Below are 57,671 nucleotides of genomic sequence, written 5' to 3'. Positions count from 1 at the left end.
AAGCGCCAGTGCAGTGACGCTGGCAGGGTGGCGAGCGCCTTCAGCAGAATGTCGATGCCCTTCTTCTTCACCGCGCGGCCAACACTGAGAATCTGCACCGGATCGGCGGGGTCCGAACCATCGCGTGGCGGGCGCATACCCTCCATCGGGGGGAAGCGTGTGAGGTCGAGGCCGTGATAGCTCAAATGGACCGTTGCTGGATTGGGCGAGAGGTCTTGCAGATGGCGATAACCGCTGGCGGTGCAGGTTACCGCCCAGCGGGCGCTGCCGAGCTTGTAGGAGAGATCGGCGTCCGTGGAGGTCCAGATGTCCTTGGCATGCGCCGAGATCGTCCAGGGAATGCCGGTGATCAGATGGGTGTAGGCGGCAACCGACGCTGGCGTGTGGATGAAGTGAACATGCAGCCAGCCGGCGTCCTGTGGCCATTCATGGGACAGCACTGCGGCTTGACCGAAACGACGGAAGCGGTTGCGAGAAAAGTCTTGGCCGAGATCGTGGAAGAACCGGCGCAACGCACTTCCGAAGCCGGGCTTAGTCCGGCAGGCCCACAGCGCTTTCAGCACACGCAGTGGCTCCTCATGAAGATATTCCGGCAGATAGCTGACGGGTGCGCGGATTTCGTCATGCACCGGATGGCGCTTCTTGTCGGTCGGGCGGCGCATCGACATGAGTTCGAGTGTCAAGCCAGCTTTTTCGAGGCCGAGCAATTCCTGCGCTATGAATGTTTCGGAGAGGCGCGGATAGCCTTTCAGCAGCACCACGATTTTCTTGTCTGCGGTCACGTCTTCGTGCCTTCTTTCATTTGCGGCAGCTCACGGCAAACCGGGATGTTCCGCTCCACCGGTTTACGCATCCCCTACTGTCAGGCAGTCGCGGAGATTGCGCTCTGCGTATCATCCGGTTGCAGCCATTCGGCGACGCGGCGGGAAATGTTCTCAAGCCCGTCGAGCTTCAGGTTGCGGCCGTTGGCAGACGGTGGCGGGCGCTGCATCAGCGCCTTCAGCGCTTTCGCCATCAGTTCGGGGTTCTCCGCATCTTCCGGCGACAGCATGTCGAACAGGCCAAGCTCGGACGCGCGGCTGGCGCGAATCAACTGCTCCTCACGCGGCACGATGCGCGGCACGACAAGGGCTGGCTTGTCGAAGGAGAGGATTTCGCAGACGGTGTTATAGCCGCCCATCGACACGACAGCCTGAGCACCAGCAACCAGATCTTCCATGCGGTTGTCGAAGTCGATTATTTCCATCTGGGGAATATCGGCGACATTGGCCGCAAACTTCTGCCGCTGCTCGGTCGGCATGTAGGGCCCAAGCACCACCAATGCTTTCTGGGTCAGGCTACGATCGAACTTGTAGGCGCGGATTACGTCGTCGATCAGTTCGCTGCCATCGCCGCCGCCGCCCGTGGTCACCAGGATATAGTCGCCCTCATGCCGGCTCGGGTTGTCGCCGCGGGTCTTGGAGCGCTGCAGAAAGCCGACAAATTCGGTCTTCTCATGGACGCCGGGTGGGACAGCGAGACCTGCGAGAGGGTCGTGGAAGTCCGGCGGGCCGTAGACCCAGACATGGTCGTAGAAGCGTTCGATCTTGTTCAGCACGTCGTTGCGCTTCCACTCGGCTTCAAGCAGTTGCGGCGCATCCATCACGTCGCGCAAGCCGATGACCAGCTTCGTGCCGCGCGATTTCAGATAGGTGAGGGTTTCCTCCACTTCGCCCCGCAGACCCATCGGCTCCTTGTCGACGATGAAGATATCCGGCTGGAAGCTTTCGGCGGTGTGGTAGATGATCGAGCGGCGCATCTTCAGCGTTTCCTGAAGATCGATATGCTGGTCGAGCGAGGTGTATTCGCCGTTTCTGAGCTTGATCACACTCGGGATTTTTACAAAGTCGACGCGGGCGCGATAATCGAAGGCGCCTGCGATGGTTGCTCCTGAGATGATCAGGACATTCAGGCCGCGATAATCCTCCACCAGCGCATGGGCAATGGTGCGGCATCGACGCAAATGTCCAAGCCCGAAAGAATCGTGGCTGTACATCAGAATGCGTGCATCGTTTAAACGAACTGTCACGAGCAGAACCTCTTCTTACCGCTAAAGCGTGCGGCGCGTGTCTTTATGCGGAAGGCGCCGAAGCGCCTCGTCTTGTCACATGCCCTGATCGGAAAACCGCAAAACATGCTGGCAGAAAATCCGGTCATTTAAACGGATCTGCTGCATCACGTAGTCCATCGCCAAGGAAATTAAAGGCGAGCACGACCAGAACGACCGGAAGGATCGGGATCAAAAGCCAGGGATACAAGGCAATCACGCTGACGCTTCGCGCTTCCGTGAGCAGAATGCCCCAACTTGTGATCGGCGGACGCAGGCCGAGCCCCAAGAAGCTGAGCGCCGTTTCGCCCAGAATCATGCCTGGAATGGTGAGTGTCGCCGACGCGATCAGGTGTGACATGAAGCCGGGGATCAGATGCCGGCCGATGATGCGGCTGGTGCTGGCTCCCATCAGCTGGGCAGACAGCACGTAATCCTCTTCGCGTAGCGCCAAAAGCTTGGAGCGCACGGCGCGCGCGAGCCCCGTCCAGTCCAATAGACCAAGGATGACGGTAATGCCCAGATAGACGAGGATCGGGCTCCAGGTCACCGGCATGATCGCGGCAAGCGCCAGCCACAGCGGAATGCTGGGGATCGATTGCAATACCTCGATGATGCGCTGGACGATCAGATCGAAGACGCCGCCGCGATAGCCTGCAAGACCGCCGATCACGATGCCGAGAACGAAGCTCATGGCCACACCGAAGAGGCCGATGGTGAGCGAAATGCGTGCGCCATAGATGATGCGCGAAAGCACGTCGCGGCCAAGACGGTCGGTGCCGAGCAGGAACATCTGGCCGTCTTTCGCCGGGCAGACGAGGTGGACGTTGGAATCGAACAGTCCCCAGAAGCGGTAGCTGTCGCCACGGCAGAAGAAGCGAATCTTCTGCACTTCCGTCGGTACGTCGGTGTAGACGCGGCGCAGATTGTCCATGTCGAGGCTCATGGTACGGCCATAGACGAAGGGGCCGACGAATTTGCCGTCATGGAAGAGATGAATGCTTTGCGGCGGGGCGTAGATGTTTTCCACGTCGCGGGTGTGGAGATTATAGGGTGCTAGAAACTCGCATATGAAGATCGAGAGATAGAGAAACAGCAGGAAGATGCCGGAGTAGAGCGCAAGCTTGTGCTGCCGGAACTGCCACCACATCAGCTTCCATTGCGATGCGCGACCCACCATGGCAAGCGCGCTGGTAGCGGGCTCGACCAGATAGGGATCGAAGGGCGCTGTAGAGACGTAGTGCGGCAAGGGCTCGCCGGGCTTCGGAATCGATGAAGTCATTTGACGCTCCCACCTCCCAATCGAATGCGAGGATCGAGAATGGCGAGCGCAATATCGGAAACGAGCACGCCAATGACGGTCAGGAAGGCGAGGAACATCAGGAAGGAGCCGGCCAGATACATGTCTTGGCTTTGCAGCGCGCGGATCAGCATCGGGCCAGTGGTTTCCAGCGACAGGACGACGGCAGTGATTTCAGCACCCGAAATAATGGCTGGCAGAATGGAGCCGATATCGGAAATGAAGAAGTTCAACGCCATGCGCAACGGGTACTTGGTCAGTACCTTGAAGGGGTGAAGCCCCTTGGCGCGCGCCGTCACCACATACTGCTTCTGCAATTCATCCAATAGGTTGGCGCGAAGGCGCCGGATCATGCCTGCCGTCCCGGCGGTGCTGATGATCAGGACCGGGATCCACAGATGCTCGAGGATCGACTTGAACTTGTCCCAGCTCATCGGCTGGTTCAGATACTCGCGGTCCATCAGGTGGCCGATGGACGTGCCAAACCAGATATTGGCGAAATACATCAGGATTAGCGCCAGCATGAAGTTGGGAATGGCAATGCCAAGCAGGCCGAAGAAGGTCAGGCCGTAATCGCCCCAGCTGTATTTGTGAGTGGCAGAGTAGATGCCGATCGGGAAGGCGACGAGCCAGGTCACGATGATGGTGACGAAGGAGACCAGAACCGTCAGCCACAGACGTTCGCCCACCACTTCGCTGACGGGAAGCTGGTACTCGAAGGAATAGCCGAAATCGCCGACCAGCATGCCGGTCGCCCACTTGAAGTAGCGCACGGGGGCAGGCTGGTCGAAACCGTAGCGCGTGCGAAGCTCCTCGATTTCCGCCATATTGGCAGTCTCGCCCATGGCGCGCATTTCGGCCACGTAGCTTTCGAAATAGTCGCCTGGCGGCAGTTCGATGATGGTGAAGACCAGCATCGAGATCAGGATCAATGTCGGGATCATGACGAGAATGCGCCCGATAATATATCTGAGCATGTCAGGCGCTCCCGTCGTACCAGAACGTATCTGGCATGTAGATGCCGAGATAAGCGGTCGGCTCGAAGCCGAATAGCGCTTTCTCCGGCACGTTCTTCAGCCGGGCTCTATGAACGATCGGCTGCAGCGCGCCGTTCACCGTGCCGATGGAGAAGACTTGCTGAGTGTATATCGACAGCATTTCCAGCCAGATCTCCTTGCGCTCCTGCGCGGTGACGCTGCGTCGCCATTTCTTGAAGAGATCGAGCAGTTGCACGGCTTCCGGCAGATCCGGCGGTTTGCCTTCACGCCCGCCGGAGAGATAATGGATACCCCAGACCGGCCATTGCAGCTGATCGTCGCCGGTGGGTGCGAGACCCGATGGCAGCATGTCGGCGTTGGGAATGGCGTTATCCATGCCGAACCAGACCGACATCATCACCTCGCCGCCCATGGCACGCTTGCGGAACACGTCGCGCTGTGTCGGGCGGCTGGAGAGGGAGATACCGATCTTGCGCCAGTGATCGGTGATCAGTTCCAGCACGTCGGTTTCGAGCGTGCTTTCGCCAGCGGTCTCGACGATCACATGCGCGGGCCTGCCATCTGGCAGAAGGCGAATGCCGCGATCGTTGCGCTCCGTCAGGCCAACCTCGTCCAGAAGCCGATTGGCAAGTTCGGGATCGAATTGCGCCCAGGCGGTGGCAAATTCCGGCCGGAAGAGCGGACTTTCCGGCAGCACGGTATCGGCGCTTTCCTTGGCCAGGCCGTAGAAGCAGACCATGTTGATCTCGTGCCGGTTGATCGCCACCGAGAGCGCACGGCGCATGCGCACATCGCGAAACAGTGTGCGCCAGGTGTCGTCTGCACAGTTGAGGTTTGGCAGCAGACAGACGCGCGAACCCTGGCTTCGCTTCCACAAATTGACCTTCAACGGATAACGCGCTTCGGCGTCTTTCAAGAAGGTGTAGTCGTTGAAATCGAGGTTCATGAACTGCAGGTCGCTGTCACCAGACGCGGTCTTTGCCGCGATGATTTCCGACGATGTGACGTTCAGCAGATAGCGGTCGATGTAAGGAAGCTGGCGACCATTCTCATCGACGCGGTGATAGTAGGGATTGCGCTCGAAGATGAACTGTTCGGCAGGCGGTGCGGTGATAACGCGCCAGGCGTCGAGCGTAGGAAGATCGGGATTTTCCGGACGGAGCTGTCGCGACATCTTGACGTGCAGGCTGCTCCAGTCGTCCACCTTGTTCTTCTTCATCAGCTTGGCGAGTTTTTCCGGCGTCTGATATTTGACGTGGAACTGCTTCATATAGGCGGCGGGAAGGAACAGACGTGCGGGCGACGCACCGGCAAGTTTGGCCAGAAAATCTGGATTCGGCCCGTCCCAGGTGTAGCGCACCGTCAACGGATCGAGAACCTCGATCGAAGGTGGCTTCTTGTTGACCAGAAGCTCGATGGGTGGGCCGCCCTTGTGGATTTCCAGATTGAGCGCCACGTCTTCCCAGAAGTAGCGGAAATCTTCGGCGGTAAAATCGCTGCCATCCGACCACTTGTGGCCCTCGCGCAGTTTCAGTGTGAAGACGCGCTCCTCATCCACCGTGTAGGATTCGAGGATGTCGGGAACGAAGTTCAGCTTTTCGTCATAGCCTACAAGGCGGGCGTAACTGTCGATCGGCATCAGGCGAATGTCGCGCTGGCCGCCAATCAGCATGCGGATATTGCCGCCATGCTGACCTGTCTCGCGGCCCATGGCTTTCAGATCGATGACGCGGGGGTTTTTCGGCAGGCGCTGATCGAGAGGCGGCAACTCGCCCTTGTCGAGCTTCTCCTTGAAGAAATCAGCGTCGATATAGGTGGCGGCGGAGGCTTTCCATGGAACGAAAACGGAGGCGAGCAGGGCAAGAGTGGTGCGGCGCGTAATCAAGACCGTAGCTCCCGAACATCCGCATTGGCATTGGCAAGCACGAGATGCCCCCCGCCAAGATCGGCCGTTATCATCTGTCCGTTGTCTTCGTCTCGAAACTGCTTGCCCCAGTCGAACTTGCCGGTGGCGCTGATCTTGCCGATGGTCTTGAAGTCCAGTGGCCGGTCGAGATCGGGGAAGGGAACGGCGGCGAGAAGCGACTTCGTGTAGGGATGAACCGGATTGCGCATCAGCGTCTCGCGTGGCGCAAGCTCGACGATCTTGCCCTCGCACATCACCGCGACGCGGTCTGCCATATAATCGACCACCGCCAGATTGTGCGAGATGAAGAGATAGGTGAGCCCGAGATCCTTCTGCAAATCCTTGAGCAGATTGAGGATCTGCGCCTGTACCGAAACGTCCAGCGCGGAGACGGGCTCGTCGCAGATCAAGAGTTCCGGCCCCAGCATCAGCGCGCGCGCAATTCCGATGCGCTGGCGCTGACCGCCTGAGAAGCTGTGCGGATATCGGTTCAGCGCGTTATCGCCAAGGCCAATGGCGCGCAGCAAATTCTTGACGCGCTCCTGCCGGTATTTCGAGTCGCCACGCCCGTGGATTTCCAAGGGTTCGCTGAGGATATTGCCGACCGTCATGCGTGGCGACAGCGAGGAGACCGGGTCCTGAAACACCATCTGGATGCGGGTGCGCAGCTCACGCAGATCGCCATCCACGGCATTCAGCACGTCGATGTCGCCGTTCTTGCTATGGAAGGTGATCGAGCCTTCTTCAGGCTTTACCGCGCGCATCAGGATTTTGCTGACGGTGGTCTTGCCGCTGCCGCTTTCGCCGACAAGGCCAAGACATTCGCCGCGCATGATATCGAAGCTGACGCCATCCACCGCCTTGGTGCTATTCGCATTGCCGGCGGTAAACCATGTGGACTTGCGGGTGGTGTAGGTTTTGGAGATATTCCTGACGCTGAGAATGACGCCCGGCGCCTTGTCGACGCTGTCGGTTTTCTTGCCGATCAGGCTTTCCTTGTCGAGGGTGACATCGCGCAGCGCTTTAAGCCTTTCACCGGGCTTCATATCGAAATGCGGGACAGCCGCCATCAGGCCTTTCAGATAGGGATGCGAGGGTGCGCGGAAGATATCGTCTACCGTGCCCGCTTCCATGATTTCGCCTTGATAGATGACGGCGACCTCATCGGCGATATTGGCGACGACGCCAAGATCGTGGGTGATGAGCAGCATGCTCATATTGAGCCGGCTTTGAAGGTCACGCAGAAGCTTGAGAATCTGCGCCTGGATCGTCACGTCGAGTGCCGTGGTCGGCTCGTCGGCGATCAACAACGCCGGGCGGCAGATCAGCGCCATGGCGATCATGGCGCGCTGGCGCATGCCGCCGGAGAGCTCGAAAGGATACATCTGGCAGATCCTGGCGGGGTTGGAGAAGCCGACGAGATCGAGCGTTTCTTCCATCTTTTCCTGCCGCTCCTTCGGTGTCAGAACCGAATGGATGCGCAGCGCCTCGTCGATCTGGTTGCCGACGGTGTGGAGAGGCGAAAAAGAGGTCATCGGCTCCTGGAAGATCAGGCCGATGCGGTTGCCGCGAATGGCGCGCATCGGCTTGCCGTCCTGCTCCAGTTGGAGGAGGTCGATGGGACGATCGTCTGGTCTCGAAGGGTCGGAAAAAAGAACGCGACCTCTGACGTGGGCCGTGCGCGGCTGGATTCCCATGATCGTCTGGCCGATGACTGATTTACCGGAGCCGGATTCGCCGACGAGCGCGGTGACCTTTCCTGGCAGGATGCGCAGGCTTGCGCCCCGGACCGCTTCGATCTTTCCGCCCATAATGGAAAAAGAGACCTGCAGATTTTCAATGCGAAGCAAATCTGCGCCTGCAGTCATGCCATAGGTTCCCTTGCCGTCTTGTTGTTTGCCTGTGGCATTATCACGCGGCCCTTATATTCACGTTATCGCACAGTATAAGCTCTGTCCATGCTCTTGAAACCGTGAAAAATTTCCGGCTTTCTGCATGGTCTCGGGCTCTTGGGAAACGTCTAGTCCGAAGATATGTCGGGGTTATTAAGCTCAGGAGCGAACATGCCGGACAAAGCCATTTTTGATGCAACGCTTGCAGACATCAGGCGGTTGCTGGCGGAAAAAGATTTCGCTACGGCAGAAGATCGTTTCCTCGAGCTATCGAATGCGCACGACCAGCATCTGATGGGGGAGGTGACTGCGCTCGGCCTGCCGCGCCGCCTGCATTCGGCCTATCTCAGGCTCGCCAAGGCCAAAGGAGATGCGGTTGCCAAAGCCGGCTACCAATATCTTCTCGTGCCGCCGCCCGAGGTCTTTGCGCCCTATGGCCGCTTCTCTGCGGATGAGAGACGAGCGATTGCACAGAAGAACCGTGAAGCGGTGCCACCGAAGATCCACCAGATCTGGATCGGCAACAAACCAGTGCCACCCTCAACAGATGCCTGGCGCAAACATGCGGAGGCAAATGGCTATGCCTATCGGCTGTGGCAGGAGGCCGATCTGGAAGCAGAAGGGATCGATGCCGATCCGATCTTCCAGCGGATGCTGGAGGACGGGGATTATCCGGGTGCGGTCGATGTTGCGCGCTATTTCATCCTGTCGCGCGTTGGCGGCATCTATCTCGACTGTGATTTTTATCCGGCCCGCGACGATATGAGTTTCGGCGATATCCTACCCATGGCGGGGCTCACCGCCTTTGCTGAGCAGACGCCGCGGCTTACGGGGCAGGGAAGCGTGCTGCTCGCCAATTCCTTTATCGCCACACCGCCCGGCCATCCCGTCTTCGAGCGCATCTTGGAGGCGCTGCCGGAGATTGCCGAGCGCCTGCCGCGTGCGCCCGCATGGTGGGGCACGGGTCCGCTGATCTTTAGCGTGGTGGCTCGTGCGGGATCGGTGACGCTGGCGGGGGCCGATTTCGTTGCGGCGGTGCTGGCAGACCGGGCGGATTTCAGTGCAGTGGAAGAGGCGCGTGCCGAAGCCAGCGCCAAGGGCGATGGGCTGCTGATCGCGTGGAAATCATGGTGAAGGTTGAGAGAGTTCTGCCGATGCGATCTCCCGGTCCTGCGCAGCCTTCGCGGCGACTGCCATCTGGTGCTTGCGCTTCTCGTCTTCCGCGCGCTTCAGCTTGCCTTGATCGTAATGCCATTTGATCGAATAATACATGCCGATGCCGACGACGAGCAGCTTCAGCGGCAACATTACAATCGGAAAATACTCGAACCATTCCATCTTCGTCACACTTTCCAAACAGAGCCTGCAGCATCGGCGATGCGGAAACGCAAAACCAAAACGTCCTTTGTGCGCCCAACAGGACGCAAGGCGCTTTAGTGGCTCTTCGTTCGTGTGCTTACGCCTGAGTGGTCCGACTTGATACTCGACATATTGTCGCGCCATGTCAGGCCGTCGAAGCGGCCTTTTCGACCAGCGATCCGGCGCTGCGCCAACGGCAGCCAGGATGATTGGCGGTCAGTGTGAATAGGCGGTCGAAAAAAGCCCATGCCGCCTCATCATGATCGAGATGGTGGGTAAGGATGCCAGTGGTTCTTGCCTCTTGCTCTGCTACCACAATGCGCTCGGCGGTTTCGGCAAAGAGCAGATCGTGGTCCTTGCCGCCTCTCGTTCCCCGCCAGTCGATAATGTCGACATGGGTGTTCAAGAGGTGAATGGGCGCTGCCTTTTCAGGTCCATAAACCGATAGCGCCTGATAGCCGAGCGATGGTAGAGCGTCGACGATCTCCGGATCGATGCGGTTCCACGGCGGCACCAGCATCGGCACGAAGCGGCCCGGATAGAGGTTCTGCAGCTTTTCAAATCCACTTTGCAGCTCTGCGAGCACGGTATCCTTCGGGCGATGTAAGCCAAGCTCTCGCTTCTTCTCGTTCGGCCCGGCATGGTTTCGATGCGCCCAGCCATGCACCGCGACGTCGATTTTTTCGGCGCTGTCCAGCCGACGTGCCAAGGCATCACCGGTCGGCTCGGGAATGACGGCCAGCGTCATCGGCACGGCATAGCGATCGGAGAGCGCCAGCAGTTGATCGAGCGCCGATGTCGGTTCCGTCGCGTCGTCGTCTCGCAGCCAGAGGTCGGCGGCAACGCCGCGATGGGCGAAGCTGTCGAGCGTTTCCAGAAGTTTCTTTTCCGTCATGGTTCGTACCCTCTGGCGTCTTGCAAAATCCGGTCGAGCGTCGACGCTGCGTTCTGCAAGGAGCGCTCCTGACTGACGAATGCTCTCGCGCTTTGCGCCATGGACTGTCTCTTTTCCTGATCGGTCAGCAGCTTTTCTATGGCATTCGCATAGCTCTGCGTATTCCCCGGCTCCGTCAGAATGCCGGTCTTTCCATCGATCACCACTTCCGGCACGCCGGCAATCCGCTCGGCGATGACCGGCAGGCCTGCGGCTTGTGCCTCCAGATAGGCAAGTCCGTAGGCTTCGCCATGGCCGGGCCAGAGATAGAGCGAGGCGTGCGACAGGATGTCTGCGATCTCATGCGGGGTCTTCTCGCCATGCCACACGAGGCGATGCGGTGAGATGTCTTTGAAGAGCTCTTGCACGGTTTCGCGCTCCGGCCCGTCGCCAATGATGTCCAGCGTCCAGTCGAGATTGGGGGAAAGGCGATTCAACGCAGCCGCCAAGGCTTCATAGCTGCTGAGCTTGTCGCCAGCACGCATCATCGCGACAGTTGCCATGCGGCTTGCTTGCGGGGCAGGGTCCAGCGCGCAGAACAGGGACGTGTCCAGAAAGGGCGGCAGCATCTGTGTGCGCGTCTCTGGATTGGCCTTCATAAGGCCGTCTCGGTCGCGATGGGTAAAGCAGATATTGACGGCAGCAGAGCTTAGATCGTCCAGAAGCCGGGCCTGGATCTGAGCCCAGCCGGTGGAATTGCGTTTCGGGGAGTAAGAGGCTTCCGCTGTCACATAGGGCATGGCGAACAAGCGGCTGAGCTCAGGTCCCAAAAGGTCGAGCGCCTTGTAATAGGGGTGATAGCAGAACCAGAGATCGGGCGGGCTCGTTTCCCGCCAGAGCGTCGATATGCGCTGCCGTTCCTGCTCCGCGTCCCGCGCCAGCGCTTCTGCCTCTTCGCCATCCGGCTGGCGCAGGAAGGATCGCAGTTCCGACACCACCTCGACCTCGTAGCCGGCAAGCTGCATCGCCTGCATCAACAGCCGCGCCATCAGCCTGTCGCCGGAGGGGACCGGATGGTTTGGAGACTTCATCGGGCAGTAGAACGCGATCTTCATGGCTGCAGTCATGCGTTTTCAGCCGCGTCTTCGTCAACTGTAATTTAGACCGTCGCAGCCTTGACACCATGGGTCTTCTTGCCCAACTGAAAGGCCAAGTTTTCCTCGCGCGCAGGACGCAAAACGCCTTGACCTCTTCTCCAAATGCACAGCGACTTCTCGACCTTATTCACTCGAAAGAGGCGCGGGCAGGCGTCATCGGCCTTGGATATGTGGGCCTGCCGCTTGCCATGACGATTGCCACATCCGGCTTCAGGGTGACGGGTTTCGATATCGATCCAGGCAAGATCAAGGCGGTCGAAGCGCGCAAGAGCTATATCGAGGCCGTGCCGGATGAGATTTTGGCGGGCACCTGCGAGAACGGCACGTTCGAAGCCACCAGCGATTTTTCCAAGCTCGGCGAATGCGATGTGATTGCCATTTGCGTTCCGACCCCGCTGACGAAATATCGCGATCCCGATCTCTCCTATGTGGAGAACACCTGCCGCGAGATTGCCGAAACGCTTCGTCCCGGCCAGCTTGTGGTGCTGGAATCGACCACCTATCCCGGGACGACAGATGGCATCGTCAAGACGATCCTGGAAAAGACCGGGCTAAAGTCGGCTCAGGATTTCTTCCTCGGCTTTTCGCCGGAACGCGAAGATCCGGGCAACCGCGATTTCCACACCTCCACCATTCCGAAGGTGGTGGCTGGTGACGGACCGGATGCTGCTGAGCTGATGACGGCCTTCTACGGCTCCGTGGTCAAGACCGTCATCCCAGTCTCTACTACAGCGACGGCAGAAGCGGTGAAGATCACCGAGAACGTCTTTCGCGCGGTCAATATTGCGCTCGTCAACGAGTTGAAGGTCGTCTACGAGGCGATGGGTATCGACATCTGGGAAGTGGTCGATGCGGCCAAGACCAAGCCCTTCGGCTACATGCCCTTTTATCCCGGCCCCGGTCTTGGCGGGCACTGCATTCCGATCGACCCCTTCTACCTGACCTGGAAGTCCAAGGAGTACGAACTCCCGACCCGCTTCATCGAACTCGCAGGCCAGATCAACACGGCCATGCCGCGCCATGTCGTCGGGCGACTGGCGGAAGCGCTGGACGTGCATCAGGGCAAGGCGCTCAGCCGTTCGAAGGTGCTAGTTCTGGGGCTGGCGTACAAAAAGAACGTACCGGACATTCGCGAAAGCCCGTCCTTGAAACTGATCGAGCTCATACTCGAGCGCGGCGGCGATGTTGCCTTCCATGACCCTCACGTGGCGGAAATCCCGAAGACCCGCGAATACAGCGATCTGATGGGCATGAAATCCGCCGATTGGACCGAGGAGAGCATAGGCAGTTTCGACGCGGTGCTGGTCGCCACCGACCATGACAACGTCGATTACCAGCAGCTTGCCGGCTGGTCGCCGCTGATCATCGATACGCGCAACGCTTTTGCCCGTCGCGGCATCAGCGCCAGCCACATCATCAAAGCCTGATTGGAAATCCTTCTCCCATGAGCAGACTGGACAGTTTCATCCGCCGCCTCAGCGCCCAGCGCGATATCTTGAACCATGTGCATGGCGATCTCGATCTGCCGGCTGACGGTCCGATCATGGAAATCGGCCTTGGCAACGGGCGCACCTTCAACCATCTGCGCGAGCTGTTTGCCGATCGCCGCATCGTCGCCTTCGACCGGGCCATGGGCGCACACGCATCTTCCGTGCCGGAAGAGGGCAATCTGGTTCTCGGCGAAATCGACCAGACGGCGAAAGACTGGGTCGGCATCGGGGCGGCACTTGTGCATGCCGATATCGGCACCGGTTACGACGAGAAGGATGCGGTGACGCTCACGTGGCTGCCGCAGATCGTGTCCGGCATGCTGGCCAAGGGCGGTATCGCGGTGAGCGGACTGCCATTGAAGGAACCTAGCCTCGATCCACTGCCGGTGCCTGACACCGTGCCGACGGATCGTTACTTCCTGTACCGGAAGATCTAGCGCGCCACCCTATCTCAGATGCGCAAGCGCTATCGCCTCGGCTACCTGCGCGTGGCCTGACGAGAGCTTGCTGGTGGCCACGCGAATATGGGCACTCGGCAGGATGGAGAATTTATTGCCGGGTACAACGGCGATGTTCCTGGCCGCAAGGGTCACCATCGCGAAGGGCTCGGATTCTACCGGCACCCAGAGACACATGCCGCTGCCGGGCATGGTTTCGACGCCCCGTTCCAGCAGTTCACGCGCCAGCGCATCGCGCCGTTCCTGATAGGCCGCGCGCGCTCTCGCGACGATCCGGGACGTTTCCTCGTCCCTGATCAGCCAGGCAACAGCCGCTTGCAGCACGCGGCTGGTCCATCCCGCGCTGAAGGCACGGTAGGATTGGATCTGTTCGACAATAGGGGCAGAACCCGAAAGCACCGCCAGTCGTAAGTCGGGACCCAAGGTCTTCGAAAAGGAGACGATGCGCACGGTTCGGTCCGGGAAGCGCTTGCCAAGAGAGACCGGTCTTTCCGCCGAAATATCTGCCAGGCCGTCATCTTCGATGATCAGCGTGTCGGTTTCGGCAAGAACATCTCCAAGCGCCTGCATCCGCTCCGGGGTTACGGTCTGTCCCGTGACCGAGTGCAGCCGGGGCTGGAAGAGAAAGGCTGCGGGTCGCTCGGCGAGTGCCTGCCTCAAGGATGCGGGCAGGGGGCCTTCGCGATCCGACAGGATCGGCACGATCTTCACGCCGAGATCTTCGAGAATATCCAGAAGGCGCATGGCGGTGGGATGTTCGACGGCAACGACCGATCCCGGCCGTACGAGCGCACGCAGCGTGGTATAGACACCGTTATAACCGCCGTTGATCGCGAGAAAGGCTTCGGGCTCGTAAGGCCAGTCTTCGGCAATCGCGTCTCGAAGTTCGGGAACGATCCGGCTGCGGGCGTAACTGTTCAGGTCGCCGACCGAAGTGGCGTAGACCATTGCTTTCTCGAGCGGCGGCAGCAACGCCTGATCCGGTACCGCCATCGAGAGATCGAGAACATTGGCGCCATAGTGACCGGCACTTGCCAGACGCTCCGGCTTTGCAACGAAGCGCTCCGCACAGACCCACGTGCCATTGCGCCCACGACCGCTGATGATCTTCTGCTGGCGTAGCTCGCTCCAGGCTTCGGATATGGTCGCGGGACTGACGCCGAGTTCGTAGGCCAGATCGCGCATGGCGGGCAGGCGCGTGCCGACCGGCAAGACACCGGCCCGCACGAGTGCGCTCGTTTCCAGTGCGATGCCCCGGATCGTCTTGTCGGTTATTCTGTCGGCGAGCCAGCGGGCCTCGCAAATATCGCTCACTTGGAACTCTCACTTTAAATGTTCAATAACGTAATAACATTTGTGCGCTTACGAGTGTACATTTATTCTTTCGGCATTGGAAAATAAATGAGACCTAAATCATGCCGTTGAAACTTCGCCTGGCTCTTCGCGACTGGGACTATATGACGCCGCTTGTTCTGGGAGACGTTTCGTCTCCGAGGCTTCAGATCGAGGTCGATCGCGTCGGTACGCTTGTTGCCAATGTCGCCGAAGACGATGCGCATGACGCTGCCGAAACCTCTTTCAGCCGCTATGCGCAGATGCGCCATGATGGCGATGAGCGCGTCATCGGTATGCCAAACTTCATCATGCGTGGTTTTCGTCATCGCTGCATTATCACCACCAAGGATAGCCCGATCCGCACGCTTGCCGATCTTGCCGGCAAGAAGATCGGTGTGACTGGCTGGCGCGATTCCGGCAATACCTGGACCCGTGCGGCGTGCCGTCGCGAGGGCGTGGGCGTGGAAGACGCCATGTGGTATGCTGGTCGTCTGACGGAGGCCCACCCCATCACCGACCGTCTGGATGGTTTCGGACGTCCGGGCCGGATCGAGGCGGCACCTGGCGAGCGCCCGATGGTGGATCTGCTGAAAGAGGGCGGGCTGGATGCTGTCTTCACACCCTTCATGCCCAAGGGTTTCTTCGATCAGGACTCGCCGTTCCGTCAGGTTCTGCCCGATTACCGGGCGTCCGAAGTCGCCTATTTCAACGATGTCGGCTACGTGCCTGGCATGCATCTGATCGGTTTCAAGGCTCAGTTCGTGCGCGACAATCCGTGGGTTATGGACGAGCTCAGCGAGCTTATCGACGCTTCGCAGCGCATGTGGCTGGAAAAGCGGGAGAAATATGCCGATACCACGCCCTGGATGATCGATGAGTTGCGCCGTTGCGCCGCAGATCTGCCGCCGAACTGGAATGTCAGCGGCTTGAAGGAGAACGACGCCATGATCTCCGATTTCGCTCAAGAGCTTCACGCTCAAGGCATTCTGCCGCGTCTCTTGACGTCCGCGGAGCTTTTTCCGCTGCAAGCCGGGGTCAACTGACGAGGATCGTCAGGCCTTGGCACTTTCAATCGCTGCAAACAAAAAGGGGAATACCAAAATGCATCCGAAACTCATTGCCTCCGCCGCGCTCGCCGGGCTTCTTCTCGCCGGAACCGCTTTTGCCGAAACGGCTGCCATTCCCAAGCAGAGCGTGAATGAGGAACTTCGCGCCCGGCTGCCGGAAAAAATTCGCTCCGAGGGCAAGATGATTTCCGTCAACAACGGATCCTTCCCTCCCTATGAAATCGTGACCGGCACCAAGATGGAAGGCGCAAGCGCCGACCTGACCGATGCGCTCGGCGAAGTGCTGGGGATTAAGATCGAACATGCGACCGTGGGTGGCCTGCCAGCGCTTCTGGCGGGCGTGAATTCCGGGCGCTATCAGTTTGCCTTCGGGCCTGTGGGTGATTTCAAGAGCCGCGAAGAATCGAATGATTTTGTCGATTGGGTGCAGGAATTCGTGGTCTTTGCCGTTCAGAAGGGCAATCCCAAGGGCATCGTCTCGCTCGACACGTCCTGCGGCCAGCGCATCGCCGTCATGGCGGGCGGCTCGGCCGAGCGCGTCATCCAGGCCCAGGCGGAAAAGTGCAAGACCGACGGCAAGGCGGCCATCGAGGTGCAGTCCTATACCGACCAGCCAAGCTCGATCCTTGCGGTTCGCTCCAAACGCGCCGATGCCTTCTTCTCGTCGCAGGCGCCGTTGACCTATTTCGTTTCTCAGGCCAATGGCCAGCTGGAACTGACCGGCGTCGGACAGAAGAACGGCTTCGACGATCTCTATCAAGGTGCAGTCGTTCCCAAAGGGTCGGAACTCGGGCCGGTTCTTCTCGATGCCATCAAGGTTCTGATGGACAACGGAACCTATGCGACGATCATGAAGAAGTGGGGCCTTGAAAACAACATCCTCAAGCAGCCGGGCATCAACCTTGGGGGCCAGTTGCCAAAATGACGAGCCCTGTTGAAACCAAAGTGCCACCCATGGGTGGCACCGACCTGCGGGATGTGGCGACTGCCCACACCCCGTTTCGCACGGGCCGTCTCGTGCTTTGGCTGGTCATTGCGCTCTTCGTCGTGAACTTCGCCTGGATCGTTGCCAACAACGAAAACTTCGGCTGGCCCGTCGTCGCCCACTACTTCTTCGATCCGGTCGTCATCAGCGGCCTGTATGTCAGCCTCGGGCTGACGGTCATCGCCATGATCCTCGGCACCATTCTCGGTTTGATCATCGCGATCGCCAGAATGTCGCAGGATGGGCTGGCAAGCTCCTTTGCCTCCCTGTTCATCTGGTTCTTCCGCGGCACGCCGCTGCTCGTCCAGCTGATCTTCTGGTACAACATGTCTACCCTGTTTCCGCAGCTTTCCATTTCGATCCCCTTCGGACCGACGTTTGCAAGCTGGGACACCAACTCCGTCATCACACCGATGACTGCAGCAATCGTCGGGTTGGCGCTCAACGAAGCGGCTTACATGGCGGAAATCATTCGCGGAGGCCTTCTTTCGGTCGATCGCGGGCAGGCGGAAACCGCAGAGGCCTTCGGCATGACCAAGGCGCGCGCGCTGTGGCGCATCATTATTCCGCAAGCCATGCGCTCCATCGTTCCGCCAACCGGCAATCAGCTGATCAGCATGATCAAGGCAACCTCGCTTGTCAGCGTCATTGCGATGGCAGACCTGCTATATTCGGTGCAGTCCATTTACAACCGGACTTTCGAGATCATTCCGATGCTTCTCGTAGCCGTCATCTGGTACCTGTTGATTACGTCGGTCCTCAATATCGGCCAAAGCTACATCGAAGCCTATTACGGTCGTAGCGACCGCCGCAATGCCGGCGTCGCCAAGCCTGCTCAGGACGTGGAGGCAAGCCATTGACCGCGATTGCAGACACAAAGCCTCTCGTCGAGGCGCGCAACGTTCACAAATCCTTCGATCATCTGGAGGTTTTGAAAGGGATCAATCTCGATGTGATGCCGGGTGAGGTCGTGGTCATTCTCGGCCCTTCGGGTTCTGGCAAATCCACCTTCCTGCGTTGCATCAACCATCTGGAGACGATCCAGCAGGGCGCGATCGCGGTGGACGGCGAACAGATCGGATACCGGGTGAAGAACAACCGGCTGGAGAAGCTCTCGGCCAACGGCATTGCGCGCCAACGCCGCAAGATCGGCATGGTGTTCCAGCAGTTCAACCTCTATCCGCATATGACGGTGTTGCAAAACATCATCGAAGCGCCCGTCGGCGTTCATGGGGAGAGCCGCAAGAGCGCGACCGAAAATGCCATGCGCCTTTTGGAGCGTGTCGGCCTGTCGGAAAAAGCCTCCGCCTATCCGCGTCAGCTCTCCGGTGGGCAGCAACAGCGTGTCGCAATCGCGCGTGCCCTGGCCATCAAGCCGAAGCTCATGCTGTTCGATGAACCAACGTCCGCACTCGACCCCGAACTTGTCGGTGAAGTGCTTGCCACGATGAAGGATCTTGCAAGGCAGGGCCTGACGATGATCGTCGTCACGCACGAAATCGGCTTTGCCAAAGAGGCGGCGGATCGTGTGGTCTTTATGGACGGCGGACATATTGTGGAGATGGGCAAGCCGGAAGAGGTGATCGGTAATCCGCAACATCCACGCACGCAGGCCTTCCTCTCACGCTTCCTGTAAGCGTGCGATTTTTCCCCAACTTGGCGCCAGCCTCACGGCTGGCGTCCTTTTTCCAAGACCCTGGTGGACCCAATGCTGAACGACAATCACTATGCCCGCGTTTCCGATTTCGAGCCGATGGAGGCAGAGCTCAAGGCCACGCGCCAATATCTGCATGCCAACCCTGAGCTTTCGCTGGAAGAGGCCGAAACCGCCCGCTATGTGGCGGAGAAGCTTGAAGCTTGGGGCTACGAGGTGGCGCGCAATGTCGGCGGTCACGGCGTCGTGGCTCGTCTGAAAAACGGCACTGGAACCAAAAGCATCGGCATTCGCGCCGATATGGACGCGCTTCCGATCCTGGAGGAAACCGGACTACCCTATGCTAGCAAGACGCCCGGCAAGATGCATGCCTGTGGCCATGACGGGCACACGACCGTTCTGCTTGGTGCAGCGGAATATCTCGCTCGCACTCGCCGTTTCGATGGTACGGTGACCCTGATCTTCCAACCGGCGGAAGAGAATGGAAAGCCATCCGGCGCCCAGAAAATGATCGAGGATGGCCTTTTCGAGCGCTTCCCGATCGACGCGATCTTCGGCCTGCATAATCATCCTGGCGCACCGGAAGGCACGATTTTAACGCGCTCCGGGCCGATGATGGCATCATCCGATACGGTCAACATCACCATCAAGGGCAAGGGCGGCCATGCCTCGCGTCCTCACCTCACCATCGACCCCATCGTGGTTGCCTGCAACCTCGTCGTCTCGCTTCAGACGGTCGTTTCGCGCAACATCGATCCCACACAGACAGCCGTCGTCACCGTCGGCACCATCCATGCGGGAGAAGCGGTAAACGTCATCCCCGAATATGCAAAGCTGGCGCTGAGCGTGCGCTGCTTCGAGCCGAAGATCCGCGAACTTCTGGAGCGGCGCATCACCAAGCTCGCCCGATCCATGGCAGAGGCTTATGATGCTACAATCGAGATCGATTACGAGCACGGCTACCCGGTGGTCGCCAACTCCGAGGCAGAGACGGACTTTGCGCGGCTCGTGGCGCAAGAGTTGATCGGCTCAGACAAGGTCGCTACCTGCCCGCTCATTCCCGGCAGCGAGGACTTTTCCTATTTCCTCGAAAGAAAACCCGGAAGCTTCCTGCGCCTGGGCAACGGTCTGGACTCCGCTATTCTGCACAGCCCCAAATATGATTTTGCCGATGGCAGCCTGACCGTGGGTGCAGCTCTGTGGGCGCGCCTGGCGGAGCGATTTCTTGCAGAGTAATTGATGCAGAGCTCCGCCGGAGGGCATTCGGCGGGGCAATGTGCCCTTGGGTGCCGGGGTGGATTTCTAAGCGCTGTTGATGGCGACATGGCTTGTTCGATCAGATGACGCAGTCATCGTGCCGCGTTCGTGTTACGACAAAAGGCCATAGCTTTCGTCTTCCGACAGCAGGAAGACCCGCATCTCGGAACTGCGCCCGCGAATGGGAATGGTGCGATTTCGAAGCGTATCGCGCTTGAGGCCCGACTGGACCATGACCGGTTCGGAAACGACCATGGCTGCCCCGAACTCCTTTGCCGCCGTTTCCAAGCGGCTTGCGACATTGACCGTATCGCCAATGGCCGTCAGCGTTTTTGCCGCGCCATAGCCCATGATGCCGACAACCGACGGACCGGCATGAATGCCGATCGCAACGCGCAGGCGCACGGCAAATTGCTGCTCCAGTTCCTCGTTCAGCTTCTCGACATTGCGCAGGATCAGACAGGCCGCTTTAAGCGCATCGGCCGAGGCAGTCTCTTGGTTGCCGTCGAGGCCGAAAAGCGCCATGGCGCCGTCGCCGATGAATTTGTCGATGCGCCCGCCTGCCTGCTCCACCGATTGACCGACCACGGTGAAATAGCGGTTCAGCAGAAACACCATGTCATAGGGCAGGCGCGCTTCGGAGAGCGAGGTGAAGTTTCTGAGATCGCAGAAGAGAACCGCAATCTCCTCCTCGCGACCCGGACGAATGGGCTCGTCATTCGCCGGGCTGTCGTCCTTTTGCCGCGTGGACAGAAGCAGTGCGACCTTGACCCGCCCCGTCGGGCGAAGCTGGCAACCTAGCCTCACATCGGAATCGGCGTGGATGCGCTGCAAGGTGGCACGTTCCAGATCGCTCGGTTCCGGCAGTGGGCCGTCGGATTCCAGTATCTTCACCCGGCAGGTGGAGCAGCGGCCCTTGCCGCCACAGGCGGAGAAATGCGAAACGCCCTCAAGCCTGCTCGCCTCCAGAATGCTGAAGCCTGCCGGTGCGCGCACCGCATGTCCGTCTTCATAGAGAACTTCGAAACCATTCGATCGCTGCCGCCACCCTCGGACGGCACGGGCGGCAAAGGTGAGAATGACGGCTGCACCAAAGGCGAGGCGAAGACCGAAGGTGATGTGCTGAATGGTCTCCTGGCGCGCGGATGAGCCCGGTGGGCGTACAGGTGGCAGAGACGGATCGGACGGCGAGCGCATGCCCGCTTCCGAATGGGGGTGATCGGCAGGCAGATCCATCTCCATCTGCCGCCCTGCATCGCTGAACCCCAGAAGCGCCATGATTGGCAATAGAACGGCGATCATCAACAGGTAGGGCGCCACCTGCCGGTACCAGCTTCGGTAGCGTAGCCAGAAGAACACGCCGAAACAGCCATGCGCCCAGATCAGCACCAGTGCGATGCTCTGGCGCAGGCCGAGATAAGGCGCGGTGATCCAGAACCGGCGAATGATAACGTCATAACCCTCATCGATACCGAACAGCATGCGTGAGAAGCGGATGCCCGCAGCATGGTCGATGATGAGAAACGGGATCGCCAAGCCAAGCAAAATCTGCATCGCCTCGCGCCAGGGCATTTGCAAGGAGCGCAGCAAATAGATGGAGCGCAGCACGAGCATGAGGTGGACGAAGACCGAGCCATAGAGGATGATGCTGCTGACCGGGTTCAGCCAGATGATGCTGAACCACATCCTTCCATATTCAGCCGTGTCGATGGAGATCAGCGCCAGCGCATGGTTGAAAAGGTGGCAGGCCACGAAGGTCAGCATGACGAGACCCGAGAGCAACCGCGCTCGTCGCAAAGAGGTCTCCGTCACATACTGCGCCAATCCCGACCTCAAATTTCTCTCAATGGAAAATGGATATTCAAATGCTGAATCGCCGGGTCTAGATCGAGCGATTGATCGGCCTTACGAAAATAATGCTATTTGGTCTTATTCGAGGCGGCTGCCTGTTTCAAAGCTCGATTATCTGTCCGTCGAAGGCTGAGAAGGCACCGGCAAATTCCTTCTTCGCATCCTCGTCGATCTGGTCGAGTTCGCCATCGGTGCGGAAGGGCGCGTGGTGGATGAAGCCCACCGATTTGGCGTTGGCGGCTTTCGCCAGCCTGATCCCCTGTTGCCAGGAGGAGTGGCCATAGCCCTTGTAAAGCTCCATCTCCGCATCGGTGAAGCTTGCGTCATAGAGGAACAGATCGACATCGTCGATCAGCTTAAGCACCGCCTTGTCCAGCTTTCCCGGTTCGTGCTCGGTGTCGGTGATGATGGCAAGGCTCTTTCCCTGCCAGTCGATCCGGTAGCCGATGGCATTGCCGGGGTGGGTCAGCATGCCGGTGCGGATCGTCAGATCCGGCTTGACCTGAAGCGTCTCCTCAGCCGCGAAATCGCGCGTCTCCAGATGGGCGCAGCAAATGTCGAGCGGTGCCGGAAACCAGGGCGGGCTCATGAATTCGCGCAGCATCTCACGCGTGGTCTTCTGCCCTGCCAGATGGCCGGACCAGATGCGAATATCGTTCTCGCGCTTGAAGAAGGGTTTGAAATAGGGAAATCCGACGATGTGGTCGTAGTGGCAGTGCGAGAAGAACATATCGACATTGGTTGCGCCTTCGGCTTTCAGCGCCATGCCAGCGGGATGCAGGCCAGAACCTGCATCGAAGAGCAGGATATGGTCGCCGCACCGAACCTCGATGCAGATGGTGTTACCGCCGTATTTGTGGAATTTTTCTCCCGACACAGGAAGCGTTCCTCGCGCTCCCCAGATCTTGACCCGGAATTCCTGTCTATTGCCCCGACGGTCTCCGTCGGAATTCAACGCCATCATACACCCCAACCTGCCACGGCCACCGTCTCAACGCTCCTCCGCCAGGTGCCGTTGTCTCTTCGCCATTCAATGGCGCGTGCCTACTCCATGCAGCATTTCAGTTTTATGACTGCAGCACCACTTTTATTTTTCTCTTAATATATCGTGGTGCGGAAGAATATATTATCAAACGCTTGAATGCGCACGTGCCTTGCTCAGTTCCGTCGTCGTCTGCGTCAGACGCTCCGCAAGAACCCGCATGACCTTGATGGTTATCTCCGGGAAGTCCGACATCAGCTTGAAGAACTGCTCTTTGCCGATGCGCAGCGCCTCAACCGGCGTCGAGGCTTTCACTGTTGCCGTTCGCACGCTGTCGCAAAGGATGGCGATCTCGCCGACGATGGCGTTGCCGCTCATTTCCGTCAGCTTGATCTGGCCCGATGGCGAGTCGATCAGGACATCGACCTTGCCGGTCAGAAGCACATAGGCACTATCGCCAAGATCGCCCTGCCGGAATAGCTCGTCTCCTGCAAGATAGGAAACGCGGTCCGAAGCAAAAGCAAGTAGCTTGAGTTTCGACGGCTCCATCTCACTGAAGAAGGGGACGCGCTTCAGCATCTGAATTTCATCTTTGAAAAGCATAGCCCTGTCCTGGTTGGTATTACCGATTCACGTTGCTGTCGTGTGCCCGCGACATGTCACGCAGCGATCATTTCCTTGAATGTACCGTTTTCTTCCACAAGAGTCTCGTATGATCCGTCTGCGACAATTGTACCGTGGTTAACGACGATAACTCTATCGAACATCTTGGAAAGCGACGGATTTGACAAGACCCACAGAACTGCAGGATTTGCGCCGTCTCTTCTCAGGAAGGCAATGACGTTATCGACGATTTCCTGCTGCAGGCGATGGTCGAGACCCGGTAGCGGACGGTTGAGCACGTAATAATCCGAGCGCCGCATCAAGGCGCGCGCGAGATTGAGCTTCTGGCGCTGCAATGGCCCAAGACGCTTGCCGCCGGCACCGAGATTGAAGTCAAGCCCCACGGCGAGAACCCGCTCATAGACACCCTGCTTGCGCATGGCATCGGCCACAAGCCGGGTGATACGGCGCGAGGCGTCGGTGTAGCGATGGCTCACCTTGCCGAAGAGGATGTTGTCGAGCAGGCTGGTCGATGCGGCATACTGATCGGGATCGTAAGGCTCAATGACGTCGCGCAGTTCTTCGGGCAGGTTCTCGTGGAACATGTGGCGCACTTCGACGATGCGGTTCATCACTTCCGGTGTCAGAAGGCCGAAACGCTGTCTTGGTTCGACATAGAAGAAGCTGAGGCGGATCATGGCACGGCGGTCTGCCTCGTTCGCATCATCGTAATGCTTGCCCTGCAGGCGCTGCAGGATCTGCTGATAGTTTGGAATGTCATCCGCGGTCATGAAGGTCAGCTGCTGATAGAGCGGATGATCAGGCGGCAGATCGGAGAAGATTTCGACGATGTTCTCGGCGATCGTATAACCCATGTCGAAGAGCGTTTTGGAAAGGCCCGTTCCGCGCATGAGCGACAGGAAATACTTGCTTTCGATGATTTTGCTGCTGCCGGTCTGCGCATCGCGCATCGTGCCGAACAGGATGTTTTCTCCGACGGTCGCTTCGGTGTTGTAGCTGTCCGGCTCGAAGGGAACGATGAGACCAGAGAGGTTTTCCCGCTCCAACTCGCTGCGCAGCGTCCGGCGCAGTTCGACGATGCGGGTTGCCAGATGCAGGTCGCTCATTGGATCGATGGAGGAGCGGAGCGCAAATTCCAGAATGTCCGGCGAAAGCTGAACAGTGTCCAAAACGGCGAGCATGGATTTGAGAAATTGCTCCGGGTCCTCGCGGCCTGCCGGGCTCGACTCGTAATCGATCCAGTCGCCGTTCAGATCCATGTCCGGGTTCTCGGCAAGCTTGGCCTCGCGGACTTCCCATTTTCGGTGCTCGAGTTCAGTCCCTTCATACTGCTTGGGTTTGAGGGGCGCATGCTTCAATCCGTAGAGAAGATTGTCCTTCAGGCTTGCGTGGAAGAAGTAGCTGTCGGCCGAGACGTATGAAATGCGCCGTCCGGTGACGGATTCGGGCAGATCGTGGAAATCTGTATCGCCGATGGAAATCTTGCCCGATGTTGGCCAGAGCGTGCGTCCCAGGGCATCTGCCAGGGCTTCGCCACCGGCACTGCCTACGATCGCCACGGTTTCTCCGGGATTGATGGTAAGTGTTGCCTGATCGAGGAGGCGCGTCCCGCTGTCGTCATCGAGCGAAAGTGCGGAAATGACGATCGGGCCTGTGATCGCGGCAGCTGCCGCCGGAGACAGATCCTGGATTTTGGGGTCGATCATGCTTGGAGAATCGAACTGCTCGAAGACCTGTTCGTATTTCACCTGCACGTCCTGGCGGGCCTGATCCCAATCGATCAGCTCTTTCAGTGGTCCTGGCAGTTCCTTGTAGGCGTTGATCACGGCAACGAGCTGACCGACATCGAGGCTGCCGCGCAGCGTCAGGTAACCGCCGACTGCGTAGAAGAAGAAGGGCGTCAGCTGCGCCAGGAAGTTGTTGATGAACTTGACCAGAAATTTCCACTGATAAAGGTCGTATCGGATCTTGAAGATCTGGCCGAGACGCTGGCCGGCATCGGCGCGTTCGTAGTTCGAGGTGTCATAGGCGTGGATGGTGCCGATGCCATCGACCATTTCTCCGATGCGACCGGCAAGCTCGCGCGCGGTCAGCTGTCTCTGGCGTCCAAGATCGATCAGGCGGCGGCGCATTTTCGGGATGATGCCCACCTGAATGGCGGCCATGAAAGCGGCAATCATGCCGAGCCAGAAATTCTGCACGAGAATGAAGAAGAGTGCCGACAGCGCCTGGCCGCCGAGCAGCGCCGGCTGGACGAAGGCGTCGCCGGTAAAGCCGCCGAGTGGCTCCACCTCGTCCTTGATCATGCTGGAGATTTCCGCGCCCTTGACGCGCTTGAAATGCGTGGGCGGAAAGCGCAGGACCCGGTCGATCAGCTGGAAGCGGATGCGGCGCAGCAGGCGCTCGCCAAGTCGGCCCTTATAGGTGTTGATGTAATATTTGAAGAGGCCGTTGATGATGACCAGCGCCAGGAAGGTGAGGCTGAGGCCCATCAGGGTGGCCATGCGGTTCAGCTCGATACCCGGAAAAAGTGTGACCGTGCCGAAGTAAGGCAGGTTAAGCGTCAAATGCATGAAAAGCTGCGTGGCGTTGGCGCCTTCGAAGCCATCGCCCTGGATCGGCCCGTTGACGATCTGCTTGGGCAGATCGAAGGCCAGGAAGTACGGGATCATCGACAGCGCCACGATCAGCAGAATGAAAAGCTGCTGCTTCTTGGTATGCGTCCAGATGTAACGCGTCAGACTTTTTTCCATCGAGGACTTCTATGCCGTGCCGGATAAAGTGGAAGGTAATGGATGTTCATGCTGGCGTCAAAGCGGCTCTGGAGGGGGAAGCAGAGCGCTGAAACGGGGATAGGATATGGTGGTTCACATAGTGGTGAAACAAGCCGCTTCCCTACAATATCGCGTAGGGAAGCGAAACTTTTTTATTAGAAGCCAAAATGCAGGCGTGAGCCGAGCGACCGGATTTCGCCATGGGGCTCGGCAGGGGCATTCTCCTCAGCGATCAGTGCGATGGTCTTGGCCTCACCGGGAGCCAGATGGAACCAGTCATCGGCTGGGCGGAAGCCATCGGCACTGATATTGACCGACTGGGCCAGCCGATCCGTGGTCAGGGTCAGGAACCATTGCCCGTTCTTTTGCTCTGTCGCTGCCGTCAGGTTTGCGGCATGCAACGCCGCGCTGCGGCCGCGTGGAAAGTGGAAGGCTTCGGCAATCAGCTCTCCCGTCACAGCGTTCTTCAGCCTTGCAACCGTCACATCGTGGGCAGGTGGGCCGAAGCGATAGGCATAGGTCGTGTCGAAGAATGCGCCAAAGCAATCGGTGGCGGCAAGGCTTGTCTTGGATCGCGGTGCGAGATCGAGTTGCTTCTGGCCGCGGACGACGGGTTGCAGGCCATCGCGCAGGCAGGCGAGTTCGACGGTGAGCTTGCGGCTTTCCGCCGTCTCGTTGACGAGATGGACGGCAAGCCCGTTGGTCCCTTCATCGGTCAGGATCAGCTGTACCGGGCGAAATGCGCGCTTCAGCCCGTACCAGGCCGACTTCGGTTCGCCGGTGGAATCGATCACGCCCCAGCCCGCACCCGGTACAAGATCCTGAAGGGTCAGCACCATGGCACCCTGGCAGGAGGAGCCGTTGCGCCGCCACTCGCCATAGGTCGCTTCCATCACCTCGGCAACCGCCGCCCGCGAGAGGTCGAGATAGCGCTCGCCATCCTCGCGCCGCGTCCGCGACGGGTCGAGGTCATAGAGGAGCTGGAGATAATGGTCGCGCACATCCTCGAAATCCCAGGAGGCACCGCGATCGCGCGGCACGCGGGCTTTCCACACCGGATGATGAACGGCGGCAACGGGAAGGTGCCGATCAAGCGTCTTCTGCTGCGCCGCATTGGCGAAGGCGAGGCACTCGCCAGCAAAGCGGACATCGGCGCGACGCGCATCCTCCAGCGGTCGGCAATAGGCGCCGACGCCATAATAATGGCCGACCTTTTCATCGGTGAAGAAGGGCTGTGCGCCGCCAAAGGGCGAGTTCGGCACATAGGCGACATCCGGGCGGCGGGCTTTGACGAAGCGCGGCAGCATCTCTTCGGTCAGCGGACCTTTCCAGAAGGTTTCGCCGAGGCCGAGCATCGCGCCCTGCTGATAGATTTCGCTGCCGCCGCAGATGACGATGAGCGAAGGGGACAGCGCCGCATTTGCCAGAAGGTCCCCCGTTTCCTTCTCGATATGGGAGACGAAGTTTTCGTCCTTGGCCGGGTAATCGAAATTGGCGAGCATCATGTCCTGCCAGACCATCAGGCCAAGCTCATCGCAGAGCCGGAAAAAGTCCCGCGTCTCATAGGCCATGGTGCCGCCAATGCGGATCATGTTCATGCCTGCTTCCGCTGCAAGGCGCAGCCACTTTTCGTAATCTTCGGTGCTGCCGGGAAGCCGGACGATATCGGCATTGGACCAGACGGCACCTCGGCAGAAGGTGGCCACGCCATTGATCTTGAGGCCAAAACCTTTGCCATCCGTCCCATGATCGATCTCGATACGGCGAAAGCCGGTCTTGCCGAGTGTATGGGTCTTGCCGTCGATGCGCAGGCTCACCTCATGCAGGGCGGGTGTGCCATGGGTGGCGGGCCACCAGGGCGCGATGCCATAAAGGCGGAACTCTCCGGCAAAGATGCCGTCGCCGGAAGACGAAAGGGCCTGCCATGTTCCGTTGCAGCCGATCTCCACATGGGAGGCCGCCGCCGCGATGCTCAGGCGAATGACGCCCGTTCCGTCTTCCGTCAGTTCGGTGGCGAAAGCAGCAATGTCGAAATTCGCTTCGCCATCGCGCACCAGCCGGATCGACCGCCATGGCCCTGCAGCGTGGATCTCCGGGCACCAGCCCGGCATGTAACCGAGCGCCGTGGTGCGGATCAGGCGAAGCCCCTGGGTCGACATCATCTGCGGACGCCAGCGGGCGCGAGGGCCAGTCTTTTCCAGATGCGGTTTCAAGGCGCGGAAGCAGATCGCCAGTTCGTCGGTGCCGGAAAGCTCGACATTGACCTCAAGCGCTTCGAACATGCTCTGCGAATGCGCGACGATCTCGTCATTCAGATACACTTCGGCAATGGTGGCAAGGCCATCGAAATGAAGTGCCGCGGTCTGCGGTTCGCCCGTTTCCAGCCTCACCCGGTACCATGCATCGAGATGGTTGAGCGGCTTTGGATTGTAACGGTCGAACTGGCCCGCATTCTCCAGTGCCTCGGCCACGGTTCCGGGAACGGGGGCGGCTATGGTGTCGGCGTCTGCGGGGATGTCAGACGGGCGTGCGAAGACATTGGCCTCTGACAGCGTCAGCCGCCAGCCTTCCGTCAGAAACCGGCCGGGAAGGGCGTCATGTCGGATATGGCGCGTCACGCCGCTTCGCTCGTGTGATCGAGTGTCGCGTCGAGCTTTGCCATCAGTAGATCCCAGGCATCAGCCGCCGGATCGAGAACGGTTGCGAGCGGTTCGAACTTGCGCCGCGCAACGGCGCGTGCCAGCTGGAACTGCACGGTCTTCGCCACTTCGGCAATCTTCAGGGCCTGCCACGCGGCATCATCGAAAGCCTGCGCGCCGCGCAGCCATTGCAGATGGCTTGCCGCCAGCTCGAAATTGGCGCCCAATTGCCGCAGCGTGTTGAACGCATATTTGTGGAAGAAGCCGAAGGGCCGATCGGCGACCTTCTCGACCTGTGCGGGGAAGACCTGCGCAAAAGCGCGGATCGGGTTGTCCGCCGGTCGCCTGGAAAAATGCTGCACCAGCAGGCGTTCGGCGACCACGCGACGTCGCTCATCAGACACCGGCTTTTCCGGGAATTTGGCGAATTCCGCATAGGGCAGGAAGGGCGGTTCGCCCTCTTTCAGATGGTGCTGGAACACGCCCGCATAGTCCTCGCCTTCCAGCGCGAAGTAGCCGGCATTGTGAAAATAGTCGAGCGTGAGATTGGCGCGATCGATGCGGTTGATGGCAATCGTCGTCTTGCCGTGATCGTTTCGGTAACCGACCCCATGGGTATCCGGCAGGTAGAAGCTGTCCACCTCGATCAGGGAAATGCGGCCGCGCTTCAGCTGCGTTTCGATATGGGTTTCGACGTCGTCGAACATCGCAAGCTCTGTCGAGCGGATGCCGTAAAGTGCGTCGAGATCTTCGAGCGGCATCTTGAAGAAGGTGAAGTGGTCGCCCTCGAAGTCCTGCGTCAGGGTAAAGCCGAACATGGCTTCCGGCGGCAGGCCGCACGAGGCCACAAGCTCGATCCATAGATCGACAAAGCAATTGGTTTCCGGCCACATCCTGTCGGATGCGTGGAGCAGGTGAGGGACATGGCTCTCAGGGCTCAAGGCCGGAAAAATTGCCGTCATGCGTACCTCTTAGGCCTCAGTTCCACAGCGTGTCGCGAACCGACTGCGGCCATTGATCGACATCGAGCCCATGCTTGGCAAACAGTGCCAGCGCCAGTCGCTCCAGGCCGAAGCCGACGCAGGCGGTGTGGGCGACAGAGCCGTCCGCGAGATTGAGACCCCATTTCGCACCGAAAGCGTCCTGGTGGTAGTTGAAGCTCATGCAGGCGGTCAGATTGGTCGTCGATGTGACCGGGATCAGCAGCTCGAACTTCAGGTTCTGGTCACGCTGGTTGTTGGCCAGCATACGGCCTGCGCGTCCGAAGAAGGGATCGTTGGCGATATCGAGCTTCACGTCGAGGCCGATGCCTTCCATCATGGCCACGCCGCGATCCATCCACAGTTGGCGGAAATCGGTGACGTCGCTTTCGGTGCCCATGCGCACATATTCGCGCATGCGGAAGAGCTGCTGGCGCGCCGGGTCCTTGGAAGGCTCATGGCGGAAGCAGTAGGACTGGATGTCGTAGAGACCGCCGCCATCGGGCAGATTGCCGCGCTTGGCAATGGTCGGATAAAGCGGATAGCAGGCGGCCGGTGTGAGCACGATATCGGTGATCTTCTGGTCTTTCGCCCAGTGATCGCCGCCCTCATCCATGCACTTCAGCAAATTGATGTGGTCAAGTTCGCAGCCGCAGAAGGAATGGACGGTACCGGCAAGCTGCGGGAAGCTCTTCATGTAGCCGCTTTTTTCGAAATAGGCGCGGTTGATGCCGGGCGGAAAGCGGATCGCTTCGGCCTTGTCGCCGGCGCCCACCTTGCTGACCAGGCTTTCAAGACCGGTGATCACGTCTTCGAACTGACCGCTGCGGCCATAGAGACCGTCCACGCCGGTATCGATGAGCAAACCCTTGTCGAAGAGCCTGTCGAGGAAAGATGTTTGTGCGTCCATGGTCCTACCTCAGAAGGCTCGTATCCTGCTTCTGAACCAGCAGGAGATTGGCGGAATTGCTCAGGATTCGATCGTTGGAAATCATTAGCCGGGCGGAATGCGCGTCGCGCAGATGGCGGCCGAGGCTGTATGGCGTGCCGTTCTTGTAACCCATAATGCCGCAGATCAGCAGGGCATGGTCGATGATTTCCAGAATGGTCTCGGACGAGCAGATCTTGACGTTGTTCATGGCAATAGCAAAGCCCATCGACATCAGCTTGTCCGGGTCGGCTCTCGTCTCGTCATAGGCCTTGATGCCAGCAATCACGTTGGATTTGACGATCTGCAGCTTGTTCGACACTTCGGCCAGTCGCAGGGCGCCCGGCGGTGCGGAGCCTGGCGATTTGCGCGCCGCTGCGCGCACGAAGCTCTGCGCCCGTGCCACCGCGTCGGATGCGATGCCGTACCACACGCCGCTCCACAGAAGATGCGAGGTGGCGAGCATGGATTGGGCCGCGATTTCGGCAAAGGGCTTGGGGAAAATCTGTTCCGCCGGAGCCTCGCCCTTGAAGAGGAAGCCGTCGGAGCGGGTGCCGCGCATGCCGAGCGTATCCCAGACGTGGGTGCGCTCCAGGCTGTACTGGTGCTTCAGAAACACCGTCATCACCTGGTCGGAGGGAGCGGCATCCTTGTGGGAACGCGAGGTGATGAGAATGGCATCGGCTTCGCTGCCATAGGAAATGACGGTCGCGTCCTTTTCCAGGCGGCAGATGTCACCATCCACTTCGATGGCGCAGATGGAATTGCGAAGATTGCCGCCAATGCCGCCTTCGGTGGTGGCGGAGGCAAGCAGCAATTGTTCGTTTGCCAGGCGGCGCATGAACGCGCTGTGCCATTGGCTGTCTTCGCCATGCTCCACAAGGCTCGAGGCCTTGATGTGGTGCATAGCGTAAATCATCGCCGTTGCCGAACAGGCCTGGCCGAGAATGGAGCAGATATCGGCAAGCTCCAGCATGGTGGCGCCTTCGCCACCCATGTGAACGGGAACTTGAATGCCGAGCAGTTTTTCCTGCCGAAGCGCGTCAACAGCCTCCTTCGGGAAGCGGCCTTCGGTATCCACCACGTCGGCATGTTTTGCGGCAATCGCCGCCACCCGCGCCGCCCTGGCGCTCAGTGCTTCACGGTGAGGCGCGACGGCGAGGTTCATCAGGCGGCCTCTTTCCCGTCGAGGATGGCTTTGACCGTGGTTTCGATGGCGGCGATGCTGGCAAAGGACTTGCGGTTCAGCATGCTGTCGGGAAACTCGATGTCGAAGGCTTCTTCGAGGCCAAGCATCAATTGCACGGAGGCGAAGGAGGAAAGGCCCGCCGCATAAAGATCGGCATCGTCGGCAAGCGTGTCGACGGAAACGGGAAGCTGGCCAAACTTTGCCAGCACGTCACGGATAGTAGAATTCATCTGAGCTCATCTCCCTAAACTAGAGCCATCATAGCGTCATTTGTGGTTACATTTAAAAAAATAACATTGTCATAAGTGGAGCGGTTAATATCCGGTGACATTGCTTTGCGCGCTATTCAGCTTTTTTGGGGCGCCCACGGCCAGCTTGACAATCGGCGTTATCGGGTCTTTGATTGCGGCATTCACCAGGGGGGTCCCGGCAAGGGGCTGAGATACTGCTAGAGCGCGCAGTGACCCGTTGAACCTGATCCAGTTCATACTGGCGTAGGGACGGTGCAAACGCGGGCATTCTGGCAGAACCGGCTTCACGCCGGGGAACCGTCATCACGTCTATCCCCGCGCTTTTCGTCTTCATGCTCGAACTGGGTCTCCACTGTTTTGCTTTGGAGCCTCACGATGAACATTGCCGCTAAAAACCTCACCCCAACCGTTACCACCGGTCCGTTGCCGGCCTCCACCAAGGTGTACAAGCCGGGCGTTCTTCACCCGTATATCCGCGTGCCGATGCGCGAAATTGCGGTCCATCCCACCGCTGGCGAACCGCCGGTCACGGTCTATGATTCCTCCGGTCCCTATACCGATCCCTCGCATCTGGTGAACATCGATGCCGGTCTGCCGCGTCATCGCCAAGAATGGGTTATCGCACGTGGCGATGTCGAAGCCTATGAGGGCCGGCATGTGAAGCCGGAAGACAATGGCTTTGCCACCGGCGAGCGGCTGACGCCGGAATTTCCCGTGCGCAACCAGCCGCTGCGGGCCAAGGGTGGGAAGGCCGTCACCCAGCTGGCCTATGCGCGGGCGGGCATCATCACGCCGGAGATGGAATATATCGCCATCCGCGAAAATCTCGGACGCGAGGCGGCGCGGGAGAAGCTTGTGCGCGATGGCGAAAGCTTCGGCGCGCATATTCCAGATCACGTCACGCCGGAATTCGTCCGTCAGGAAGTGGCCTCCGGTCGCGCCATCATCCCCTCCAATATCAACCACCCGGAAGCCGAGCCGATGATCATCGGGCGGAATTTTCTGGTGAAGATCAACGCCAATATCGGCAACTCCGCCGTCACCTCCTCCATGGCGGAAGAGGTGGAAAAGATGGTCTGGGCCACGCGCTGGGGTGCCGATACGGTGATGGACCTTTCCACCGGGCGCAACATTCACAATATCCGCGAATGGATCATCCGCAATTCTCCGGTGCCGATCGGCACGGTGCCGCTCTATCAGGCGCTGGAGAAGGTCAACGGCATTGCCGAGGATCTGACCTGGGAGGTGTTTCGCGATACGCTGATCGAGCAGGCCGAGCAGGGCGTCGATTACTTCACCATCCATGCGGGCGTTCGCCTGCACTACATTCCGCTGACCGTCAATCGCGTCACCGGCATCGTCTCGCGCGGCGGATCGATCATGGCCAAGTGGTGTCTGCACCACCACAAGGAAAGCTTCCTCTACGAGCATTTCGACGAGATTTGCGACATTTGTCGCGCCTACGACGTGTCGTTTTCACTGGGGGACGGACTGCGTCCGGGCTCGATTGCCGATGCCAATGATGCCGCGCAGTTTGCCGAGCTCGAGACGCTGGGCGAATTGACGCAGATCGCCTGGGCGAAGGATTGCCAGGTGATGATCGAAGGCCCCGGCCATGTGCCGATGCACAAGATCAAGGAAAACATGGACAAGCAGCTGAAGACCTGCGGCGAGGCGCCCTTCTACACGCTGGGGCCGCTGACCAGCGATATCGCCCCCGGCTACGACCATATCACGTCGGGCATCGGGGCGGCGATGATCGGCTGGTTCGGCACGGCGATGCTTTGCTATGTTACGCCGAAGGAGCATCTGGGCCTGCCCGACCGCAACGACGTGAAGGTGGGCGTCATCACCTACAAGATCGCCGCACACGCCGCCGATCTCGCCAAGGGGCATCCGGCAGCGCAGGTGCGTGACGATGCGCTGTCGCGCGCCCGCTTCGAATTCCGCTGGGAAGATCAGTTCAACCTGTCGCTCGATCCGGAAACGGCGCGCTCCTATCACGACGAGACGTTGCCGAAGGAAGCGCACAAGGTCGCGCATTTCTGCTCCATGTGCGGACCCAAATTCTGCTCCATGCGCATTTCCCATGATATCCGCGCAGAAGCCCAGAAGGAGGGGCTGGAGGCCATGGCGGAGAAATTCCGTCAGGGTGGCGATCTCTACATGCCGCTGGAAAAGCCCGTGGCCGGTGAATGAGATGCGCATCCTGATCAAAGGCGCAGGCGTTGCCGGTCTGACGGCTGCTCTTGAGCTGACGCGGCGCGGTCTTGCGGTAACGGTGTTCGACACCGCCGCTCAGATCGGCAAGGGCGCATCCTGGTTTGCCGGCGGCATGCTGGCGCCCTGGTGCGAAAGGGAGAGCGCCGAGCAGGCGGTGCTCGATCTCGGCCAAACTGCACTCGACTGGTGGGAGGAGGCCGCACCCGGCCTCGTCACAAGCCACGGCACGCTGGTGGTCGCATCCGCGCGGGACAAGGCGGAACTCACCCGCTTTGCGTCGCGCACCAGCGGCTACCGGCTGGTGGATGAGGATGATATTGCCACACTCGAGCCGGACCTCGCCGGGCGCTTCCGCCATGGGCTGTTTTTCGAGGGCGAGGGCCATCTCGACCCGAGACTGGCGATGGCGGCGCTGCATCGGCGTTTGCTGGAACACGGTGTCGCCTTCCATCTGGGCGGTGAGCCACCCGATGAAGGCGGGTTCGATCGCATCGTCGATTGCACCGGCCACGCGCAGGTCGGCTCGCTCTCAGAGCTTCGGGGCGTGCGTGGCGAAATGCTCTATCTCGCCACGAGTGAGGTTTCGCTATCGCGCCCGGTGCGGCTCCTGCATCCGCGCATCCCGCTCTACATCGTCCCGCGTGAGCCGGGGCGCTTCATGGTGGGGGCAACGATGATCGAGACGGAGGAGGCGGGGCCGATTTCTGCCCGCTCGATGATGGAGTTCTTGAACGCTGCTTATGCGCTGCATCCGTCTTTCGGCGAAGCGCAGATCATCGAAACCGGAACCGGCATCCGGCCTGCCTTTCCCGACAATCTTCCGCGCATCGTTGAGGATGGCAAGACGCTCTCAATCAATGGCGCGCACCGGCACGGCTTCCTGCTTTCGCCCGCCATGGCGCGGCAGGCTGCCGATTTCATCGAACAAAAGGAGGTGTCCCATGCGGATCCACGTCAACGGCGAAGTGCATGATCTTTCCGCCGCCACGCTGTCTGAACTGCTCTCAATCCTCGATTACGAGGGTGACTGGCTGGCGACTGCGGTCAATGGCGATCTCGTCCATGCGGAGGATCGCCCCAAGTTTCAATTGAAGGATTGCGACCGGATCGAAATCCTTTCCCCGATGCAGGGAGGATGAACCATGCTTCGATTGTATGATCGCGACGTCAGCTCACGGCTGTTGCTGGGTACTGCTCGCTATCCGTCGCCCGCCGTTCTGGCGGATGCCGTTCGCGCCAGCAGGACCGATATCCTCACCATTTCGCTGCGGCGTGAAACGGCAGGCGGCAAAAAGGGCGGGCATTTCTTCGAGATGATCCGCGAACTCGACCGCCTCATCCTGCCCAATACCGCAGGCTGCCATACCGCCAAGGAAGCGGTGCTGACGGCGAAGATGGCGCGCGAGGTGTTCAAGACCAACTGGATCAAGCTGGAGGTGATCGGCCATCACGACACACTGCAACCAGATGTCTTCGCGCTGGTGGAGGCGGCCCGCATTCTCTCAGACGAGGGTTTCGAGGTGTTCCCCTATACGACCGACGATCTGGTGGTGGCGGAAAGGCTGATCGATGCGGGCTGCAAGGTGCTGATGCCCTGGTGCGCACCGATCGGCAGCGCCATGGGCCCGCTGAACCTGACCGCGCTCAAATCCATGCGGGCACATTTTCCCGATGTGCCGATGATCGTCGATGCCGGCCTTGGCCGTCCATCGCATGCGGCAACGGTGATGGAGCTTGGCTATGATGCGGTGCTGCTCAATACGGCGGTGGCCGGTGCCGGCAACCCGGTGATCATGGCCGGTGCGTTTGCGAAAGCGGTGACAGCAGGGCGCGAGGCCTATCTTTCCGGCATGCTGGAGCCGCGCGACATGGCGGTGCCGTCCACGCCGGTGATCGGGACGGCGGTGTTTTCGTGAGGGCTTGGTAAGGGGGTGGCACCCTTGTCATGTTTTGCGCGAGGTCTCCTCCTCTCCTCATTCCTGTGCTTGTCACAGGAATCCAGCTGGCGCGCGTCTGCGCGACGAGAAAAGCCCCTTCAGACCAAAGACTTGGTCTGACTGGATTCCTATGACAAGCACAGGAATGAGGGCGGGTGAGGCTGACCCCCGGCAACAGTGACTATCCCGCAATTGACAACACCGCCCCACAGCGGGATACCGGCAGGACAACAGAAGGAATGCCGCCCTTGCACAATCTGCTGATCGATATTGATGGTGTTGCGGTGGGCCATGCCACCGATCTTACGCTTGGCTCCGGCGTGACAGCCATTGTTTTCGATGAACCTGCGATTGCTTCCGGCTCGGTTCTGGGTGGCGCGCCGGGTGGGCGCGACACGGCGCTTCTCGATCCATCGATGACGGTTGAGGCGGTGGATGCCTTCGTACTCTCCGGCGGATCGGCCTTTGGGCTCGATGCAGCAGGTGGGGTGCAGGCGGGATTGCGCCAGGCCGGGCGCGGCTTTCCGGTGGGCAATACCCGCGTGCCGATCGTGCCGCAGGCGATCCTGATGGATCTCTTGAATGGCGGCAACAAGGATTGGGGGCTGCATTCGCCCTATCGTGACATGGGGTACGAGGCGTTCAAGGCCGCTTCGCACGGGCCCTTTGCGCTTGGCACCGTGGGGGCCGGAACGGGTGCCACGACCGCGACGGTGAAGGGCGGGCTGGGCTCCACCAGTGCCAAGACCTCCACCGGTATCGGGATTGCTGGGATCGTCGCCGTCAATGCCTTGGGCTCGGCAACGGTCGGCACCGCGCAAAACTTCTGGTCCGCCCCCTTTGAACAGAATGGCGAATTTGGCGGGCTTGGCCTGCCAACACAGTTCAGCCAGGCCGATACGGCGCTTCGCATCAAGGGCGTGACGCTGACGGCCACCACCATTGGTGCGGTGATCACCGATGCAGTGCTGACGAAGGCGCAGGCGCATCGCCTTTCGATTCTGGCGCATGATGGGCTGGCGCGCGCCGTGCTGCCTTCGCATCTTTCCAGCGATGGCGACACGATGTTTGCCGCAGCCACCGGCAGGAAGCCTCTCACCCAGCCGAGCGATTTTGCTGAACTCTGCCATCTCGCCACTCTTGTCATGGCGCGTGCCATTGCGCGCGGCGTGTTCGAGGCCACGGCTTTGCCCCATGAGGGCGCGCAACCTTCCTGGCGGGATCGCTTCGGAGCCTCTGAGCCATGAGTAACACGCCATCGCGCCCGCCGCTCAAACCCGTGCTGCGGGTGGATTTTCCACCGGGCGAGCGGCTGGGGCGCGGCAAGATTGAGCTGATGGAGCATATCGTCGCCACCGGCTCTATTTCTGCGGCGGGGCGGGCCATGGACATGTCTTATCGCCGTGCTTGGCTGCTGGTGGATGCGCTGAACCACATGTTCACAGAGCCGGTGATCGAATCGCAGCGCGGCGGCAAGCAGGGTGGCGGCGCGGGGCTGACGCCTTTTGGCGAAGAGCTGCTGGCGCGCTTTCGCGGCATGGAAGCGCGGATGCGCGACACGCTGCAGGCCGATCTCGACTGGCTGGACGCCAACCGCGCAGCCGACGATCGCAAGACGCAGGATGTGCCCTCTCAATAGGGATCAAGTGCCGCCGATTTGACGATGGCGAAGACCGGGCTTCCGGCTTTGAGCGACAGCCGTGCGATGGAAAGGCTTGTTAGCCGCGACTGGATGAGGGTGCCGTGGCAGGCCACCTGCACCAGTGCCATGCCATCGGCAAGCGTAATGCCTGTCACGTGGCCTTCGAGAATGTTGAGCGCACTCAACCCCTCCGGTCGCACCGTTGCCAGCATCACGTCTCTTGCGGGAATATGCACGCGCACCGCCTTGCCGGGCTCGGCACTTTGCGCGGGCACCTGAAGTGTTGTCTGACCCAGCCGGACGGTTGCGAGCCGATGTGCGGCATCGAAGGCCTCCACCGTGCCGGAGAGAATGCTGCCTGCTTCGCGCCGCTCCAGATAGGTGCTGAAGGCGGGCTGGGAGAGGATGTCCGAGGCCGGGCCAGCGGCATCGATCCGGCCATCCTTCATCACCACCACCTGGTCTGCCAGGCGCGAGACTTCGCTCACCGAGTGGCTGACATAAAGGATCGGGATGGTCGTCTCGTCGCGCAGCCGCTCCAGATAGGGGATGATCTCGGCCTTGCGCGCCTCATCGAGGGCGGCCAGCGGCTCGTCCATCAACAGCAGGCGGGGGGAGGAGAGCAGCGCCCGGCCAATCGCCACCCGCTGCTTTTCGCCACCGGAGAGCTTTTCCGGCCGCCGCTGCAACAGCGCGCCGATGCCGAGCATCTCGATGACGCGGGCGGAGGCGGCCGCATCCGCACCCCCACCGGAAAACCAGCGGCCATAATGCAGGTTCTGCTCCACGCTTAAATGCGGAAAAAGCCGTGCTTCCTGAAACACATAGCCGAAGCGCCTTTTATGCGCGGGCGTGAAGATGCGCTTTTGCCGATCCGCCAGCACCGTGCCATCCAGTTCGATCCGCCCTTCATCCGGCTTCACCAGCCCGGCAATGATGCGCATCACCGAGGTCTTGCCGGAGCCGGAGCGGCCGAAAAGCGCGGTCACGCCTTTGTCTGCTCGAAAGGCGGCATCCAGCGTGAAGCTGCCCAGCCTGTGGTGGGCGTTGAAAGACAGCGTCATTGCCCGGCCACCCTTCTGCCGACCATGCGCGCCAGACATTCCGACGCCAGCAGCGCCACCATGGAAATGACGATCGCCACCAGCGTCAGGCGCATGGCGCCCGCATCGCCGCCCGGCACCTGGGTGAGGCTATAGATCGCGGCTGAGAGCGTTTGTGTTTCGCCGGGAATGTTGGAGACGAAGGTGATGGTCGCGCCAAACTCGCCCATCGCCTTGGCAAAGGCGAGGATCATGCCGGCAATGATGCCGGGAAGGGTGAGCGGCAGTGTCACCGTCAGGAACACCCAGAGCGGGCTTGCGCCCAGCGTTCCCGCCGCTTCCTCCAGCTTGCGATCCACCGCCTCGATCGACAGGCGAATGGAGCGCACCATCAGCGGAAAGGCCATCATGGCGCAGGCAAGGGCCGCACCCGTCCAGCGGAAGGAAAAGACGATGCCGAAATGCTGATCGAGAAACGCGCCGATCACGCCCTTGCGCCCAAAGAGGATCAGCAGCAGAAAGCCGGTGACGACCGGCGGCAGGATCAGCGGCAGATGGACGATGCCGTTCAGCAGCGACTTGCCGAAGAACCGCCCGCGCGCCAGCGCCAGCGCAATCAGAATGCCGAAGGGAAGGCTTGCCAGCATGGCAACGGTCGAGACCCACAGGCTCAACCGTATCGCCGTCCATTCTTCCGCACTCAGCGATAACCAGTCCAAACTGCCATTCCTGTTCTTAAGCGCCGGGGCGCGCGACGCGGCTTCCCACCTTTGCGAGACCGGCGCTTGCGATCTCACCGCCTATCGTTCTTGCAAACCGCTGAGCAACTTTGCGCGATTCGCTTTAAGGATTTGTTTTGATGCCCGTTCTGAACCATGATCCACGCAAGACTGTGCAGCGGTTTTGCGATCACGACATGCGACAAAACAAGGGCCTGGAGCATAGGGAGCGAATCGGAAAGATCGCGACACGCTTCTAGCCAAGCCGAGCAGCGTTTCGGCGCGAACGCGGTCAGAGCCGATGCGATGCGGCTCTGACAGCCCGTCGCGCCGTTTCGTACTATGCGCCTCTGCCTTACTTCAGAACCGTAAAGCCCTGGGCCTCGAAGAAGGGTGCCGCCTTGGCCGATTTCAGAAATTCCAGATAGGCGGCCGCTGCCGGGCTTTTGGCATCCTTCAGGATTGCGACGGGATAGATGATCGGCGGATGCGAATCTTGCGGAAAGGTGCCGACGATCTTCACACCGGGATCAGCCGCCGCATCCGTCTGGTAGACGATGCCATAGGGCGCTTCCCCGCGCGAAACCAGGAGCAACGCTGCGCGCACACTTTCCGCCCCCGCCACCTTGCCGGAAACTGCGGACCAAACCCCGAGCTTCTCCAGCGCCGCCTTGCCATATTTGCCCGCCGGCACGGAATCCACCGCTCCCATGGCAAGCTTGCCATTGCCGATAAGAGCCGAAAGATCAAACCCCGGCTTGATCTCCACCGGCTTGGCACTTGCCGCAGGCGCAACCAGAACGAGGCGGTTACCCAGAAGATTGCTCCGCGTGTCCGCCTTGATCAGCCCCTTGCCCGCCAGATAATCCATCCAGGCCAGATCCGCCGAGATGAAAACATCCGCCGGCGCACCCGCCTCCACCTGCTTCGCCAGCGCCGAACTCGCCGCATAGGACACCACAACCTCATCGCCATTCTCCTTGGCGAATTCGGCATTCGCCGCATCCAGCGCATTCTTCATGCTGGCCGCAGCAAAGACAGTGACCTTCTCGGCAGCGAGCGCCGGGGAGGAAAGGACAGGCGCCGCAAGGCATGCGGCGGCGATGGCCCATGCTGCGGCTTTCAGAATGATGCGGCGGTGGAGTGTCATGGATCGGCCCTCAAGCGAGATATCTAGCTGGATATATCGGTGGTAATGGATGAGGGTTATGTTTGCAAGGATATAGCGTTATGAGACTTGTCACTGAGCACTTAGTATATAGGCGCCCTAGACGGCCCTATTGAGAGACAAGTCTTACAATGTGGCTCGTCGAAGTTTCCCTGCGGCGGGCTGCCCTTAGCACGTTCTCGACATCCAGATTGGCACGGGCGGAAAGTTAATCGTTGGATAAACGGCATGTCCCCGGAGGCGCAGTTCTTGATCATGTTGCCAACGCTTCTCAGCCAACCTGAATGCTAATGCAAAAGGATTCCATGGACTAGAGAACGACGTTCCTCTTGCCTATGCTAGGCATTTCGCAAGAATTGCATTACTGAAGGCTAAATACACGATATTGTTTCTCTTTCAGGCAGACAACACTAAGTAGGGAGTGTTGAGTTTCTCCCAATTTTTGATCGCAGCATACGTTGAAGTTTTCAGGAAGTAGGCCCGTTCGTAACCAACTCTCAATAATTTCTCCAGAAGCGAGCAATCTACGTCATATGTGTTTGTGGATCCGATATCTCGTTTAAACGCACGAGCAAGTATCCGAACATAGTCGTGACCGTTGCTTAAGTGCATCGCGTCGTAGCCCAGACTGACTATCGCTTCGCATTCCTGTTGCAGGTCGGTTGGTGTAGGGGCGCCGACGCCTGACCGTGCGAGCACATGCGACCTTATGCGCGATACATCAACCTGAAACCCGGCGTTCGTGACAAAATGGTAGCTCATGTCCTTAAATTTTAGATTCCAACCCCGTCGCTTTGAGGCTAGGCGAACCACGCCTATCTTGGCTGCCTCTAAAGCGATTATGTGCCTCAATGTCGCGCCTCTTGCAGAGCACACCACATTTATCTTCTGGACACTTCCGCAATGAAGAAGCACTTTATCAAGCGCTGGGCTATTTAGGATCATCATTTCGACATCATTGCCGTGAGTCATGACGATGTTCGGAGATGGGGCGTTGTCATTTGAGACCTCTGCGAAATCACCGTCAACGATTCCCACAGCGCCCGAAAAACGCGCGGCATCCAGCAATAAGATAGTGTTTTCAACATTATCCTTGTTGATGCAATTGATAATGGCGCACCGATCATCATCGATGAGTTGAGCGTAAAAACGAGAGTCGGTGTCCCCCTCGACTAAAGCGAAGCTTCCTTTGTGCACCGCGCGTTGGAGTTTGATCTCCGCGAATAATGTTGCAGGCGATATCTCTTGTTTAATTGCGCTCACTGAGACCCCCATCTAACTCAGTCACGAGATCCCACCGCTGATTTATGATCTGCGGAGAGTGGGTGGCAATGACCACGTTCAGTGGCCGCGCCTTTTGTATTCTCTGTAGATCAGTGATGAATTTCTTCTGCCACGCAACATGTAACGATAGCTCAGGTTCGTCTACCAATATAAGAGAGTTGTCAGAGACGCGGAACAGAAGATCATAAATTATGACCAGTTCATGCTGCTCACCTGAGGACAGGGCGTTTAACGGAATTGGCCGCCCTTGATCGTCTTCCACCTTCATCCCAACCTTAGGATCAATCTTCAATTTTTTGAAGGTGAGGTGTTCGGCAATGATAGTCTGAAAAATGTTGATCTTCTCGTAAAGATCGTCAAAAACACTGAGCTTCTGCTGCGTGTCCTCAGAATAGACGCGGAGAAAGTTGCGTATCTCTTTCTCTCCGATCCGATCAAGCTCGGTAATTTGATCAGCATCTGATTTGTCAAGCAAACCAGCCGAAACTAGCTGCGTTCTTTTTTCTTCCAATTCCCGGAGCTTATTTCGAATAATGTCTTCTGGCGGTGCGTTCTTGCCAAATTGTTGTACCATCCGCTTAGGAAAAGATTGATCGAGCTTCTGCGACTGCGCCGCGTACTTTTTAATAGCGTCGCCAATTTTTTGAGCCAAATCTTCAGCGTTGCCCTCAACGACTGACCTGCTCGCTCGTGGCCTACGAGCAGCATGTCGAGATTCGTAGTCTACATCCAGCCGTAGCAATCGCTGGGTCTCAATCATGTGGCATTCGGTTGAATGGATCGCGTTGGTCAGCCATTGCGGCGTCTCTACGAGGCGCTGGAGATTCTTTGGGAGAATGTCGCCAAAGCTGTCTACAACGTCGTCCAACGAGTACATTCGCCCATCGCGGTCATCAATCCATTTGTCGGAGTCAATACGCGTCAAGAACGGAATGTAACGATCAATTATAGACGCCTCTCTATTCAGAGGCTCGTCAGAGCGGGCATAGTGAAACGATTCTGCCGGTCCAAAGCCGTGTCCAGTGAACAATAACTCTCCAACAGAATTAGAAGACTTTGAGCCAGGTTCTAGCTTTCGCCGATTTACAACGACATGCTGCTCATTGGAAAAAACGAAAGTAACGCTGCTGAATTCATAGCGCCTCATCTTCGCGAATTGTTTAGAAAAAAAGAATATAATTAGGCTGAGAAGGGCCGTTTTCCCGTACCCATTTGGAGCAGTCAGAATAGTGATTTGATCGTCTGAGGTCAAATCGAACTCATGATCAAATCGCCCAAACAGGCCCCTTACGGCGACCTTAACCAATTTCATCTCAATACTCCTCAAACGTGCAGCCAGAACGACAACACACTTAACTTGATTACATAAGTTGCCATCAGTCGTCTAGAGGCGTTTAGTAAGATGCATTGGTGACTTTGGTCATGGAGTGTCCGGTTGATATGGTTAGTAGATTTGATGATTGACGCGCCTACCACGCCATCAAAATTGCTGGCTCTGCAAGGTTTGATTGTATCAAATCGAGCTATTAAACTACCTAAACCTTTCCCCCGCAAAATGCGCCACCTGCGCACCTGCCTCATAATAGGCCTCCTTCAGCGCCCGCAAACTCTGCGCCTTGGGCTCTGAGACCGGCAGCGGCAGGTCGCTTTCGCTGATCTCGCCGGCCACATGGGCGGCCAGTGTTTTGCCGAAGGTGGTGCCCGGTGCGATGCCGCGGCCGTTGTAGCCGCAGAAGCCGACGACGTTTTTGGCGAAGCGGTGGAAGCGGGGGACGGCGTTGTCGGTCATGCCGATCTGGCCGTACCACTCGCATTCGAACTCCACATCGCCGAGCTGCGGGAAGAGGCGTTTGAGCGAGCGTTTTGCCCAGGCGCGGTGGACGCTAGCACCCGTGTTGCGCAGTGCGCCCACACTGCCGAAGACGAGGCGGCCGGCCTTGTCCATGCGGAAGGAGGAGAGGATTTCCTTGGTGTCCCAGCAGCCTTCGCGGCCAGGCAGAACGGACTTGGCGAGATTATCGCCGAGCGGCCGGGTGGCGAAGTTGAAATAGGGGAGGTAGACCTGCTCCTCGCGGATGATCTTCCATGGGCCTTGGCTATAGGCTTCCGTTGCCACGATGATCCAGCCTGCCGAGACGGAGCCGCGATCGGTGCGCACCGTCCAGCCTTCGCCATTCTGCTCGGTGGCATGCACCGGGCTTGCCGTGTGGATGATGGCGCCCGCCTTCAGTGCGGCGTTGGCCAGTCCGCGCACATAGGCAAGCGGCTGGAGCGTTCCGGCGCGTTCATCGAGAAGCGCGCCCGTGTATCCGCTCGTGCCGACTCGCCTTGCGGTTTCCTCGGCGCTGAGGATGCGCACCGGCGCGCCGCGGGCGGCCCACTGGTCGCAGCGCTCGCGAATTTCGGTCAGCCCCGATTCGCCGACGGCGCAATGCAGCGTGCCGTTCTTTTCCAGCTCGCAGGCGATCTCGTGCTTCTCGATGATTTCGCGCACCAGGAAGGGTGCGTTGCCCAGAAGGTCGAGCAGGCGGTCGCCATAGACCGGCCCCAGCACATTGGGCAGTTCCTTCGGCATCACCCACATGCCGCCATTGATGAGGCCGACATTGCGGCCCGCACCACCAAAGCCGATCTCCTTGCCTTCCAGCACGATGCATTTGATGCCGCGTTCCGCCAGATGAAGGGCTGCCGAAAGGCCGGTGAAGCCACCGCCCACGATCACCACATCCGTCGTCACATCCCCTTCGAGCGCGCGCGTCTGTGGCGGTGGCGGAGCGGTCTTTTCCCAAAGGCCATGCGAGCGGGGATCGTTATACATCGGGGGCATCCACAATCATGAGGCAGAGTTGCCGGGCAGGCGGTTGGGCGCGAAGAAGCGCCCTTTGGCGAAAACTCTATCGCGGCGCTTCACCGCTGACCATCGACATCTCGTCATCAATTCATGCCGGGCGGGAATAGTAGCGGGCAGCGTTACCATGGGATCGTGCGACGCCAAAGGCTTGAAAGAGCGGGCTGCCTCAGCCAATAGTGTGTCACACACGCGCAGGCGGCGGCTTTTGCCCCACCGCGCCACGCTTACATCAGCCTTTTGGCGAGGAAGACCAGTCATGAAGCCCATCTTCGTTCAGCTCCAATGCGCACCCGGCAAGACCTATGAGGTCGCGGACGCCATCTACAAGACCGAACTGGTGTCGGAGCTTTATTCCACCAGCGGCGAGTATGATCTCATGTTGAAAATCTATCTTGGCCCGGAGCAGGATGTCGGCAAATTCATCAACGACAACATCGTCAGTATTCCGGGCATCGTGCGCTCGCTGACGACGCTGACGTTTACGGCGTTTTGAGACGACACGGGGTTTCCGAGGAGGAGAGAGCGACACCCTCTCGTTCGTCATCCTCGGGCTTGACCCAAGGATCTATCAACCCACCCGTAAGTGACTGAAAACATGGATCCTCGGGTCAGGCCCGAGGATGACGGGGAGGAGGGATTGAACCTCATCGCACGGTCGCGCGGAGGTGAACGTCTCGCGGTTTAGGATGGAGGAAATGGCCGAAGAACTTATTCGGTGTCGTGATTGAAAAATACTGGCTGAAAATCAAAAGGCGATGCCGGGTTGAACGGGCATCGCCTTTATCGTTTTTCAAATGTGGTTTCGTAACAGGCTGAAGATGGGCTCAAACCAGCGCTGCCACGTTGCGGTTGCGCACGAGGTTGCGGATGGCAACGCGCACATCCTCTGCGCTGTCGAAGCGCTGCTCGTCCAGATCATGGACGTGGAACTTGACGGCAATGAACTTCAGCCGGTTGTTATCCGGTACGACGATACCGACCGGTTCGCCTGCGAATTCGATGACTTGCTTTTGCATGGTGCATACTCCCGCTGTGGCTTGATCGCACAGCATAAATGTCGAATTGAATGAATTGAAAATTTGAGGGGACTTAAAAAGTCACCACATTCGACAGCAGCGGGAACACGTGGATTTGTGCCCGGCATTCGAGATCCGATGACCTAGGAGCGCGGCAATGCGCATAAATTTCGACATGACACTCTCCTCTGCTCGTGTTGACCCGGAATACCGAAGAATCACTCTCCAGTTGAATCACTGATATCCCGGTTTTGCCTCGGAATCAATGATTATCAATGTAGGTAGAATATTTTTCTTTATGATGACAGGACGGGGGCGGAAATGTGAAATTTTTGTTTATCCGGCTTGGTTGTATCAAAGCGCCGGAAACGCCGAAGATTTCGTGCCCGTTTAATCTGCCGAGGGCGGGTAGAGGTGATCGTTCCCGTTGAAATCGGAGACGGCGTAACAACCCTCGGCCTGTTTCGTCGCCGCATTCTGACCGATGACGGCTTTTCCGTGGCCGCCTGGAATATCCAGCACGTAAGTCGGCTGGCACAGACCCGACACATGACCGCGCAAGGCGGACACGATCTTCTGGCCTTCCTCTATGCTCAGCCGAAAGTGGCTGGTGCCGGGGGCGAGATCCGGATGGTGCAGGTAATAGGGCTTGATGCGGTTTTCGACGAAGCTGCGCATCAGCTCCGCCAGCACGGCCGGATCGTCATTGATGCCCTTCAGCAGTACCGTCTGGCTGACCATGGCAATGCCGGCATCGACCAGTCTTGCGCAGGCGGCGCGCGCTTCGTCCGTCATCTCGCGCGGGTGGTTGGCATGCAGCGCCACATAGGTCGTCTTGCCGCTGGCCTTCAGCGCTGCAATCAGATCGGCATCGATCTTCTGCGGATCCACCACCGGCACGCGGGTGTGGAAGCGCACGATCTTTACATGCGGGATGGCGCTCAAGCCCTGCATGATCGTCAGCAGACGACGCGGCGAAAGCACCAGCGGATCGCCGCCGGTCAGGATCACTTCCCAGATTTCCGGGCGGGAGCGGATATAGTCGAAGGCAACGGTAAGCTCTTCCGGGCTCATCATGCCATTGCCTCCCGGCCCCACCATTTCGCGGCGGAAGCAGAAGCGGCAATAGACCGGGCAGACATGCACGGCCTTCAACAGCACCCGGTCGGGATAGCGATGGACGATGCCCGGAACGGGGCTATGGGCCTCGTCGCCAATCGGGTCGACGCGTTCCTCGTTTGTCTGGTAGAGCTCGGCCTCATTCGGGATAAATTGCAGGCCGATCGGATCCTTTGGATCGGCAGGCTCTATCAGCGCCGCCACTGTCGGCGTCAGCGCCACGGCGTAGCGTTCCGCCACCGGGCGCACACGCTCAAGTGCCGCCTGGTCGATCAGACCAGCCCCTAGAAGATCATCAGCCGATTTCAGCGCGCGTGTCGTCATGATCCATAGGCCGCGACGGGCGCCCACATCACGAGGTCAATTCTCGGCGCGCCGGTTGCCAGCATCACCAGCCGATCGAAACCAAGCGCGATACCGCTGGCTGGCGGCATGATGGTCAGCGCTGCTAGAAGCTCTTCATCAATCGGGTAGGTCTCGCCATAGATGCGGTTCTTTTCCTGCATCTCGATCTCGAAGCGGCGGCGCTGCTCTCCGGCATCGGTCAGTTCGCCAAAGGCATTGGCAAGCTCCACGCCGCAGCCATAAAGCTCGAAGCGCTCCGCAACGCGAGGCTCGCGCGGCGAGCGGCGGGCAAGGGCGGCTTCGCTCACGGGATATTCGTCCAGTATGGTGGCACGGCCAAAACCGAGTTCCGGCTCCACCTTCTCGACGATGATGCGGCTGAAGATATCGGCCCAGCTATCATCCTGCGCGGTGCGGATGCCCGCAGCCTTCGCCAGCCGGTCCAGATGGTTGCGGTCGTTCTCGCCATTGACCGACACTGTCGCCAGTAGGTCGATTGATGCATAGCGCTGGAAGGCCTCGGCCACGCTGAGCCGCTCCGGCGCCAGAAACGGGTCCATCTCCCGTCCGCGATAGGCAAAGCGTTTGGTCTTTGCCGTGTCTGCGGCCAGCGCCAGAAGCTCGGCGCTGTCGGCCATCAGGCTCTCATAGGTCTCGCCTGCGCGGTACCATTCCAGCATGGTGAATTCGGGGTGGTGCAACGGCCCGCGCTCGCGGTTGCGATAGACATGGGCAAAGCAGGCAATGCGCGTTTCACCGGCGGCCAGCAGTTTTTTGCAGGCAAATTCCGGCGATGTGTGCAGGTAAAGGGGCGCGTTCTCGCCACTCGTGGTGATGCCCGTCGTGGCGAAGGCATGCAGATGCGCCTCGTTTCCGGGCGAAATCTGCAATGTCGCGGTATCGACTTCGATGAAATCGCGATCGGCAAAGAAAGAGCGGAAAGCGCGCTGGATGGCATTGCGGCCCATCAGGAAAGGGCGGCGGTCCATGTGGACGTCCGGTTGCCACCAGGATGAGGTAATGTCTGCGCGCGTGCTCATCTGCCCGTCTGTCCGCTGTCTCTCTTGACCAAGGTGCGTGGCAACGCTGCCTAATCCACCGGTTGAATGTCTGTTTCAGCGCCGCCCGTTTGAAAACCGTATGACAGTTTTCGCTTCGCGTGTCTGAAAGGCTGGCAATTCTCCCGGAATTAAGGTAGTTGCGCCCCAGAAAACAGACAAAACGTCCATCGGGTCAGTGCAGCCGCGCCGTCCTTACGACGCATTTCATTGAGTTACAAGGAAATCATATGGTCAAGGTTATCGCCTCATCCGTCCGCAAGGGCAATGTTCTCGAAGTCGAGGGCAAGCTCTACGTCGTGCTCACGGCCAATAACTTCCACCCCGGCAAGGGCACGCCCGTGACCCAGGTGGACATGCGCCGCATCGTCGACGGCGTGAAGGTATCGGAGCGCTGGCGCACGACCGAGCAGGTCGAACGCGCTTTCGTCGAAGACCTGAACTTCCAGTTCCTCTATGAGGACGGCGAAGGCTTCCACTTCATGAACCCGGAGAACTACGACCAGGTGGTCGTCGATGCCGAGACCATGGGCGACCAGAAGGCCTACCTCCAGGAAGGCATGACCTGCGTTCTGTCCATTCACGAAGGCATTCCGCTCGCCATCGAGCTGCCGCGCCATGTGACGCTGGAAATCGTCGAGACAGAGCCGGTCGTCAAGGGCCAGACGGCCTCGTCCTCCTACAAGCCTGCGATCCTCTCCAACGGTATCCGCGTCATGGTCCCGCCGCATATCGACGCCGGTGTGCGCGTGGTCGTCGCGACCGAAGACAACTCCTACGTCGAGCGCGCCAAGAACTAAGTGCGAGCACGTATTTGAAATCGAAAAGCCTCGGAGCGATCCGGGGCTTTTTTTTGTTTTTGGGGGAGGTGGGGCGACGCCATCGTTGGAAGAGATATATCCTCGGCCCCAGGCAAGTGCTGGCTCGCCTAAAACGAGACATCTGCTTTAGGAAGAGGTTGGCCTGTTGCGTCAGCCCACTTCAACTCTTGAGGTAAAGCCCCGAGAAGAGCCGCAACCCCTCTGCCCCTGCTGCACATGTCCCGCTCAAGGTGGATCGAACCATTGCACCGTCTTGTCCCAAGCTGCGGTCAGAAGTGGCTCTCTAAGAGCCCCTCGTGCGGATCTCCCCTCCTTGAGGGGAGCGGCAGAGCAAGGGGAGTGATCGGCACATCCAGAATACGGAAGAGAGGTCGCGTCCATCCACGGGTTAACGCCTTGGTTCGATCACGAGCCAACCCTCAGCACAAACAAAAATCCCGCAGCCAGGGCCGCGGGATTTTGAAAACACCGGAATGGTGAGATCGTTACATGCCCTTCGGCACGTTGGACGCGACCTTGACGGCTGCGACCGAGTTGGGTGTTCCCACGGCGTAGCCGCCACCGAGTGCGACGCTGAGCGCCACATAATCCTGTGCTGCCTGCTGAACCGCGGTGGCAAGGTTCGCCTGCGCGTCGGAGACGTTGCGCTGTGCATCGAGAACGTCGAGCAGCGAGGAGGCGCCGTCGCGGTAGCTCGCGGTCGCAAGCGAGAGGGCTTCCTTGTAGGAATCGACCGTCTTGCGATAGGCGCTGACGGTCTGCTGGTCGCGGTTGAGCGCCGTCAGTGCGTTTTCGACCTCTTCCACGGCGTTCAGCACGGTCTGCTTCCAGGCAAGGTACTGCTCACGGGCAACCGACTTCTGAATGTCAACGCCTGCGCGCAGCGCGCCACCGTCGAGGATCGGCAGCGTGATGGTCGGGCCGAAGCCCCAGCCATTCGATGTGCCGCGTGCGCCACCGCTGATGCGGGTGTAGCTTGGCGTGATCGAGCCGCTCAGCGTGATGCTCGGGTAAAGCTGCGCTTCGGCAACGCCGATATTGGCAACGGCTGCGGCCAGCTGACGCTCGGCTGCGCGAATGTCCGGACGGTTGCGGATCAGGTCCGCAGGGATACCGGTGCGCGGAATAGCGCGGGCCACAGGCTGGCGCGCGCCGCGCTGCAGTTCGACAACCAGCGAATCGGCTGGCATGCCAAGAAGCGTTGCGATGCGGTGGGCGGCACGGCGGTAATTGGTTTCAAGCGTCGGCATCTGCGCCAGCGTCGAGTTCACCAGACCTTCAGACTGGACGACATCGAGACGCGACGCGGCACCCGCTTCCAGCTGCAGCTTGGTCAAGTCGAGAGTTTCGCGGCGCGAGCCAAGGTTCTGGCGGGCAATTGCCAGACGCTCCTGATAGTAGCGCACGTCGATATAGGCGGACGCGACGGAGGAGATCAGCGTCAGGCGCTGGACGTCCGCAGTTGCATAAGCGGCGTCGAGCGAGGCTGCGGCACTTTCCTTTTCGCGGCGGTAACGACCGAAGAGGTCCAGCAGCCAGGACACGTTGAACGCGTTGCTGGTGGTGTTGCTCACCCGTTCATTGGTGCTCGGCAAGCTGCCTTTGCTGCCCTGCGTCTGATGACGGAAGGTGGAACCGAGCTGCGGAAGCGAGCCTGCGCCAGCGACCGTGATGTTCGATTCGGCCTGATTGATGCGCTCGATCGCCTGAAGAACGGTGAGGTTCTGGGAGAGGCCGGTGGATACGTAGGAATTCAGGCGGCTGTCGTTGAATGCCGTCCACCATGCCACCGTCGCAATGTCGCCATTGCTGGTTTTACCGCCTTCGGCGAATTTGGCTGGCAGTTGGGTTTCCGGCGCCTTGTGGTCAGGGCCGACAACGCAGCCTGAAAGCAGGAGCAGTGTCAAAGGAATGGTCGCGCGAAGTGACAGCATGTGGTTATCCCGGTTTGTGCGGCGCACGAGGCGCCTCTCAGTCGAAGCGAGCATGTTTGCTGTGTGCTGACGGAAGAGGCAGCGTTTGCGAATCTGCCATACTTCTTATCAGCCTGTTTCTGCATTGCTAGCATATTTCAAAAGTTGTTAACGTTTAGAAAGCCGCCTGATGATGACGAAGAAGGACGGTACGAAGAAAATTCCGAGCAGTGTTGCAGAAAGCATACCACCCAATACCCCGATACCGATGGCATTCTGCGCCGCCGAGCCTGCGCCGGTTGCAATGGCGAGAGGCACGACGCCCAGAATGAAGGCGAGAGATGTCATAATAATGGGTCGCAGGCGCAGCTTTGCGGCCTCCAGCGTGGCATCCAGCAGGCTCAAACCATGTTCCTGCCGTTCTTTCGCAAACTCCACGATGAGAATGGCGTTCTTGGCGGCAAGGCCGATCGTCGTCAGCAGACCCACCTTGAAATAGACGTCGTTGGACTGGCCGAGGAAGTGGGCTGCGGTAACCGCACCCAGCACGCCGACCGGCACGGCCAGAATGACCGAGAACGGAATCGACCAGCTCTCGTACAGCGCTGCAAGGCACAGGAACACGATCAGAATAGACAGCGCGTAAAGCATAGGCGCTTGCGACCCCGACAGTCGTTCCTGATAGGAAATGCCTTGCCAGGCTACGGTGTAGCCACCGGGTAGGCTGGCAGTCAGCCGTTCCATCTCGTTCATCGCATCACCCGAGGCAACACCGGCACCTGCAGCGCCATCCAGCGAAATGGCGCTCGTGCCGTTGAAGCGTGCAAGGGTGGGAGCGGCGTTTACCCAGGTTACGTTGCTGAAGGAGGAGAATGGCACCATCTCGCCGCTGGCATTGCGGGCATACCAGTGCTTCAGATCGTCGGGCTGCATGCGGTAGGGCGCGTCACCCTGCACATAGACCGGTTTCAGCTCGCCATTGAGGGTGAAGTCATTGACGTCGCGACCGGCGAATATGGTCGAAAGCATGAGGTTGACCGAGGCAAGATCGATGCCCATCGCGCCCATCTTTTCCTTGTCGAGATCGATCTTCATCTGCGATTCGGCATCACGGCTATTGGAGCGTAGCGAGCTGATATTCGGATTGCCGTTGGCAAGCTGGATCAGTTCCTTCGAGGCGTTGGTCAGTGCAGCCGTACCATTTCGTCCGCTATCCACCAGATACATCGAGAAGCCGCTGGAGGTGCCGAGACCCTGGATCGCCGGGGGAAGCAGCGGGAAGACCTGCGCATCGCGGAACGACAGGAAGGTGCCCATGGCGCGCTGCACGATGGCTGCGGCATGTGCTTCCGGTGCGGTGCGCTCGGAGAAGTCCTTCAGCTTGGTGAAGACCATGGCGTTGTTCTGGCCAGAGCCGCCGAAGCTGAAGCCAAGAACGCCGAAGACGGACTCGACATTGCCTGCTTCCTTCTCACGGAAATAGCTCTCCACCTGCTTCACCACCTCATTGGTGCGCTCTGTCGTGGCGCCTGTCGGCAGCTGCACGATGGTCAGGAGCACGCCCTGGTCTTCCTGTGGCAGGAAGGAGCTTGGCAGGCGGGTGAAGAACCAGGCGCAGCCGCCCACCACGATGAGGAAGAGGATCGTGACGCGAACCGGGCGCTTCAGAAGATGGCCGATGCTGCCGACATAACGATCGGTCGTGCGTCCAAAATTACGGTTGAACCAGGCGGCTGGGCCACGCTCCTTCTTGGCATGGACCGGCTTCAACATGGTGGCGCAGAGCGCTGGTGTGAGCACGATGGCGACAACGGCAGACAGCAGCATCGCCGAAACGATGGTGATGGAGAACTGGCGATAGATGATACCGGTCGAACCACCGAAGAAGGCCATGGGAATGAAGACGGCAGTCAGGACCAGCGCAATACCGATGATTGCACCGGTGATTTCGCCCATCGACTTTTCTGTCGCCTCGACCGGGGAGAGACCTTCCTCCGACATGATGCGCTCGACGTTTTCGACGACGACGATCGCGTCATCCACCAGAAGGCCGATTGCCAGAACCATGGCAAACATGGTGAGCGTATTGATCGAATAGCCGGTCAACGCCAGCACACCGAAGGTGCCGAGCAGAACGACGGGCACGGCGATCATCGGAATGAAGGTGGCGCGCAGGTTTTGCAGGAAGACGAGCAGAACGACGAAGACCAGCACGATGGCTTCGATCAGCGTGTGGACGACCTTCTCGATCGAGAGTTTGACGAAGGGTGTGGTGTCGTAAGGATATTCGATCACCACGCCTTCCGGCAGCGAGCTGGCAACGCTCGTCAGAGCGTCCTTGACGCGGGCGGCGGTGTCCAGTGCGTTGGCGCCAGTCGCAAGGTTCACTGCGAAGCCGGCGGAAGGGCGACCGTTGGAGCGGGAATCGCCGCCATAGCTTTCCTGGCCGATTTCCACACGGGCCACATCGCTGAGGCGAACCGTGGCGCCGTCCTTTTCCACCTTCAGGATGATGGACTCGAAATCTGAAACAGTGGTCAGCTGGCTCTGTGCCGTGACCGTGACGTTCAGCTGCTGACCCTTGACGGACGGCTGTGCGCCGAGCGAACCGACCGAAACCTGGGTGTTCTGGCTCTGGATCGCCCCGGTTACATCGGCGGTCGTCAACTGATACTTGTTCAGCTTGTAGGGATCGAGCCAGACACGCATGGCATATTCGGAGCCGAAGACGTTGATGCTGCCGACACCTTCGAGGCGCTTGATCTGGTCTTCGACGCGGGTGGAAAACACGTCGCCGAGATTGGCGGAGTTGCGCTTGCCATCGGTGGAGATCAGCGCGCCGACCATCAGGATCGACGAGGTTGAACGGCTGACTTCGATACCCTGCTGCTGGACCACATCTGGAAGCTGCGACTGAACGAGCTGAAGTTTGTTCTGCACCTGAACCTGGGCAATGTCCGGCAGGATGCTGTTGCCGAAGGTAAGCGTGACGGTGGCGCTGCCGGTCGATGATGTCGACGTCATGTAGGTCAGGTCATCGAGGCCGGTCATTCCGTCTTCGATGACGGTCGTCACCGATTTTTCCACGGTCTCGGCACTCGCGCCATTATAAGACGCGCTGATGCGCACCGTCGTCGGCGCGATATCGGGATATTGCGAAATCGACAGGGTGAAGATCGCCAGGACGCCGCCAAGCATGATGACGATGGCAATGACCCAGGCAAAAACAGGGCGCTTGATAAAGAAATGAGCCATCTGGACTGCGCCTTATCTGAATTGAACAGTTGAACCGGACATTTTGGATAATGCCGGTCTTACTTGGCGGGCGCAGCAGGCTGGGCCTGCTTTTGCGGAACCACGATGCCGCGATCGTCGATAGTGGCTTCGACCGGCGCGATGGTCACGCCCTCGGTGATCCACTGAAAGCCGTCGACGATCAGCTTGTCGCCATCCTTGACGTTCTCCGTCACCAGCCACGAGTTGCCGGACTGGCGGCTGTTGGGGAAGGTGCGGGTTTCGACCTTGTTCTCCGCGCCAACGAACTTTGCCGTCAGTTCGCCATTGGCGTTTCGCATTGCCGCTCTCTGCGGAATGAGGAAGCCCTTTTCCTTGCCGATCGCGAGCGTGGCGCGCACATACATGCCCGGCAGAATGAGATCGTTCGGGTTGTCGAACAGCGCGCGGATGGAAAACGTGCCCGTCGTTTCGCTGACCGCCATGTCGGACATGTCGATCTTGCCGTCCTGCTTATATTCGGTACCGTCTTCCAGCGTCAGGTGAATGCCGGCCTTTTTCTCGCCGCTGCCGATGGTCCCGGCGGCAATCGCATCGCGCAGGCGCAGCAGATTGGCGCTCGATTCGATCAGGTCGATATAGATGGGGTCGATGCGGCGCAGAGTCGTCAACGCCGTCGTCTGGTTGGCCGTCACCACGTTGCCGACGGTGACATTGGTGAAGGAGACGATGCCGTCAAAGGGTGCGCGCACCTTGGTGAGGTCGAGATTGATCTGCGCCGTTTCGAGTGCGGCGCGTGCCTGAGCGACATCGGCCTGCGCCTGCGCAAGCGTGGTTCTGGCATTTTCAAACTCGATCTGGGTGGCGCCGCTATTCACCAGACGCTCATAGCGCGCAAAATTTGCCTGCGCGGCGGGAATGCTTGCTTGCGCCTTGGCAAGGGTCGCCTGTGCCTGCGCGACTTCGGCTCCGTAGGTGTCGTCGTCGATTTGATAGAGAACAGTGCCCTGCTTGACCTCGCTGCCTTCCTTGTAGGGAATTTCGCGGATGATGCCGGAGACGCGCGGGCGGATATCGGCGCTCTGATAGGCGCTGGCGCGACCGGGTAGCACGGTGGTCAGTGGATTTTCGCCCTCTTTCATGGTGATGACGCTGACGGGCGAGGGCGGGCGCTTGGCCTGCTGGGCTCCGGCATCCTTGCCATCGCCGCCATCGCTGCAGCCCGAAAGGACACCCGCCATGAGAACAGTAGCAAAAAGGGCTTGAAGGCGTCGTGTCATCAATTTTCTCATATTGGAGTATGAAGGACTATGGCTGCGGTCGATCGGTCTTTTTAAAAATTGGGCCGCCGGTTTGGAGGCGGCACGTGCACTCATCTTGTCTGAAAGCTTGAACGACGCAAATATCCAGTCAGATCAGGCCAAGCGTTGAAATGTTGTAAGTGACGTAAATTTAAAATCGTCACTTTTCAAGTGCGTATTTCAGTGAACGATCAATCATCATAACGACATCCTCGCATCGTGTTGCCAAAATGCCAACATCTTCGCGGGAAATCAGCAGGGGATGCAGCACGCAGGAGAGCACGGTCAGCGCGAGTGTGGCTTCCTTGATTGGGTCTGCCTCGCGGTAGACACCCTGTTTGATGCCATCGCCGATAATGGTAGCGAATTGCTGCGTTAGCACCTGGTGGTAATGCGCACCGCAGGAAAGCTCGCGCTTGGGCGTTTGCAGGAAGACCTCGATCATATAGGGATTGTCGGTCAGGTCATTGCGATGGTTTTGCATCAACGTGCGCACGAGCGTCAGCATGCGATCATGCGGCGTGTGAGTCTCGTCAAGGAGATGCATCTTCTCTTCGAAGACTTTGATCCGTTGAAGCATGATCGCATCGACCAGCGCGATCTTGGAATGAAAGTGCTTGAAGACATTGGCAGGCGACATGCCGAGTGCGGCAGCGACATCGGCAATCGCGACGCCAGAAAAACCCCGTTCACGGAACAGCCGGTCGGTCATCGCCAGAATATCGCGGCGGGTTTCCTCGCCGGAACGCCGAGGGCGGGTGGTCTTCTTCATCACCGCCTCGCCGCTTTTCGTCAAATTGCTATCGGCAACCTTGGTCACATTCAGGCTCCGGGGAAATAGGGCTCCAGGTTCCGTCTCACTCTGTCGAGCGGCGTTGCGTCGTCATCATTTGGCTTGAAGGCCTGACCGGTAATGCGCTCGTAGGCTTCCATATAGACACGAGATGTCTGCAGAACCAACTCCTCCGGGATGTCAGGAATGTCATCCTTATAGGGATCGCAGCGTTCGGCCACCCAGGCGCGGACGAAATCCTTGTCGAAGCTGGCCGGGCGGGCGCCGCTCTCGAAGGCGTGGTGATAGCTGTCTGCCATCCAGTAACGGCTGCTATCAGGCGTATGGATCTCGTCAGCCAGAATGATCGTGCCGTTTTCATCCGTGCCGAATTCATATTTCGTATCGACGAGGATCAGGCCGCGTTTGGCCGCGATCTCCTGGCCGCGCTTGAAGAGCGCCAGCGCATAGGTGGACAGCGTCTGCCACTGCTCTTCGGTCAAAAGCTTCTTCTCGACGATCTCCGCAGGCGTGAGCGGTTCGTCATGCCCGCCGTCGAATTCCTTGCTGGTGGGGGTGATGATCGGCTCGGGCAGTTCCTGGTTGTCCTTCATGCCATCCGGGAAGGTCACGCCATACATGCTGCGCTCACCCTTCTTATAGAGGGTCAGGATCGATGTGCCGGTGGTGCCGGCCAAATAACCACGAACGACGATTTCCACGGGAAGGATGGTCAAGCGCTTGCCGATAACCACACTGGGGTCAGGATAGGAGACGATATGGTTGGGGCAGATGTCCTTTGTCTCTTCGAACCAGTAGCGCGCGGTCTCAGTCAAAACCTGTCCCTTATAAGGAATGCAGGTGAGGATACGGTCGAATGCACTCAGCCTGTCGGTGGAGATGATGATGCGGTTCCCGTCCGGCAAGTCGTAATTCTCGCGGACCTTGCCACGATAATAGTTGGGAAGTTCAGGGATGACGGCTTCTTTCAGGATACGCACGGGCTTTCCTATCTCTCACAAATATGACTGGACCGGCCTTAGTCGATGGCGCGACGATAAAACAACCCTATCCGATGTTGGGACCGGGGAAAATAGGAAGGTCATGTAGGAGGGATTTGCTGGCTTCCGTAAGGTGAGGTTAAAACTATCTTGCTAAACCAATGATTTACGAGGAAAGTGGAAATTGT

At 59.2% G+C, this 57,671-nt stretch carries 49 protein-coding genes and 1 riboswitch (1 of these 50 running past the window's edge); of the genes, 16 read left to right on the top strand and 33 right to left on the bottom strand.

The features are described 5' to 3' along the window. The 6 genes from ACQZ5M_RS11865 to ACQZ5M_RS11840 all read right to left on the bottom strand — a co-directional run. Positions 1-782 carry the 5' portion of a glycosyltransferase gene (locus ACQZ5M_RS11865; protein WP_449079855.1) on the bottom strand. Its footprint begins 466 nt before the window's first position, so 782 of the gene's 1,248 nt are visible here — the first part of the coding sequence; its start codon is at positions 780-782; its stop codon lies off the left edge, out of view. A gap of 80 nt (positions 783-862) precedes the next feature. Continuing rightward, positions 863-2,068 (bottom strand): glycosyltransferase family protein, encoded by a 1,206-nt coding sequence (locus ACQZ5M_RS11860; RefSeq protein ID WP_296037718.1) that lies wholly within the window; start codon positions 2,066-2,068, stop codon positions 863-865. Between the two features lie 124 nt (positions 2,069-2,192). After that, positions 2,193-3,368: an ABC transporter permease gene (locus tag ACQZ5M_RS11855; protein ID WP_449079854.1), complete on the bottom strand. Its 1,176-nt coding sequence runs from the start codon at positions 3,366-3,368 to the stop codon at positions 2,193-2,195. Beyond that, positions 3,365-4,363, bottom strand: a complete 999-nt coding sequence (locus ACQZ5M_RS11850; RefSeq protein ID WP_296020343.1) for an ABC transporter permease — start codon at positions 4,361-4,363, stop codon at positions 3,365-3,367. Before ACQZ5M_RS11850 ends, ACQZ5M_RS11855 begins: the two co-directional genes overlap by 4 nt. 1 nt (position 4,364) lies before the next feature. After that, positions 4,365-6,269, bottom strand: coding sequence for an ABC transporter substrate-binding protein (locus ACQZ5M_RS11845; protein WP_296083887.1), 1,905 nt, complete (start codon positions 6,267-6,269; stop codon positions 4,365-4,367). After that, a complete protein-coding gene (locus ACQZ5M_RS11840) occupies positions 6,266-8,158 on the bottom strand; it encodes an ABC transporter ATP-binding protein (protein ID WP_296098794.1) in 1,893 nt (630 codons plus the stop codon). The genes ACQZ5M_RS11845 and ACQZ5M_RS11840 overlap by 4 nt, the downstream gene beginning before the upstream one ends. Positions 8,159-8,353: 195 nt before the next feature. Between ACQZ5M_RS11840 and ACQZ5M_RS11835 the strand changes: the two genes are divergently transcribed. Continuing rightward, entirely contained in the window at positions 8,354-9,316 is a 963-nt protein-coding gene (locus tag ACQZ5M_RS11835) for a glycosyltransferase family 32 protein (RefSeq protein ID WP_449079853.1), read from the top strand. Here ACQZ5M_RS11835 and ACQZ5M_RS11830 read toward each other — a convergent pair. The 3 genes from ACQZ5M_RS11830 to ACQZ5M_RS11820 form a co-directional block, all read right to left on the bottom strand. Beyond that, positions 9,308-9,529 (bottom strand): hypothetical protein, encoded by a 222-nt coding sequence (locus ACQZ5M_RS11830; RefSeq protein ID WP_296020547.1) that lies wholly within the window; start codon positions 9,527-9,529, stop codon positions 9,308-9,310. The genes ACQZ5M_RS11835 and ACQZ5M_RS11830 overlap by 9 nt on opposite strands. Before the next feature lie 157 nt (positions 9,530-9,686). Next, positions 9,687-10,436: a polysaccharide deacetylase family protein gene (locus ACQZ5M_RS11825; RefSeq protein WP_296037701.1), complete on the bottom strand. Its 750-nt coding sequence runs from the start codon at positions 10,434-10,436 to the stop codon at positions 9,687-9,689. Next, complete coding sequence (locus tag ACQZ5M_RS11820; protein ID WP_449079953.1) at positions 10,433-11,530, bottom strand: glycosyltransferase family 4 protein; 1,098 nt, start codon at positions 11,528-11,530, stop codon at positions 10,433-10,435. The genes ACQZ5M_RS11825 and ACQZ5M_RS11820 overlap by 4 nt, the downstream gene beginning before the upstream one ends. Positions 11,531-11,658: 128 nt before the next feature. Here ACQZ5M_RS11820 and ACQZ5M_RS11815 point away from each other — a divergent pair, with 128 nt between their 5' ends. After that, positions 11,659-12,999, top strand: coding sequence for a nucleotide sugar dehydrogenase (locus ACQZ5M_RS11815; RefSeq protein WP_449079852.1), 1,341 nt, complete (start codon positions 11,659-11,661; stop codon positions 12,997-12,999). Positions 13,000-13,016: 17 nt separating this feature from the next. Next, positions 13,017-13,499 (top strand): class I SAM-dependent methyltransferase, encoded by a 483-nt coding sequence (locus tag ACQZ5M_RS11810; protein WP_113176091.1) that lies wholly within the window; start codon positions 13,017-13,019, stop codon positions 13,497-13,499. Between the two features lie 9 nt (positions 13,500-13,508). Here ACQZ5M_RS11810 and ACQZ5M_RS11805 read toward each other — a convergent pair whose 3' ends face one another. Further along, positions 13,509-14,834, bottom strand: coding sequence for an aminotransferase-like domain-containing protein (locus tag ACQZ5M_RS11805; RefSeq protein WP_113176090.1), 1,326 nt, complete (start codon positions 14,832-14,834; stop codon positions 13,509-13,511). Between the two features lie 101 nt (positions 14,835-14,935). On the opposite strand from ACQZ5M_RS11805, the gene ACQZ5M_RS11800 reads away from it, so the two are divergent. The 5 genes from ACQZ5M_RS11800 (at position 14,936) to ACQZ5M_RS11780 (ending at position 19,797) form a co-directional block, all read left to right on the top strand. Then, positions 14,936-15,898 carry an ABC transporter substrate-binding protein gene (locus ACQZ5M_RS11800; RefSeq protein ID WP_449079851.1) on the top strand — a complete coding sequence of 321 codons (963 nt, stop codon included), beginning with the start codon at positions 14,936-14,938 and terminating at the stop codon, positions 15,896-15,898. 58 nt (positions 15,899-15,956) lie between these two features. Further along, the gene (locus ACQZ5M_RS11795) at positions 15,957-16,847 is read left to right on the top strand and encodes an ABC transporter substrate-binding protein (protein WP_113267551.1); all 891 of its coding nucleotides are present in this window, start codon (positions 15,957-15,959) and stop codon (positions 16,845-16,847) included. Further along, entirely contained in the window at positions 16,844-17,767 is a 924-nt protein-coding gene (locus ACQZ5M_RS11790) for an amino acid ABC transporter permease (protein WP_449079850.1), read from the top strand. The genes ACQZ5M_RS11795 and ACQZ5M_RS11790 overlap by 4 nt, the downstream gene beginning before the upstream one ends. Beyond that, a complete protein-coding gene (locus ACQZ5M_RS11785) occupies positions 17,764-18,543 on the top strand; it encodes an amino acid ABC transporter ATP-binding protein (RefSeq protein ID WP_112954660.1) in 780 nt (259 codons plus the stop codon). Before ACQZ5M_RS11790 ends, ACQZ5M_RS11785 begins: the two co-directional genes overlap by 4 nt. A gap of 72 nt (positions 18,544-18,615) precedes the next feature. Next, complete coding sequence (locus ACQZ5M_RS11780) at positions 18,616-19,797, top strand: M20 aminoacylase family protein (RefSeq protein WP_449079849.1); 1,182 nt, start codon at positions 18,616-18,618, stop codon at positions 19,795-19,797. Positions 19,798-19,929: 132 nt separating this feature from the next. On the opposite strand, the gene ACQZ5M_RS11775 is transcribed toward ACQZ5M_RS11780, so the two are convergent. The 9 genes from ACQZ5M_RS11775 to ACQZ5M_RS11735 form a co-directional block, all read right to left on the bottom strand. After that, on the bottom strand, positions 19,930-21,642 hold the full coding sequence (locus ACQZ5M_RS11775; protein WP_449079952.1) for an adenylate/guanylate cyclase domain-containing protein: 1,713 nt from the start codon (positions 21,640-21,642) through the stop codon (positions 19,930-19,932). Between the two features lie 127 nt (positions 21,643-21,769). Further along, positions 21,770-22,630 (bottom strand): MBL fold metallo-hydrolase, encoded by an 861-nt coding sequence (locus ACQZ5M_RS11770; RefSeq protein WP_449079848.1) that lies wholly within the window; start codon positions 22,628-22,630, stop codon positions 21,770-21,772. Between the two features lie 168 nt (positions 22,631-22,798). Then, the gene (locus ACQZ5M_RS11765) at positions 22,799-23,254 is read right to left on the bottom strand and encodes a cyclic nucleotide-binding domain-containing protein (protein WP_112954666.1); all 456 of its coding nucleotides are present in this window, start codon (positions 23,252-23,254) and stop codon (positions 22,799-22,801) included. 56 nt (positions 23,255-23,310) lie between these two features. Beyond that, on the bottom strand, positions 23,311-26,028 hold the full coding sequence (locus ACQZ5M_RS11760) for an ABC transporter transmembrane domain-containing protein (protein ID WP_449079847.1): 2,718 nt from the start codon (positions 26,026-26,028) through the stop codon (positions 23,311-23,313). A gap of 176 nt (positions 26,029-26,204) precedes the next feature. After that, the gene (locus tag ACQZ5M_RS11755) at positions 26,205-28,667 is read right to left on the bottom strand and encodes a glycosyl hydrolase 2 galactose-binding domain-containing protein (RefSeq protein ID WP_296076403.1); all 2,463 of its coding nucleotides are present in this window, start codon (positions 28,665-28,667) and stop codon (positions 26,205-26,207) included. Continuing rightward, complete coding sequence (locus tag ACQZ5M_RS11750; RefSeq protein ID WP_296076399.1) at positions 28,664-29,650, bottom strand: DUF1839 family protein; 987 nt, start codon at positions 29,648-29,650, stop codon at positions 28,664-28,666. Before ACQZ5M_RS11750 ends, ACQZ5M_RS11755 begins: the two co-directional genes overlap by 4 nt. Before the next feature lie 16 nt (positions 29,651-29,666). Further along, on the bottom strand, positions 29,667-30,578 hold the full coding sequence (locus tag ACQZ5M_RS11745) for an amino acid--[acyl-carrier-protein] ligase (RefSeq protein ID WP_449079846.1): 912 nt from the start codon (positions 30,576-30,578) through the stop codon (positions 29,667-29,669). A gap of 4 nt (positions 30,579-30,582) precedes the next feature. Beyond that, positions 30,583-31,764: an acyl-CoA dehydrogenase family protein gene (locus ACQZ5M_RS11740; protein ID WP_449079845.1), complete on the bottom strand. Its 1,182-nt coding sequence runs from the start codon at positions 31,762-31,764 to the stop codon at positions 30,583-30,585. After that, a complete protein-coding gene (locus ACQZ5M_RS11735) occupies positions 31,764-32,015 on the bottom strand; it encodes an acyl carrier protein (protein WP_062424835.1) in 252 nt (83 codons plus the stop codon). The genes ACQZ5M_RS11740 and ACQZ5M_RS11735 overlap by 1 nt, the downstream gene beginning before the upstream one ends. A gap of 177 nt (positions 32,016-32,192) precedes the next feature. Beyond that, a riboswitch (TPP riboswitch) is annotated at positions 32,193-32,304 on the top strand. Between the two features lie 107 nt (positions 32,305-32,411). On the opposite strand from ACQZ5M_RS11735, the gene thiC reads away from it, so the two are divergent. From thiC to ACQZ5M_RS11705, 6 genes are all read left to right on the top strand, one after another. After that, a complete protein-coding gene (gene thiC, locus ACQZ5M_RS11730) occupies positions 32,412-34,235 on the top strand; it encodes a phosphomethylpyrimidine synthase ThiC (protein WP_449079844.1) in 1,824 nt (607 codons plus the stop codon). A gap of 1 nt (position 34,236) precedes the next feature. Further along, positions 34,237-35,232, top strand: coding sequence for a glycine oxidase ThiO (thiO, locus tag ACQZ5M_RS11725; RefSeq protein ID WP_449079843.1), 996 nt, complete (start codon positions 34,237-34,239; stop codon positions 35,230-35,232). Further along, positions 35,201-35,398 (top strand): sulfur carrier protein ThiS, encoded by a 198-nt coding sequence (thiS, locus tag ACQZ5M_RS11720; RefSeq protein ID WP_449079842.1) that lies wholly within the window; start codon positions 35,201-35,203, stop codon positions 35,396-35,398. The genes thiO and thiS overlap by 32 nt, the downstream gene beginning before the upstream one ends. Positions 35,399-35,401: 3 nt before the next feature. Beyond that, on the top strand, positions 35,402-36,175 hold the full coding sequence (locus tag ACQZ5M_RS11715; RefSeq protein WP_449079841.1) for a thiazole synthase: 774 nt from the start codon (positions 35,402-35,404) through the stop codon (positions 36,173-36,175). A gap of 260 nt (positions 36,176-36,435) precedes the next feature. Beyond that, positions 36,436-37,443, top strand: coding sequence for a P1 family peptidase (locus ACQZ5M_RS11710; RefSeq protein ID WP_449079840.1), 1,008 nt, complete (start codon positions 36,436-36,438; stop codon positions 37,441-37,443). Beyond that, positions 37,440-37,835, top strand: coding sequence for a winged helix-turn-helix domain-containing protein (locus tag ACQZ5M_RS11705; RefSeq protein ID WP_449079839.1), 396 nt, complete (start codon positions 37,440-37,442; stop codon positions 37,833-37,835). Before ACQZ5M_RS11710 ends, ACQZ5M_RS11705 begins: the two co-directional genes overlap by 4 nt. On the opposite strand, the gene modC is transcribed toward ACQZ5M_RS11705, so the two are convergent. The 6 genes from modC to ACQZ5M_RS11675 all read right to left on the bottom strand — a co-directional run bounded on the left by modC (position 37,829) and on the right by ACQZ5M_RS11675 (position 44,870). Next, positions 37,829-38,902, bottom strand: a complete 1,074-nt coding sequence (modC, locus tag ACQZ5M_RS11700; RefSeq protein WP_449079951.1) for a molybdenum ABC transporter ATP-binding protein — start codon at positions 38,900-38,902, stop codon at positions 37,829-37,831. The genes ACQZ5M_RS11705 and modC overlap by 7 nt on opposite strands. Next, positions 38,899-39,600: a molybdate ABC transporter permease subunit gene (gene modB / locus ACQZ5M_RS11695; protein WP_449079838.1), complete on the bottom strand. Its 702-nt coding sequence runs from the start codon at positions 39,598-39,600 to the stop codon at positions 38,899-38,901. Before modB ends, modC begins: the two co-directional genes overlap by 4 nt. Before the next feature lie 355 nt (positions 39,601-39,955). Continuing rightward, complete coding sequence (gene modA, locus ACQZ5M_RS11690) at positions 39,956-40,750, bottom strand: molybdate ABC transporter substrate-binding protein (protein ID WP_449079837.1); 795 nt, start codon at positions 40,748-40,750, stop codon at positions 39,956-39,958. Between the two features lie 414 nt (positions 40,751-41,164). Beyond that, complete coding sequence (locus ACQZ5M_RS11685; protein WP_449079836.1) at positions 41,165-42,031, bottom strand: DUF4435 domain-containing protein; 867 nt, start codon at positions 42,029-42,031, stop codon at positions 41,165-41,167. Continuing rightward, on the bottom strand, positions 42,018-43,364 hold the full coding sequence (locus tag ACQZ5M_RS11680) for an AAA family ATPase (protein WP_449079835.1): 1,347 nt from the start codon (positions 43,362-43,364) through the stop codon (positions 42,018-42,020). Before ACQZ5M_RS11680 ends, ACQZ5M_RS11685 begins: the two co-directional genes overlap by 14 nt. Positions 43,365-43,583: 219 nt before the next feature. Continuing rightward, positions 43,584-44,870: an NAD(P)/FAD-dependent oxidoreductase gene (locus ACQZ5M_RS11675; RefSeq protein WP_449079834.1), complete on the bottom strand. Its 1,287-nt coding sequence runs from the start codon at positions 44,868-44,870 to the stop codon at positions 43,584-43,586. Between the two features lie 289 nt (positions 44,871-45,159). On the opposite strand from ACQZ5M_RS11675, the gene ACQZ5M_RS11670 reads away from it, so the two are divergent. Then, positions 45,160-45,396: an Lrp/AsnC family transcriptional regulator gene (locus ACQZ5M_RS11670; RefSeq protein ID WP_274103337.1), complete on the top strand. Its 237-nt coding sequence runs from the start codon at positions 45,160-45,162 to the stop codon at positions 45,394-45,396. 331 nt (positions 45,397-45,727) lie between these two features. On the opposite strand, the gene ACQZ5M_RS11665 is transcribed toward ACQZ5M_RS11670, so the two are convergent. The 3 genes from ACQZ5M_RS11665 to epmA form a co-directional block, all read right to left on the bottom strand. Further along, positions 45,728-45,919, bottom strand: coding sequence for a hypothetical protein (locus ACQZ5M_RS11665; protein WP_274103336.1), 192 nt, complete (start codon positions 45,917-45,919; stop codon positions 45,728-45,730). Between the two features lie 390 nt (positions 45,920-46,309). Beyond that, entirely contained in the window at positions 46,310-47,362 is a 1,053-nt protein-coding gene (locus tag ACQZ5M_RS11660; RefSeq protein ID WP_449079833.1) for a lysine-2,3-aminomutase-like protein, read from the bottom strand. Further along, complete coding sequence (gene epmA / locus ACQZ5M_RS11655) at positions 47,359-48,423, bottom strand: EF-P lysine aminoacylase EpmA (RefSeq protein ID WP_449079832.1); 1,065 nt, start codon at positions 48,421-48,423, stop codon at positions 47,359-47,361. Before epmA ends, ACQZ5M_RS11660 begins: the two co-directional genes overlap by 4 nt. 248 nt (positions 48,424-48,671) lie before the next feature. On the opposite strand from epmA, the gene efp reads away from it, so the two are divergent. Beyond that, positions 48,672-49,241, top strand: coding sequence for an elongation factor P (gene efp, locus ACQZ5M_RS11650; protein WP_296016293.1), 570 nt, complete (start codon positions 48,672-48,674; stop codon positions 49,239-49,241). Between the two features lie 506 nt (positions 49,242-49,747). On the opposite strand, the gene ACQZ5M_RS11645 is transcribed toward efp, so the two are convergent. The 5 genes from ACQZ5M_RS11645 to ACQZ5M_RS11625 all read right to left on the bottom strand — a co-directional run bounded on the left by ACQZ5M_RS11645 (position 49,748) and on the right by ACQZ5M_RS11625 (position 57,483). Next, a complete protein-coding gene (locus tag ACQZ5M_RS11645; protein ID WP_296016290.1) occupies positions 49,748-51,196 on the bottom strand; it encodes an efflux transporter outer membrane subunit in 1,449 nt (482 codons plus the stop codon). Between the two features lie 147 nt (positions 51,197-51,343). Beyond that, complete coding sequence (locus ACQZ5M_RS11640) at positions 51,344-54,430, bottom strand: efflux RND transporter permease subunit (RefSeq protein WP_449079831.1); 3,087 nt, start codon at positions 54,428-54,430, stop codon at positions 51,344-51,346. Positions 54,431-54,489: 59 nt separating this feature from the next. Beyond that, a complete protein-coding gene (locus ACQZ5M_RS11635; RefSeq protein ID WP_449079830.1) occupies positions 54,490-55,689 on the bottom strand; it encodes an efflux RND transporter periplasmic adaptor subunit in 1,200 nt (399 codons plus the stop codon). A 181-nt stretch (positions 55,690-55,870) separates the two neighbouring features. Continuing rightward, positions 55,871-56,530: a TetR family transcriptional regulator gene (locus ACQZ5M_RS11630; protein WP_449079829.1), complete on the bottom strand. Its 660-nt coding sequence runs from the start codon at positions 56,528-56,530 to the stop codon at positions 55,871-55,873. 2 nt (positions 56,531-56,532) lie between these two features. Next, positions 56,533-57,483 carry a phosphoribosylaminoimidazolesuccinocarboxamide synthase gene (locus ACQZ5M_RS11625; RefSeq protein WP_449079828.1) on the bottom strand — a complete coding sequence of 317 codons (951 nt, stop codon included), beginning with the start codon at positions 57,481-57,483 and terminating at the stop codon, positions 56,533-56,535. Positions 57,484-57,671: the final 188 nt, after the last annotated feature.

Source organism: Rhizobium sp. 22-785-1 (assembly GCF_053521965.1).
Note: the sequence above shows the minus strand (reverse complement) of the source record. Positions and strands in the feature narration are given on the sequence as shown.

Bases quoted from the DNA above. Each gene is read 5' to 3' on its own strand.
- ACQZ5M_RS11765 (WP_112954666.1), bottom strand. From the start codon at position 23,254: ATGCTTTTCAAAGATGAAATTCAGATGCTGAAGCGCGTCCCCTTCTTC.
- ACQZ5M_RS11835 (WP_449079853.1), top strand. From the start codon at position 8,354: ATGCCGGACAAAGCCATTTTTGATGCAACGCTTGCAGACATCAGGCGG.
- ACQZ5M_RS11820 (WP_449079953.1), bottom strand. From the start codon at position 11,530: ATGAAGATCGCGTTCTACTGCCCGATGAAGTCTCCAAACCATCCGGTC.
- ACQZ5M_RS11640 (WP_449079831.1), bottom strand. From the start codon at position 54,430: ATGGCTCATTTCTTTATCAAGCGCCCTGTTTTTGCCTGGGTCATTGCC.
- ACQZ5M_RS11715 (WP_449079841.1), top strand. From the start codon at position 35,402: ATGCTTCGATTGTATGATCGCGACGTCAGCTCACGGCTGTTGCTGGGT.
- ACQZ5M_RS11800 (WP_449079851.1), top strand. From the start codon at position 14,936: ATGCCGTTGAAACTTCGCCTGGCTCTTCGCGACTGGGACTATATGACG.
- ACQZ5M_RS11670 (WP_274103337.1), top strand. From the start codon at position 45,160: ATGAAGCCCATCTTCGTTCAGCTCCAATGCGCACCCGGCAAGACCTAT.
- ACQZ5M_RS11705 (WP_449079839.1), top strand. From the start codon at position 37,440: ATGAGTAACACGCCATCGCGCCCGCCGCTCAAACCCGTGCTGCGGGTG.
- ACQZ5M_RS11790 (WP_449079850.1), top strand. From the start codon at position 16,844: ATGACGAGCCCTGTTGAAACCAAAGTGCCACCCATGGGTGGCACCGAC.
- ACQZ5M_RS11645 (WP_296016290.1), bottom strand. From the start codon at position 51,196: ATGCTGTCACTTCGCGCGACCATTCCTTTGACACTGCTCCTGCTTTCA.
- ACQZ5M_RS11840 (WP_296098794.1), bottom strand. From the start codon at position 8,158: ATGACTGCAGGCGCAGATTTGCTTCGCATTGAAAATCTGCAGGTCTCT.
- modA (WP_449079837.1), bottom strand. From the start codon at position 40,750: ATGACACTCCACCGCCGCATCATTCTGAAAGCCGCAGCATGGGCCATC.
- thiO (WP_449079843.1), top strand. From the start codon at position 34,237: ATGCGCATCCTGATCAAAGGCGCAGGCGTTGCCGGTCTGACGGCTGCT.
- modC (WP_449079951.1), bottom strand. From the start codon at position 38,902: ATGACGCTGTCTTTCAACGCCCACCACAGGCTGGGCAGCTTCACGCTG.
- ACQZ5M_RS11770 (WP_449079848.1), bottom strand. From the start codon at position 22,630: ATGGCGTTGAATTCCGACGGAGACCGTCGGGGCAATAGACAGGAATTC.
- ACQZ5M_RS11745 (WP_449079846.1), bottom strand. From the start codon at position 30,578: ATGGACGCACAAACATCTTTCCTCGACAGGCTCTTCGACAAGGGTTTG.
- ACQZ5M_RS11825 (WP_296037701.1), bottom strand. From the start codon at position 10,436: ATGACGGAAAAGAAACTTCTGGAAACGCTCGACAGCTTCGCCCATCGC.
- ACQZ5M_RS11740 (WP_449079845.1), bottom strand. From the start codon at position 31,764: ATGAACCTCGCCGTCGCGCCTCACCGTGAAGCACTGAGCGCCAGGGCG.
- ACQZ5M_RS11680 (WP_449079835.1), bottom strand. From the start codon at position 43,364: ATGAAATTGGTTAAGGTCGCCGTAAGGGGCCTGTTTGGGCGATTTGAT.
- ACQZ5M_RS11750 (WP_296076399.1), bottom strand. From the start codon at position 29,650: ATGACGGCAATTTTTCCGGCCTTGAGCCCTGAGAGCCATGTCCCTCAC.
- ACQZ5M_RS11795 (WP_113267551.1), top strand. From the start codon at position 15,957: ATGCATCCGAAACTCATTGCCTCCGCCGCGCTCGCCGGGCTTCTTCTC.
- ACQZ5M_RS11780 (WP_449079849.1), top strand. From the start codon at position 18,616: ATGCTGAACGACAATCACTATGCCCGCGTTTCCGATTTCGAGCCGATG.
- ACQZ5M_RS11665 (WP_274103336.1), bottom strand. From the start codon at position 45,919: ATGCAAAAGCAAGTCATCGAATTCGCAGGCGAACCGGTCGGTATCGTC.
- thiC (WP_449079844.1), top strand. From the start codon at position 32,412: ATGAACATTGCCGCTAAAAACCTCACCCCAACCGTTACCACCGGTCCG.
- ACQZ5M_RS11850 (WP_296020343.1), bottom strand. From the start codon at position 4,363: ATGCTCAGATATATTATCGGGCGCATTCTCGTCATGATCCCGACATTG.
- ACQZ5M_RS11710 (WP_449079840.1), top strand. From the start codon at position 36,436: ATGCCGCCCTTGCACAATCTGCTGATCGATATTGATGGTGTTGCGGTG.
- efp (WP_296016293.1), top strand. From the start codon at position 48,672: ATGGTCAAGGTTATCGCCTCATCCGTCCGCAAGGGCAATGTTCTCGAA.
- ACQZ5M_RS11760 (WP_449079847.1), bottom strand. From the start codon at position 26,028: ATGGAAAAAAGTCTGACGCGTTACATCTGGACGCATACCAAGAAGCAG.
- ACQZ5M_RS11635 (WP_449079830.1), bottom strand. From the start codon at position 55,689: ATGACACGACGCCTTCAAGCCCTTTTTGCTACTGTTCTCATGGCGGGT.
- epmA (WP_449079832.1), bottom strand. From the start codon at position 48,423: ATGAGCACGCGCGCAGACATTACCTCATCCTGGTGGCAACCGGACGTC.
- ACQZ5M_RS11855 (WP_449079854.1), bottom strand. From the start codon at position 3,368: ATGACTTCATCGATTCCGAAGCCCGGCGAGCCCTTGCCGCACTACGTC.
- ACQZ5M_RS11735 (WP_062424835.1), bottom strand. From the start codon at position 32,015: ATGAATTCTACTATCCGTGACGTGCTGGCAAAGTTTGGCCAGCTTCCC.
- ACQZ5M_RS11675 (WP_449079834.1), bottom strand. From the start codon at position 44,870: ATGTATAACGATCCCCGCTCGCATGGCCTTTGGGAAAAGACCGCTCCG.
- ACQZ5M_RS11660 (WP_449079833.1), bottom strand. From the start codon at position 47,362: ATGACGACACGCGCGCTGAAATCGGCTGATGATCTTCTAGGGGCTGGT.
- ACQZ5M_RS11810 (WP_113176091.1), top strand. From the start codon at position 13,017: ATGAGCAGACTGGACAGTTTCATCCGCCGCCTCAGCGCCCAGCGCGAT.
- thiS (WP_449079842.1), top strand. From the start codon at position 35,201: ATGCGGATCCACGTCAACGGCGAAGTGCATGATCTTTCCGCCGCCACG.